Here is a 57671-nt window from a genome sequence, read left to right as displayed (position 1 = left end):
GTGCGCAACGTTTGGGCCGACGTGAACGCCCAGCTGGGCAACTACGTGCGTGGCAAGGCGCTGGAAATCGTGATCGTCTGGATTGCCGCCTATATCGTGTTCTCGCTGCTCGGGCTCAAGTACGCGATGCTGCTCTCCGCGCTGGTCGGCTTCTCGGTCCTGGTGCCCTATATCGGCGCGTTCGGCATGACCGTGCCGGTAATGCTGGTGGCGTATGCGCAGTGGGGCTTCGAGGCACAGACGGTATACGTGCTGATCGCCTACGCCATATTGCAGATGGTCGACGGCAATCTGCTGGTGCCCGTGCTCTTCTCGGAAGCGGTGGATCTGCATCCGGTGGCCATTATCACGGCGGTGCTCTTCTTCGGCGGTATATGGGGCTTCTGGGGCGTGTTCTTCGCGATCCCGCTGGCGACGGTGGTCCATGCCGTCATCAAGGCATGGCCGCGCAGAGAAGCCGTGCTGCCAGAGCTCGATAACGAGCGCGACGCTCAGGAGGCCTCGTAACTGTCGCCGCTCTCGCGCGGCGCCTCGCGCCCGGCGGGGCAGCGCCGGCCGGATGGGTGAGTTCAGCGTAAGCCAACAAGGGAACGCAGTCCCGATACCCCCATTCGGCGATCGCGGCTCGAACGGCCTCACAACCTCGTTCCGTGTTGGTTTACGGCCTGCGGCCTAAACCAACCTACGCGGCAACGCGCCGGTTCCGGTGCGTGTTAACGCCGGATCGATTAGAGTCTGCAACCGACCGCCGATAGCGCGAATGAAGACCCCGAAGGCCGGGCAGGGCGTAGGTTGGATTAGCGCAGCGTAATCCAACATAAGAACGCAGCCCCCGATCCCAATCCGGCGATCGCGGCTCGAATCGCTCGGAGGATCAGTTTCCCTGCGGGCTTACCGCCTGTCGACAAGGGCCTGGCCGGCGCAGAGGCCGGCCAGGGGGCAGGGTAGTACTCAGGCCGCGGCGGCCGGTTCCAGCAGTTCGATCCAGTGACGCACCGGCACGCCGGCGGCGGATTCCAGATGCAGCTGGCAGCCGATATTGGCGGTCACGATGACGTCCGGCTCGCCCGCCTGCAGCGACGCCAGCTTGTTCGAGCGCAGCTCGTTGGCCATGGTCGGCTGCAGGATGGAATAGGTCCCGGCCGAGCCGCAGCACAGGTGCGGATCGCGGACGTGGGTCAGTTGATAACCCGCCTGGGTAAGAATTTCGGCGACGTTGTCGTGCAGCTGCGGTGCATTCTGCAGCGTGCACGGCGGGTGGTAGGCCACCTGTCGGCCGTGGCCGAGGTCGCCAAGCTGGCTGAGGTCTTCTTCGGCAAGCACGTCGCTCAAATCGCGCGCCAGCGCCGATACGCGCGCGGCTTTCTCGGCGTATTCCGGGTCGTTGCGCAGCATATGCCCGTACTCGACCACCGAGGCACCACAGCCGCTGGCGGTGAGCACGATCGCCTCGGCGCCGTCCTCGATATAGGGCCACCAGGCGTCGATGTTACGGCGTGCGAAGTCGTTGGCCTCTTCGCGATGTGACAGATGCTGGGAAAGCGCGCCACAGCAGCCGCTGGCCTTGGGTGCAACCAGGCGCACACCCAGCTGGGAGAAGATGCGCGCCGCATGGGCATTGGTATTGGGCGCGGCGACCGGCTGCACGCAACCGTCGAGCACGAGCATGGTGCGTTGTGCATTCTCGGCCTTGGGCCATGCCAGGGCCTTACGCCGCGGCGGCATCTTCTGCTTGAGCGGCGCGAGCGGGCCCATCAGCAGCGGCTTGAACAGATGGCCGAGGGCGAAAAAGAAGGCGAAGCGGTTGCGATAGGCCACGATATGGCGCAACAGCCAGCGCAGCACGCGTTCGTGGCGCGGGCGCTCGACCTGCTGCTCGACCAGTTCGCGGCCGATATCGGCGAGCTTGGCGTATTCCACGCCCGACGGACAGGTGGTTTCGCAGGCGCGACAGGTCAGGCAACGGTCCAGATGCGTCTGCGTCTTCTGCGTCGGTTTCTCGCCTTCGAGTACCTGCTTGATCAGATAGATACGCCCGCGCGGGCTATCGCGTTCGTCGCCCAGCAACTGATAGGTGGGACAGGTCGCGGTACAGAAACCGCAGTGCGTACAGGCACGCAGAATACGATCGGCTTCTTGGCCGTCCGGGGTATCACGCAATTGCGGGATGATGGAAGTCTGCATGGTAAAGGCTCGTCTAAAGCTCGGGGTAGATACGGCCCGGATTCAGGATGCCGGCCGGATCCATGGATTTTTTCAGGCGCTGTTGCAGGGCCAGGATCGATTCGCCCATCGGATGAAAGCGCGGTTGCGCATCGCCGCGATAGACCGTGGCATGGCCGCCGGCGTCCTTGACGACACGACGCAGGGCCACGGCCTCCATATCGGTCTGCACCCAGCGCTGGGCGCCGCCCCAGTCGATCACACAATCGCCGTCGATATCGAGCATGGCGGCGGCCGGGGGCAGGGAAACACGCCACAGCGGGCGATCGTCGCTCGCAAAGAAGGGACGCTCGTGCTCACGTACCGCGCGCCAGAACGAGGTGTCGTCGTCGAGCGTTTCGCCGCCGAGCTTCTCGCAGGCGGAGTCCACCGACGATGTCGCCCCGGCCAGTCGCAGATACGTCTTGCCGTCTTCCCAGTAGGCCGCGGTGATGGGCCAGGGTTTGCGCTGCCAGTCGCTGATCTGCTGGAGCGCCTGGGCAGCGCTGTGTTCGAACACCCGCGTAATCTGGGTACGCGCGACGGGCAGCACCTTCAGGCTCACGTCGAGCAACACGCCCAGGGTGCCGTAGGCGCCGGCCATCAGCCGCGACAGGTCGTACCCGGCCACGTTCTTCATCACCTCGCCGCCGAAGCGCAGTATCTGGCCCTGGCCGTTGATGATCCGACAGCCCAGCACGAAGTCGCGTGCCGCGCCGGCGAAAGGCCGCGCCGGGCCGGACAGGCCGGTGGCGATGGTCCCGCCCAGGGTGGCGTTGGCGCCGAAATGCGGCGGCTCGAAGGCCAGCATCTGGTGCGCGTCGGCCAATACCTTTTCTAGCTCGGCCAGCGGCGTGCCCGCGCGCGCGGTCATCACCAGTTCGCCGGGCTCGTAGTTCACCACGCCGGCATGGCCGGTCACATCGAGGGTTTCGCCATCGACGGCTTCGCCGAGGAAATCCTTGCTGCCGCTGCCGCGCAGATGCAACGGCGTGGCGTGGGCGAACGCCTCGGTTACGCGCTCGCTCAGTTGTTGGCTCTGATCGGCAGAGGTCGTCACAGTCGCTCCAGTTCTGGGAAGGGCAGTTCACCGTTATGTACGTGCATGGCACCGAATTCGGCACAGCGGTGCAGCGTGGGCACGGCCTTGCCAGGATTGAGCAGACCCTTGCTATCGAACGCCTGCTTGACGGCATGGAACTGGGTCAGTTCGTCCGGCGGGAACTGCACGCACATCTGGTCGATCTTTTCCACGCCCACGCCGTGTTCGCCGGTGATCGTGCCGCCGTGTTCCAGGCACAGTTCGCATATCGCGCCGCCGAATTCCTCGGTGCGCTCCAGCTCGCCCTCGATGTTCGCATCGTAGAGAATCAGCGGGTGCAGGTTGCCGTCGCCGGCATGAAAGACGTTGGCGACACGCTGCCCGTATTTCTTGGACAGCTCGCCGATGCCGATCAGTACGTCGGCCAGCGCCTTGCGCGGGATGGTGCCATCCATGCAGTAGTAGTCCGGCGAAATCCGGCCCATGGCCGGAAACGCCGCCTTGCGGCCGGCCCAGAAGATGGCGCGCTCGGCGTCGTCGCGCGACACCCTAACTTCGGTCGCGCCTTCGCGTTCGACCACCTCGCGTACGTCGGCGATATGCTCGTCCACCTCGGCATGGGTGCCGTCGACTTCGCACAGCAGAATCGCCGCGGCGTCGGTCGGATAGTCGGCGTGCACGAACTCTTCGGTGGCCACGATCGCAGGGTTATCGAGCATTTCCAGCCCGGCCGGCACGATACCCGCCTGAATGATCGCCGCGACGGCGTCGCCGGCCTTGCGCACGTCGTCGAAGGCAGCGAGCACGACCTGGGCACGTTCGGGCTTGGGCAGCAGTTTGACCACCACCTGGACGATCACGCCCAGCAGGCCTTCCGAGCCGGTCATCAGCGCGAGCAGATCGTAGCCGGGCGTATCCAGCGCCTCGCTGCCGATGGTCATGCGCTCGCCTTCGACGGTCACGATCTCAAGCTCGATGATGTTGTGCGTGGTCAGACCGTATTTCAGGCAGTGCACGCCGCCCGAGTTTTCGGCCACGTTGCCGCCGATCGAACAGGCGATCTGCGAGGAGGGATCGGGGGCGTAGTACAGGCCGAGATCCGATACCGCTTCCGAAATCGCGAGATTGCGGACGCCGGGCTGAACCGTGGCGCGGCGGTTGGCGGTATCGATATCCAGAATCTGTTTGAACTTGGCCAGCGACAACAGCACGCCGTTTTCCATCGGCAGGGCGCCGCCGGACAGGCCGGTGCCGGCACCGCGGGCGACAACGGCCACGTCATTGGCGTAGCAGACCTGCATGGCGATCTGTACCTGCTCGATCGTCTCGGGCAGCACCACGATCATCGGCAGCTTGCGATAGGCGGACAGGCCATCGCATTCGAAGGGGCGCAGATCCTCTTCGGCATGCAGTACGACGTGTTCCGGGAGTTTGGCGACCAGCTTGTCGATCAGCTGGGCCTTGTCGGGGCGCGAAGCAAGCACCTGTTCCGCGGCGTCCGCGATAGCGGTATCGGCCATGGGCGATCTCCGAAAAAAAGGGGCGAGGGGGCGCGGCCGAACGGCCGCTGCGTCGCTAGATTATCGGGTTCAAAGTTTATCAGAGGCGTAGTGGGCCAGCCGCGAGCGCTCGCCTCTGGCAAGCGTTACGTGGCCGGCATGACGCCAGTTGCGGAAGCGATCTACGACATTGGTCAAACCCGAGGTCGTTTCCGTGAGATAGGGCGTATCGATCTGGGCCAGGTTGCCCAGGCACACGAACTTGGTGCCCGGCCCGGCGCGCGTGATCAGGGTCTTCATCTGCTTGGGGGTAAGGTTCTGCGCCTCGTCGAGGATGACGAAGCGTTCCAGGAACGTACGCCCGCGCATGAAGTTGACCGAGCGAATCTTGATGCGCTTGGCCAGCAGTTCGTTGGTGGCGGCCCGTTCCCAGTCGGAGCCGCCGCCGGTACCGGTCAGCACTTCGAGGTTGTCCATGAGCGCGCCCATCCAGGGCGTCATTTTCTCTTCCTCGGTACCGGGCAGAAAGCCGATATCGTCGCCTACCGGCACGGTCACGCGGGTCATGATGATTTCGCGATAGCGCGACTCGTCCAACGTCTGCGCCAGGCCGGCGGCCAGGGTGAGCAGGGTCTTGCCGGTGCCGGCCGCACCCAGCAGGGTGACGAAATCGATATCCGGGTCCATGAGCAGGTTCAAGGCGAAGTTCTGTTCGCGGTTGCGTGCATGCACGCCCCAGACCGACTGCTTGCCCACGCGATAATCCTGGGCGAGTTCGAGCACGGCGCTGTCGCCCTCGATTTCGCGGGTGATCAGCTCGATATCGTTTTCGTGGTCGAAATGCAGCAGCTCGTTGAGATGCCAGTCGGCGATCTGCGGGCCGCGCAGGCGGTAGAAGGCGTTGCCGGCCTCCTGCCAGGACTCCATGGTCTGCCCGTGCGTATCCCAGAAATCGTCGGGCAGGGTGGCATGACCGGTATAGAGCAGGTCGAGGTCTTCGAGGACCTTGTCGTTGATGTAGTCCTCGGCCTCGATACCGATGACCGACGCCTTGATGCGCAGGTTGATGTCCTTGGACACCAGTACCACTTCTGACTCGCCGAAGACGTTACGCAGCGCCAGCGCGCTTAGCAGGATTGAGTTGTCGGCCTTGTTGCCGGGCAGCATTGCCGGCAGGGCGCCTTCGGCGGGTCGGGTTTCGAAATACAGCCGGCCGCTGGCATGGGGCGCGTCGTCCTTGCGGTGGCCGTTGAACTCGATGCCGGCGTTCAGCGCCAGCCCGGCGTCGATTTCCGAATGCGTCTTGTGCGCCATCAGTTCGTCGAGGAAACGACTCACCTGGCGCACGTTGCGTGCGACTTCCGATACGCCTTTCTTGCCGGCATCCAGTTCTTCGAGCACCACCATCGGAATGAAGATGTCGTGTTCCTGAAAGCGAAACAGCGCAGTCGGATCGTGCATGAGCACGTTGGTGTCGAGAACGAACACGCGGCGGGACATAGCGATTCCCTTGGGTTTGGATGCGCGAATGGGCGATGGGTCAGTCGAGTGCGCGCACGCAGTCGAGCACTTCCTGGGCGTGCTCGGCTACCTTGACGCCGCGCCAGACCTGGCGCACTACGCCGTCGCCATCGATAACGAACGTGCTGCGCTCGATGCCGATATGCGTGCGCCCGTACATGTTCTTTTCCTTGAGCACGCCGAAGGCGTTGCAGAGCTTTTCGTCGGCATCGCTGATCAGATCGAAGGGAAAGTCGTACTTGGCACGAAAGTTCTCGTGCTTGCGCAGGGAATCGCGGGAGACGCCCACGATATCGGCGCCGGCGGCCTGGAACTGGTCATACAGATCGCGAAAGGCCTCGCCTTCCTGGGTGCAGCCCGGCGTGTTGTCGCGCGGATAGAAATAAAGCACGAGCGTACGACCGGCAAAGTCCGATAGCGCAAGCTTCTTGTCGCCGGTGGCGGGTGCCGAAAAGGCGGGGGCGCGTTCCTTGGGTTGCAGCGTCATGGTCGCGAAGAACTCCGGTAATACAGCGGTAATGCAACGTGATGGGCGGTTATGTCTTGATCGGGTCGAGCAGGCCGTCGGCGTGCAGGTCGTCACAGACGTCCATGAAGGCATCGCGCAAGGTCTGCGGGTGATGCGTGGTGGGCACGTTGACCGCGAGGTGCATGGTGCACATCAGCGCGCCGGTCAGGCCGGATTCATACGACTGGGCGCTGATTTCGACCACCTGCGTGCCCTGGTCGGTGAAAAAGTCGAGCAGTTCGCCGAGCAGGCCCGCCTGCTGCGGCGCCACCACTTCGGCGGCATAGGGACGAAAATCGGGCTGTGATGCCGGCGGTCGGGCATGCTCGAACTGCACGGATACACCCAGGTGCTCGGCAAGGCCGGGCAGGGCGCTTTCCATTTTGCCCATGGCGCTCCAGTTGCCCCGCAACAGCATCGAGGCCGAAAACTGGTCGCCCAGCGGCGTGATGCGGCATTCGCTGATCTCGCAGCCGCGGCGGGCGATCGCGCCGACCAGGTCGCGCGCGAGGTTGTCGCGATTGCTACCCAGCGCCACGATCGACAGATATTTCTTGATTTCCGGCATGAGCCTGACGTTGTCCTGCAACCGATGAGCGGTCGTAAAAGCCGGCTATGGTAGCACTACACGTTATGTGTTCACGTGGTTACAATGCGCGCCCAATCGCTGTAGGAGAGAACAGTGGCGCAGGCAAACGCACAACTGGGTGGCAGCATGGTGGCGATCGTTACGCCCATGCATGCCGACGGCAGTGTCGACTGGGATAGCTTCGAGCGACTCATCGACTGGCATATCGCCGAGGGCACCGACGGTATCGTCGCGGTGGGTACCACCGGCGAGTCGGCCACGCTCGGCTTTTCCGAGCATGACGAAGTGATCGAACGCACGGTCGAGCTGGTCGACAAGCGGGTTCCGGTGATCGCCGGCACCGGCGGCAACGCCACCGACGAAGCGATCCGCCTGACGCGTCATGCCAAGCGTGCCGGTGCCGATGCCTGTCTGCTGGTATGTCCCTACTACAACAAGCCGACACAGGAAGGGCTCTACCGTCATTTTCATGCCATTGCGATGGCGGTGGATATTCCGCAGGTGCTCTACAACGTGCCGAGCCGCACCGGCGTGGACATGCTGCCGGAGACGGTCGCGCGCTTGGCGCATATCGATAACATCGTCGCACTCAAGGAAGCGAAGGGCTCGATCGAGCGTATCCACGCCCTGATCGAGGAAGTTGGCGACGGGATCGATATCTTCACCGGCGATGACGGGACCGCCATGGAATCGATGCTTGTCGGTGGCAAGGGCGACATTTCGGTTACCGCCAACGTGGCGCCGCGCCTGATGCATGAAATGTGTGCGGCGGCCATTGCCGGTGATCGCCAGAAAGCCGAAATGCTCGATGCCAAGCTGCAGCCGCTGCACAGCGCACTGTTTCTGGAGCCGAACCCGATCGCCGTGAAGTGGGCGTTGTACCAGATGGGTTATATCGGCCCGGGTATCCGTCTGCCCATGACGCCGCTGGCGGACCATTTCCACCAGCCCGTGCTCGATGCCTTGAAGTCGATGGGGCTGCTCGACGAAAAAGCCTGAATCGACTAGGCGGCCGTTGTGATCCGCTCGGTTTTATCCTATGGTGAAGTCATCATATCGAACGAGCCTTAGGCTCTTATAACACGCTATGCGCAAGTTTCTGATCGTAGCCGCACTCATTGTGTTTTCCGCGCCCGGCGCCGTCTGGGCACAGTCGGCCACCGATGGTGCGTCCGACAGCACGGGCGCTGCCGGTAATGGCGCGGCGGGCAATGGCAGTGTTGCTGGCGGTGGTGCCGCGGGCTCGAGTGCCGCCGTGAGCAGCTCGGCCGTGCTCGCCGGTGTGGGTGCCGCAGCCGTGGTTGGCGGCGCGCTGGCGCTATCCAACAGCGGTGGCAGCAGCGACGACGATGTGGTGACGACGGGCACCACCGGTACCACTGGTACGAATTAAACCGCCGTTCGTCGACTTATTCTTGCGGTTTATCCGGCGAGCCGGTAAATTCGCGTACAAGGCTACAAATTCAGCCGTTCACGGGAGTGATGTGATGAAAAATATTCTTGCGGCAACCGCTATTGCCATGTTCGTAGCTTCGCCGATGGCCCTGGCTCAGGGCGCGTCCGGTTCGCAGGGCAGCACCGGTGGCGTGGCCTCGGGCGGCGCAGCAGGCGCTGGCGGCGCTGCGGTCACCAGCGGTGCCATCATCGCGGGTGTCACCACGGCCGCCCTGATCGGCGGCGTCGTCGCTTTGTCGAACAGCAACGACGACGACGAAGTGATCAACGTGCCGGCGACGGGCACCACGGGTACCACCCCGTAGTATCCGCGCATGAAACGCCTTAAAGGGCTTTTCATTGAAGGCCGCCTTCGGGCGGCCTTTCTGTGTGTGCTTGTTGTGCCGGGCGTCGTATTGCTTGCCGGCTGCGCGGATGCGCGGCGGGGCGGTAGCCCGTTCGTATCGACTTTTGCCTCGGTCCTGCCGGGCGGCGGTGGCGATGTCGGCAAGCAGGCGGCCGCCATACCCTATGCCTCGGTGGATCTGTCGGTGGACGGGCGCGGCGGTCTGCTCATCCTCGCCGAAACCACGGACGAGCTGACGTTCTGGCAATCGAGCACGCGCGAAACCATCGTGCTGCGCGACGGCTATCCGGAATCGACCCGGGGATTGAAGACCGATCTGCTTTATAGCCGTATGGGTAATGCATCCGCTTCGCAGCAGGCGCCCTGGGAAACGGCGCCCGCAGATGGAACGACTGCGGTCGACTACTCGGTGGAACGAGGTTGGCGGGATGCGCAGGGCCGCGAACGCGCCGCCGCCGGCCAGGCAAGTTTTACCTGCGCGGCACGAACCGAATCCAAACAGTTGCCGCTGACCCGTATCGATCTGACCCGGTGTGTGGAAACGGTGGCCTGGGCCAATGGCGCAAAGACACGGTCGGTGCTCTGGCGCAACCCGCAAACAAATCGCATTTGGGCAGGCGATGTGGCGGCGTGGCCCGGTGGGCTTAGAATATCCTGGAACGTCGCGCGGCCTTGGTGGTAACGCGAATATTTGGCGCGAACTGTCGCGTGATTTGGGGAGAAGCAGGGCATGCAAAGCCGCGTCAAAAGGGCCGGGCACGATCGGCGCGTGCGTTGGGTCCATACCTGTAGCGTTATTGCACTCTGTCTGAGCTTTGCTTGCCATGGCCAGCAAAGCGATGCGGCGACCACCGACGATACCCCGTTGCCCGCTTCCGCCGCTTCGGCGGGTTTCACGACCGTGCTCGACGCATGGCTGGCGTTTCCGTCGCTGGCCCAAAGCAGCGCCCCCTACAGTTATTTACGCGCCGGGCCCACCGCCGAGCGTGTCCGTATCAAGCGCGACGACTTGTTTCGCGAGCTCGAGGACCTGCGCTGGCGCCTGGAAGGCAACGGTTACACGAAACTTGTAGCAGCGCTTGACCAGTGGAAGTCGCGGCTGGCACAGCTTGCCGTGTTCAGAGAGCCCGGCGACTGGAGCCCGGCCTCGCTGATGGCGCAGCCCCTGCGTAATCCACCCATCGGTGAGGTTGCAGCTATCGGTGCCTGCGAGGTGCCGGACTGGGTCGAGATCTGGTCGGCGGACGGCGTGCGACGTACCCCGTGGCGCACGGGGTTGACGTTGTCCGGGTTGGCTAAGAGCGATGCCATGAATGTGCAAGGAATAAAGGTCGCGAGCGTGGTCTCACCCACCGGCGATGTGCGCCGCTACGGCCAGGCGGCCTTCAACAAAACCGACACGGCGTTGCTGCCGGGCGCGCGCGTGGTTTTGCCGCTTCCCCTGGGCGGCGAGGCCTTTCCCTGGATTCGCAACACCATTGCGGAAATACTGGCGCATGCGCCCTCGGGTGAAAACTGTTCCGAGATGCGGCTCGCACAAGCCGGGGGCGTGCAATGAGTCATCAATTGCAAAAGGTCGGCCGCCTGCGGCAACACGTTTGCGCGTTGTGCGGCTCGCTGCTGGTTTGTCTGCCGGCGGCACACGTCTGTGCCGAAGAGTCGGATGTGCCGGACAGCGACGTCGCGCCGGTGTTCCAGGCCGATTACGGCGGTGTTGGGTTGCTGGAAACGCCCACTGCCCGTATGGCCCCGGTGGGGACCTTTTCCTTCACCTATAGTGAAGTCGACCCCTATACCCATTACGGGTTCAGCTTCCAGCCCTTCGAATGGATGGAAGCGGGTTTTCGTTACACCCAGATCGGTAACCGGCTGTACGGGCGTTCCATCGCGGGCGATCGTGACTACCTGGATAAAGGCGTCGACGTAAAATTCTCGCTTCTCGACGAGCGTGCCTATACCCCGGAAGTCTCACTCGGCTTTCGAGACTTCGGCGGTACCGGCTTGTTCGGTAGCGAGTATCTCGTCGCCAACAAGCGTTGGTACGACTTCGACTTCAGCCTCGGCCTCGGCTGGGGCTACCTGGGCTCGCGCGGCGATTTCGGTAATCCGATCGGGGTGTTCTCCGAACAGTACAAGGAGCGCATCGACGAAGACACCGGCCAGGGCGGCGACTTCAACCTCAAGCAGCTGTTCTCCGGACGGACCAGCGTTTTTGGCGGTATCCAGTACCACACGCCGTTCGAACCGTTGACGTTGCAGGTCGAATACGAAGGCAACGATTACGAGAGCGAACCGCTCAACAACCCCCAGGAACAGGATTCGCCGATCAACGTGGGGGCGCGCCTGCAGGTCAACGACTACCTGACGCTTTCGGCGGCCTGGGAGCGCGGCAATACGGCCATGCTGGGTGCCACGCTCAGCGTCAATCTGGCCACCATCACCCAGCCCAAGAGCGATCCCGCACCGGTCGCTGTCGGCGAGCCGGGTGCGGCAAGCGCACAGGGCCAAGGCTGGGACGAAGCTGCGAAGCAGCTATCGGCAAATGCGGGTATCCGCACGCGCCGTATTTCACGCGACGGCGATTCGCTGGTGGTCGAAGGCTCGCCCAATCGGTATCGCAACACGGCTGAAGCAGAGCTGCGAGCCAACCGTATCCTGCACAATTTTGCCGATCCCGATATCGAGCGGTTCCGTTATCGCTGGGTGGACCGGGGTATCGTCACCCGTGAAGACTCGCTGCCGCGCGCCCCGCTGCCCGCCGATCCGTTCATCATCAATCCGGGCAGCGTGTTCAGCGACGAGGACTATCGTTTCGGCGTGGCCTCGGTCGCTTCCTCAAGCCAGCGCGCCCAGCGCGAAACCGAGCAGCCGCTATACGACGACTTCGGCGAGGTGTTCAGCTGGCGCTTTTCCCCCGGTTTTCGCCAGAACTACGGCGGCCCGGACGGCTATCTCTACCAGGTGCTCGCCAAGCTCGATACCCAGCTCAAGACCGACGATCACGGCTGGTTCTCCGGCACGCTCGGCTACACGCTGCTGGATAACTTCGACCAGTTCGACTATACCGCCGACTCGGATCTGCCCCGTGTACGCACCTTCGTTGCCCAGTATCTCGACGAAACCGAGCTGGGCATCTACAACCTCCAGTACACCCGGACCGCTCGCCTTGCCGACAACTGGTTCGGCATGGCCTATGCCGGCTACCTGGAACAGATGTACGCGGGCGCGGGCGGCGAGATCATGTATCGCCCGTTCAATAGCCGCGTAGCGCTGGGTCTTGATGCCAACTGGGTGCGCCAGCGCGATTTCGATACCCAGTTCGGTTTGCGCGACTACGAAACCTGGGTCGGCAACGCCACCGCCTATATCGATACCGGGATCAAGGACGTACTCGCGAAAGTCAGCGTCGGCCGCTATCTGGCCGAGGATATCGGTACCACCATCGATTTTTCGCGCGAGTTCGAATCCGGCGTCAGACTGGGCGCCTATGCAACCTTTACCGATGCCGGCGACGACTACGGCGAGGGCGGCTTCGACAAGGGCATTTACCTGAGCATGCCGCTCGACCTGTTCTTCAACAAGTCTTCGCGCGGCTATGCCGCGGTGGGCTGGCAGCCGCTCACGCGTGATGGTGGTGCCCAGCTGGCACGCCGTTACTCGCTGTACGGCCTGACCAGCATGCGCGCAATCGACGACTACTGGGAAAGCTACGAGGACGTCAAACGCTGATGGGCGCAGCCGATACGTGTGCATGCTCAAAGGCGAGGGCAGTGATAGGATGCGCCCAGCGGGCGGCGCGACATCGCGTATGCCCAGGCGCCGATTTAGTGGAGTATTCGTGAAAAAATTGCTTCTTCCCGTGTTCGCGACGGGCCTGCTGGGGCTTGCTGCCTGCAGTACGACGCCTGCTTGCCTGAAGACGCAGCCCTATATGAGCGCGCAATCCTTTCCGCCGCTGACCAGCCCAGCCGGTCTGGATGCGCCGCGGCCCGATCCGAGCATGCGTGTGCCCGACGTCGCGGATGGGCCGGTCGGTTACTTCGATGAGGTGCCCGCCGACCGCGACGCCGAAGACCCGGCAGCGCGCTGTCTGGTTACGCCGCCGGCGATGACCAGCTAGAAAGCGGCCTGCCGCCGACTGCCTGTTCGGCATGCGCTTCGTGCGTAGGTTGGATTAGCGCAGCGTAATCCAACGACGAACGTAGCCCGTGTGCCGCCAGGGCTCTGAACAGCCACGGGTGCCGTGCCCGAGTTGGCTTACGGCCTTCGGCCTAACCCAACCTACAAGCCGTCGGGTAATCCGCGTAGCGACCGTAGGTTGGATTAGCGCAGCGTAATCCAACGACGAACGTAGCCCGTGTGCCGCCAGGCTCTGAACAGCGACGGGTGCTGCGCCCGTGTTGGCTTACGGCCTTCGGCCTAACCCAGCCTACAAGCCTTCGGCCAATCTGCGTAGCGGCCGTAGGTTGGATTAGCGAAGCGTAATCCAACAGCGAACGCAGCCCCCAGAGCCCAATCGGCCCGTAATCCGAACACGCACTCAGGGCTGGCGGATGCGGCCGCAGCGCTCATCCGACCCAGGCAACCTGCGAGGCGCGTGTTTTTATATGCCGAACGCATGCCGTGCGCCCGATAACCGCTGCGGCTGCTCAAGGGGCGGTGGCCGAGGGTGGGGATCGGTTGGCACCAATGCCCGGCCTGCCTTTCGGCTCCTGTGTTGTTTACGATCCAACGCGCAGACGTAACTGAAGAGCTGTGCGAGCAGTCGAAGGGGCACGGCTGAAAAGCGTGCGTGCGTTTCGACTGATCTCGCCCGTACCGAGAATTCGACCGGCTGCATCGCAGCCGACAAGAACATGGGCAGCACGTCAGCCCGCAATGATTGAAGATCGCGAACGGCGAGCTTCAATAATCCTTCCCTTTTCGACAGCCCATAAAGGCTTTTTTTACGATACAATGCGCAGCCGGTAACGGAGAGGTGTCCGAGCGGTCGAAGGAGCACGCCTGGAAAGCGTGTGTGCGGTAACCCCGTACCGAGGGTTCGAATCCCTCCCTCTCCGCCACCCCGGCAAACCCTGCCCATAGGCGTAGGTTGGATTAGCGAAGCGTAATCCAACAAAGAACCCCGCCTTGATATCGACTCGCCCACCAGCGCTTGAGCTGGCTACGAAGCGAACCCGCTATTGACTGACGGCCCGGCGGCCAGAGCCTGCCTATGCCAATACGGCACGCCACTGCGGCAAAGCGCAGCGGGTGACGTCCGCTGCGCCTGGCGCCTCTTTAATAGGTAATCCCCGGATCGCCGCTCTGAATGGACTCGTCGCCGAGCTCGCCGCCCTGGGGCTTTTCTTCCGTGTCTTTCGAATCGTCGGCCTGGGGCTGCGCGTCATCCATCGTCGGGTGATCGACGTCCTGATCGGTGGTTTCCGAATCCAGGGCGCTGTCTTCATGCACTCGCTGGCAGCTGACGTCGCCCTCGGCCGATTTACGGCATTGCGTATCCGCCGACGCCTGGGTTGCCGCCAGGGCAAGAACCAGGCCGATACCGAGATATACGGTTTTCATAGTGTGGTTGTGTCGATGAACATAGGCCTGCAATAGAACATTGTCTGTGCCGCGGCGCAAATAATCGAAGCCGTCTCTGCAGGAAATGTTCCCGCTGCGAAGCACTTGTGTAGCCTTCTAAAACAAGTTTGTGATAAATACGGCCTAACACGGTGTAAGCTTCAGCCTTAAAAGCACCCGTACCGCGGCGCGCAACACCCGCGACGAGTGGCCGGCTATATAGTCCGGTGACTGCCATGAGGGCAGTGCGGATCAGCTCAGACGCCGACAAGGGGACGTATTTTGGGGGGCAGCGCGTTGCAAAGCGTTTATATGTCGGGAGGTTACGACGCGCGACTTGTCGTGTTGTCGGTCCTCGTGGCAACGCTTGCCTCGTATACCGCCTTTGATGTCGTAAGCCGCATGGGTGCGCGCCGGAGCTGGCGCGCCTACGGCTGGCTGCTGGCTGGTTCGCTTGCCTTGGGCACCGGTGTGTGGGCGAGCCACTTCGTGGCGATGATCGCCTTCGAGTTGCCGGTCGATCTCGGCTACGATCTGGCCACTATCGTCTCCGCCTGGGTGATCGCGGTGCTCGCCAGCGCCATCGCGCTGAACGCGTCGACGCGCGTTGGTCACCCCCTGCGCCGCGTGCTCGCCGGCGGTGCCACGCTTACGCTGGGTATCACCAGCATGCATTACGCAGGCATGCATGCAATGCATGTCGAGCCGGGTATCGAGTACGACTCTGTACTCATCATTGCATCGGTGGCGGTATCGTTCCTCGCGTCGGTTATCGCCGTTTACAGCGTTTCGTTCATGCGCGAGCCGCGTGTTCGTGGCGGCTTCGCGCGCAAGATCGTCGCCTCGCTGATGCTCGCGCTCAGTATCTCCACCGTTCACTATGTAGGTATGGCCGCTGCCCGTTTCGTGCAGGGCAGCGCCGTCGCGAACGCCGCCGCGCTGGATTCCATGCTGCTGGCAACGCTGGTGGGCGCTTCGACGCTGGTGTTTCTCGGCATTGCCCTGGTGGTGTCGATACAGGATCGCCGCGTCGAGTCGGAAACCGCCAAGCTGGTGGCCTCTCTGAGCCAGGCGAACGCCGAACTGCTGCACCGCAGCCGCCACGATCCATTGACGGGTCTGCCCAACCGCTCGTCGGTTAACGAACGCATCGACAAACGCCTGGAAAGCTGGAAAACGCAGGGCACCGGCTTCGCGGTCGCCTATGTCGATATCGATGGCTTCAAGGCGATCAACGATCATCTCGGCCACCGGGCGGGCGATGCGTTGCTCAACCGGATCGCGCAACTGCTCACGGAAGCGCTGGGCAAGCAGGATATGGTCGCGCGTATTGGCGGCGATGAATTCGTGGTGCTCATGGACGCGGTGGACGATAGCCAGACGGCGCGCAGCGTTTGCGAACGTATCCTCAGCGCGATCGCCGCGGTGGAATATCAGGGTATTGAACTGGCCGCGAGCGTCGGCTATGCGCTGTGCCCGAACGACGGGGCGGATGCCGAGATCCTGATCGCTGCGGCGGATATGGCGATGTACCGTGCCAAGCTCGCCGGCAAGAACCGAGTGGAGCGCTATCGCGAAGACATGGGCGCCCGCATGTCGGACGATTTCGCCTTGCAGGGCGAGCTACGCGAAGCCATTCGCGGGGACGGTCTGGCGGTATATTTTCAGCCGCGGTTCGACACCCGCGAACGTACGCTCATGGGGGCGGAGGCGCTGGTACGCTGGCCGCACGCGGTACGCGGCTTCATTTCACCGGAGCGTTTCATCGGCATCGCCGAGCGCTGCGGACTGATCACCGAGCTGGAAGTACGCGTGCTCAACCTGGTGGGCGGCCACATTCGCGGCTGGCTCGACGCAGGGCTGAGCGTGCCCCCCATCTCGGTCAATCTTTCGGCGGTTCGTCTTCGCGACGAAGCGCTTTCCGATCATGTCCAGGCCTGTCTCGACAAGTACGAACTCGATCCCGCGTGTATCAGCTTCGAGATCACCGAATCGCTGGCAGTGCGCGAAATCGTGCAGGCGCGCAGTGCCATGGGCATGTTCAAACATATGGGTATCGAGGTTGCCCTCGACGACTTCGGTACCGGCTATTCGAGCCTGTTCTATCTCAAACAGCTGCCGATCCAGCAGATCAAGATCGACCGCGGCTTTATCGCCGATCTGCCCAGCCTGCGCGAATCCCGGGCCGAAGTCGTCGACTGGATCATTCGGCTGTCGCACGAGCTAGGGCTCAGGGTGGTGGCCGAAGGCGTGGAGACCGAATCACAGCTGTGTTATCTGCAGCGCGTTGGCTGCGATGAGGTACAGGGGTTTTTGCTCAGCCGGCCGTTGCCCGCCGATGCCTTTGGCCAGCTCATGACGCCCGCCCGGGTCGGCTAGATACGCCGGCCCCGCGCACCGACCCGGCGCGGGCGCGGCAAGCCTGCGCGATCGGCCCGGTCAGCAGTTGCCGATGCCGGCGATGCCCGATTCCGGCTGGCCCAAGTGCGTGTTTTTGTGTATCGTCTGCGCCCACAGGACATGCAGCGAACACGCTGTACAACGTTCTTTCGCTTTCCATGGTGGCCCGCGTCGGTGCCCCCGCGACGACATGCCGTGAACCCCGTCAGGCCCGGAAGGGAGCAGCGGCAGCGGCAGGCTCGGGCGCCGGGGGGTCGCTGGCGCGGGCCGCCACCTCTTATGCTTGAAACCGGCCGCGTTCGCCGCGATAGTCGAGCCTATGAGCCACTATCGTGCGCTGCCCGGCGGCGCTGCGTATCCGAGCGAATCATGACCCACCATCTTTCGCATTTGCGTCAAACCGGTCCCTGCAGCGCATGAGTTTTCAGGCGCTTGCCCGAACCTGGCGGCCGCGACGGTTCGACGAGCTCGTCGGCCAGGCACATGTGGTGCGTGCGCTTACCCACGCGCTCGATCACGACAAGCTGCACCACGCACTGCTGTTTTCCGGTACCCGCGGGGTGGGCAAGACAACGCTTGCGCGCATCATCGCCAAATGCCTGAACTGCGAGCACGGCACCACCGCGCATCCCTGTCGTGGCAACGAGGCCTGTGCAACCTGCCGCGAGATCGACGAGGGGCGCTTTGTCGACCTCATCGAAGTCGACGCCGCATCGCGTACCGGCGTGGACGACACCCGCGAGCTCATGGACAACGTCCAGTACGCGCCCACGCGGGGGCGTACCAAGGTGTACCTCATTGACGAGGTACACATGCTTTCCAAGCATTCCTTCAACGCGCTGCTCAAAACGCTCGAAGAACCGCCGCCGCGCGTCCAGTTCCTGCTCGCGACCACCGAACCGGAAAAAATCCCGGTCACCATTCTCTCGCGCTGTCTGCAGTTTCCCCTCAAGCGATTGCCGGTCGCCGAGATCGCTGCGCAGCTTCGCCACATCGTCGACGCGGAGTCCATCGAGGCCCAAGAACAGGCGCTTGTGGAAGTGGCGCGCGCCGCCGACGGCAGCATGCGCGATGGCTTGTCGCTGCTCGACCAGGCGATTGCGTTCAGCGGCGGCCGGCTCGAGGCCGAGCCGGTACGCGACATGCTGGGTACGATCGGCCAGGGGCGGGTGGTGGAGCTCGTCGAGGCCATTGTGGACGCGCGCGCGCCGGCCGCGCTCGATGCGCTCGCCGGGCTTTATGCCCAGGGCATCGACATGCGGTATCTGCTCGAAGCGCTGGCCACGGCCTGGCAACAGATCGCCACGATTCATCTGGTGGGCGAGGCCACCGACGACGGCGGCGAGATCTGGGCACCGGTCGCCGAACGCGCCGATCGGGCCAGCGTGCATCTGTTCTACGACATCGCGCTGGCCGGCGTGCGCGATCTGGCCCATGCGCCGGATCCGCTGGTCGGCGTGAAAATGAGCGTGCTGCGCATGCTGGCCTTTGCCCCCGCCGAGGCGGAAGTCGGTGGCGCGGCGCCGCCCCAGGCGCACAACGAACCCGCAGATACGGCCCGGCCCGCGCCGGCAGCGTCCGCGCCAGACAAGGCATCGACGCCGGCCAGTGGCATTGCCCAGGTACGTGCCCAGCTCAATGGCGCCGCCCGGCCCGATACCGATCAAACCCCGCCGGCGCGCTCAAATACGGCATCCTCCGAGCCGCCGGCACCCCCCGAGCCGGCGCCGGAGAACGTGACCCCGACTCCTATCGATAGCCGCCCGGCATCCCAGCCGGCGCCTGAGCCCGTCGAACAGGCAACGTCCGAGCCGGTGGCGTCGTCGGTCGATGGCCAAGACAGTGCCGCGGCCGAGCCAACGCCGAACGTGGAACAGCCGCGGAAGGCGACCGCGCAGGCGGTGGCGCGCGAAGAAGACACCGCGGCGCCCGCCCAGGTCCAGGCAGAATCGGCGCCGCCCGAACCGGCCGCGAACATGGGCCCGGACGAATGGCATACGCTGGTCGAGCGGCTGGAGCTGGGCGGTTTCGCCGCTCAGCTCGCCCACAACGGCATCTGTCGCCGTCTGGACGAAAACCAGATCGTGCTGGCGCTGGCACGGGCCAACGAATTTCTCGCCACGCCCAATAACAAGGACGCGCTGCAGCACGCGCTGGCCGCCGAGTGGTCGCCCCGCGAAGCGCCGCATCTGTCGATCGAATTTGTCGACGAGGCACGCAACACGCCGGCCCAGCGTATCGAGCAGGACGCCCAGGCACGCCAGCAGGCCGCCGTGGCATCGATAGAAAACGACCCCTTCGTGCAGAAGTTGCGTCAGCGCCTCGGCGCGCAACTGCGTGCCGAAACCATCAAGCCACATCGCCATAGCAAGGCGATGCCCAACCGAGACGAACTATGAAAGGTCAACTAGGCAAGATCATGCAGCAGGCGCAGGCCATGCAGGGCAAGATGCAGGAAGCCCAGGCCGAGCTCGCCAAGATGGAAATCACCGGCGAATCCGGCGCCGGCCTGGTGAAGGTCGTGATGAACGGCAAGCACGAGGTCAAGAACGTGGTCATCGACCCGAGCGTGTTCGAGGAAGATCGCGAATTCGCCGAAGACCTCATCGCCGCCGCCATCAACGACGCCGTTCAGCGCGTGAGCGCGGCCAGCAAGGAAAAGATGTCGGAAATGACCGGCGGCCTGGATCTGCCGCCCGGCATGAACCTGCCGTTCTGATCGTGACCACGGTCCGGATTGCCGCCAGCGCGAGGCACGGGTAGGGCATGGCGTTTTCCCCGGCCTTGACCAGCCTGATCGACGCGCTGCGCATCCTGCCCGGCGTCGGCGCGAAAAGCGCCCAGCGCATGGCGTTTCACATGCTCCAGCGCGAACGCGAGGGTGCGGCGCATCTGGCACGTACAATCGAGCAGGCGGTAGAAAACGTCCAGCACTGCAAATCCTGTCGCATGTTCACCGAGCACGAAATCTGCGATATCTGCTCGAACGAACGTCGCGACCCGTCGCTGGTGTGCGTGGTGGAAAGCCCGGCCGACGTCATGGCCATCGAACAGAATACCGACTTCGGCGGCCGCTACTTCGTGCTGCTGGGGCGGCTGTCGCCGATCGACGGCATCGGCCCCAACGAGCTCGGCCTGGATATCCTGCGGCAACGCCTGTCGGACGGCAGCGTGGAGGAAGTCATCCTCGCCACGGGCGCCACGGTAGAAGGTGAGGCCACCGCACAATACGTGGCCGATCTGGCCCGGCAGAACAATGCCGGCGTTTCCCGTATCGCCCACGGCGTACCCATCGGCGGCGAGCTGGAGTATGTCGATGCCGGCACCCTCAGCCAGGCCTTCAGCGGTAGACGCGCCCTATAGCCCCATGTCGGCTTACGGCCTGTGGCCAAGCGGACCTACGCTGCCGCGACCGACGCTTTTGGGTAGTCGTAGGTTGGATTAGCGCAGCGTAATCCAACACGAACGAAGCCCGCAGCAGCGGTTCTGCCCAACCGGCCGCAACGAGCTTTGGTGCCGTGCCCCATGTCGGCTTACGGCCTGCGGCCGAAGGCGACCTACTCGGCCTCGACCGGCACTGGGTAATTGTAGGTTGGATTAGCGCAGCGTTATCCAACAACGAACGAAGCCCGCAGCAGCGGTTCTGCCCCACCGCACCCAACCAGCTTTCGCGCCGCCCCATGTCGGCCATTCCCTGTATTTCCTCCATCGTCACCCGACACGGATCGGCTTACGCAACGCGCCAAAACGTTACCCATGCCTCCGGTCCGTTCAGAGTGCGGTGCGCGGTAAATCGATGGCCGTCGGTCAAAACATCCGATGCACAACGCGTCGGTAGGTCGCGCACGCGCCGAATCAGTCATCAACCAGCCGGTCCACCTTCGCGGCGACTATGAAGTCGTTTTCGGACAAGCCGCCGATGGCATGCGTAGTGAGTTCGACGCGGCACTGGTTGTAGCCGAAGGTGATCTCGGGGTGGTGCATTTCCCGGTGCGCGATATAGGCCACCGCGTTAACAAACGCCTGCGTCTTGCCGTAGTTCTTGAATTTGAACTCGGCTGCGATGCGCGCGTCGTTCACCCGTGTCCATCGCGCAGCCAGCTGCGATAGCGCCGACTCGGTTTGTTCGGCCGATAGCGCGGGCGTGCTGCTGTCACAGGCCTGGCAATGTTGTTGGCTGAGATCGGACATGGTGTGCTCGTGCGTGAAGAATTGGTTGGTTGAGGTTAACAGTCAGCCGATAGCCAACGACTGGCCTATGAACGCCGAAACACGCTTTTGCGCTGGCCCGCAGTGCATCGCACAATGGCGCTTTGTTTCGTAAACACGCGCCATGAACCAAGCCGAAGACAACCTTATCTGGATCGATCTGGAGATGACCGGCCTCGATCCCGAGACCGACCGCATTATCGAGATCGCCACCCTTGTGACAGACAAGGATCTGAACGTGCTCGCGGAAGGGCCGGTGCGCGCGGTGCACCAGGACGATGCGCTCTTGAACGGCATGGACGCATGGAATACGCGCCAGCATAACCAGTCCGGTCTGGTCGCGCGCGTGCGGGCCAGCGACGTGGACGAAGCCCAGGCGCAGCGCGAAACACTCGCATTTCTGGCCGAGTATGTACCGCAGGGCGCATCGCCCATGTGCGGCAACAGCATCTGCCAGGACCGCCGGTTTCTGGCTCGCTACATGCCCGAACTCGAAGCGTTTTTTCACTATCGGCATATCGACGTGAGCACGCTCAAGGAACTGGCCAAACGCTGGGCGCCGGAACTGGCGAAAGGGTTCAAGAAGCAGGCATCCCATCTCGCCATGGACGATATTCGCGACTCGCTGGCGGAATTGGCCTACTACCGTGAAACCCTGCTCAAGATCTAGCGTCGCACTGGCGTGCCAACATGACGGTTTAGTCATTAGTTGACGCGCTAATCATATCGGTGTACAAAAGTCGTCAAGGAAACGAATTGCACGTCTGGACCCGCGAGTCCATACACCTATAACAGGCGGCAGGCGCTTTCGGAGGCAGAACCACGGTCACCCGACCCGACGACAACTACAAAAGCTTTCCCGTCGATATCCGGTTAACGGATAACCAAAAACCACAATGTGCGGGAATGACGACTAAAGGCTCCTTAGGGAGCCTTTTTTTTGTCCGGATTTGGGGTGACGCCCCCGTCATGTGACCTGATTCAATCGTCGTTCTTGATCTCGTCGAAGGCGGCCAGCGCTTCGCGCCGTGACTCCTTCAGGTCCACAATCGGTTCAGGATAATCCTCGCCCAGGGTGATGTTCGCGGCTTTCAGTGCTTTCGCGGGCGCCTTCCACGGTTCGTGAATATGGCGATTTTCCAGATCGGCCAGTTCCGGTACCCAGCGGCGGACGTACTCGCCTTGTTTATCGAAACGCTCGCCCTGACGCGCCGGGTTGAAGATGCGAAAGAACGGCGCGGCATCGGCGCCGCAGCCTGCGGCCCATTGCCAGCCCAGCGTGTTGTTGGCCAAATCGGCATCCACGAGCGTATCCCAGAACCAGCGTTCGCCGTGCTGCCAGGCGACGCGCAGGTTCTTGGTCAAAAATGACGCCACCGTCATGCGCAGGCGATTGTGCATATAGCCGGTTTCCCAAAGCTCGCGCATGCCGGCATCCACCATGGGAATACCGGTACAGCCCTGCTGCCAGCAGCGCAGGCCTTCGTCGTCACCCGACCACGGAAAGTCCTTGAAGCGCGCATCGAGCGGCTGCTCGGGCGTGTTCGGAAAGTGGTAAAGCACGTGGTGGGAAAATTCGCGCCAGCCGATCTCGCTCAGAAAACTGTCGGCGTGGGTGCGCAGGGTTTTGGTTTCGCGATGGTCGTCCAGCCATTCTTCGACCCGATGCACGATCTGACGGGGCCCGATTTCGCCCCAGTGCAAGTGCGGCGAAAGATAGGACGTGCCGTAGCGTGCCGGCTCGTCGCGGCTGTCGTCGTATTGTTCCAGCACGTCTTCGAGGAAGGTCTCAAGCCGTTCGTGGGCGCCGTCCTCGCCGGGCGACCAGGTGTCGCGGATGCCGCGATCCCATTCGATTTTCGGGCGCAGCTCAAGTGACGCCAGCGACTCCGAGCCGATACGCGACCATACATCGGGCAGCGACGTCGGCGCGGCCAGCGGTGTATCCACAGCACGATTCTTGACTGCCTTCCAGAATGGCGTGAATACCTTGTACGGGCCGCCTTGCTTGGTTTCCACGGTCCACGGTTCGTGCAGCAGGTGTGCCTTGAAGCTCGCGGTCTGGATGTCGTTGTCTTCGAGGTGCTGCTTGACCTTCTTGTCGCGTTCGATGGTGAGCGGGTCGTACAGCCGGTTCCAGTACACCGCCGTGGCGCCGCTTTCCTCGACCAGCGTATCGAGTACGTCGGCGCTGTCGCCTTGGCGGATAATCAGCCGCGAACCCAGCACCTCCAGCGCCTCGGAGAACGCGGCAAGCGACTCGTGCAGCCATACGCGCTGTGCCGCGCCGGGCGCCCATGCGCCCAGTTCATGCGGGGCATGGATGAACAGGGGCACGATGGCATCGAAATCGCCGTCCAGAGCGGCGCGCAGGGCCGGGTTGTCCGCGAGGCGTAGATCCCGCCGAAACCAAACGATGACGCGTTCTTTCATAGGTCTTGCTCTAGCTGAATAGTGCGGCCCCTGGCCGCGCGTACGAAAGGCCGATCATACGGAAGCGTGGCCGCACCCGATGCCTCTGCTGTCTGGAGTTGTCTGAATCATGGCCGCAAGAACCCGAGGTTGGCTTAGGCCGGAGGCCGTAAGCCGACCGGGCTTTGGTGCGACTAGATACGTTCACCCGCGTGGATGCGATCTTTCAAGCGCTTGGCCTGTTCGCGAATCGCGTCCATCAGGTCGGGGTCGTTGCGCTTTTTCTCCAGATTCTTCACCTGGAACACCATGCGCTGGTTGTTCTCGAAGTGTTCGACGTTGCGGTCGAGGAAGTCCCAATACAGCGTGGTCACCGGGCAGGCATCGTCGCCGGTGGCCTTGCGGTAGTCGAAGCGACAATTCTTGCAATAGTTGCTCATTTTGTTGATGTAGTTGCCGGAGGCGCAATACGGCTTGGTGCCGAGCACGCCGCCGTCACCGAACTGGCTCATGCCCAGGGCGTTGGGCAGGCTCACCCAGTCGATCGCGTCGAGATACATGGCCATATGCCAGTCATGGAAGGCGCGCGGGTGCACGCCGGCGTTGAGCGCGAACAGGCCGAGCACCATCAGCCGCTGGATATGGTGGGCATAGCCGTTGTCGAGCACGTTGGCCATGGCGTCGCCCACGCAGGCCATATCGGTATCGCCGTCCCAGTAGCTCTGCGGTACCGGCAGTTGCGCACGCAGCGCGTTGCGTTGGATGTAGCCCGGCATTTTCAGCCAGTACACGCCGCGCACGAATTCGCGCCAGCCGAGGATCTGGCGCACGAAGCCCTCCACGCTTTCGATGGGCGCGTTGCCGTTGCGATAGGCGTCGACTGCGGCATCCACGCATTCGCGGGGGCCAATGAGGTGCAGGTTGAGCGCGGCCGACAGCCGCGAGTGATAGCCAAAGCGCAGGTCGGTCCAGAGCGCGTCCTGATAGGGGCCGAACTGAGACACACGGTTGTCGATGAAATCGCGCAGGGCCGTACGCGCCTCGGCGTGGGTCACCGGCAGGTCGAAGCCTTCGGTATGACCCGGGTGATCGCCGTATCGCTGTTCGACCATGTCGATCACGGCCTGGGTTGTATCGTCCGGGCGAAAGCCGCGTACGTGCGGAAGCTCGCCGGGGCCGTTGCGGCCAAAGGACTCGCGATTGCTCTTGTCGAAGTTCCATGCCTGGCCGGCAGGTTTGTCGCCGTCCATGAGCACGTCTTCCGAGCGCCGCATCTCGCGATAGAAGTCTTCCAGCACCATGCTCGATCGCGAGCCGGCCCATTCTTCGAATGCGTCGAGCGAACAATAGAAGTGGCGGTCAGGGCGTACCTGCAGGTTCAGGTCCTGGTCGCTCGCGCACTGGGCAAGCATCTCTTGCACGCGATAATCGCCGCATTCGGTCATGACCAGTCGCTGTGGCGCCAATTTGCGTACGCTTGCAGCGAGGATAGCTGCGAAATCGGGGCCGCTGTCGCGACGGCGGTCGGTCTGCAGTTCGTGGTAGTACACGGTAAAGCCGCGTTCGCGCAGCGCATCGCGAAAGTGGCGCATGGCGGCAAAGAAGAGCACCAGCCGCTTCTTGTGGCACCACACATGGGTGGCTTCGGTCTCGTTTTCCGCCATCCAGATCGCATCGCGTTCCGGGTCGAAGCCGTCGAGCGCGGATAGATTCAAATCGAGCTGGTCGCCTAGCACGAGAACGAGGTTTCGGGTTTGGGGCATGTCAGCAGCGCGTTAGGGAATGGGCGGCAATATCCGCAGCAGCTGGATCGATCTACGAATCGAAAAGACGCGTGGATGACATACCCTGGCGCCCACAGTTGGGTATCGGCGGACTAGCACGGTTCCTTGTCGGATTACGCTGCGCTAATCCAACCGACGGGGGCGGGCGAGCCGCGCGGCGAGAGGTCGCACCGCGGGCCCGGGGCATTGAACCACGACATGAAAGATTGGTCTGATCCAGCGGTTTGGGCAAAATGCCCGGTTCGAGTCGTGGTTACGTCGCGACGAACCCACTGATCCAGGAGTCTACCCCACGTGCCCAGCGAATCCGACGCCACCGCCATGGAACGCGCCGCAGACGTTTTGGTTCAAGCCAGGCGAGTGCTCGTGATAACCGGCGCCGGTATGTCGGCGGATTCGGGCCTGCCGACCTATCGCGGGGTGGGCGGTTTGTACGATCGTGAACTGACCGCCGACGGCATCTCGATCGAAGAGGCGCTATCCGGCGGTATGTTCGAGCGCGATCCGTCGGTGTCGTGGAAATACATTGCCGAGATCGAACGCGCCTGCCGGGGCGCGTTGCCCAACGACGGGCACCGGGCCCTGGCCGCCATGGCGCCGAAGTTCGAGCGCTTTTGCGTGCTCACGCAGAACGTGGACGGCTTCCACAAAAGCGCCGGCAGCCGCGACGTCATCGAAATGCACGGCACCATCCACCAGCTCAAATGCACCCGGTGCCATTGGCAGGCGACGGTCGAGGACTATGCCGGGCTGGATACGCTGCCGCCGGCCTGTTCGGACTGCGGCGGGGTGGTCAGGCCCGATGTCGTGCTGTTTGGCGAAATGCTGCCCCAGCGCGCGGTGAGTCAGTACGAGCAGGCGCTGGGGGAGGGCTTCGACTTGGTCATGGTGGTGGGAACGAGCGCCGTGTTTCCTTACATTGCCGCGCCCGTGCAGCAGGCCGCCATGCAGCGCAACGCCACGCTCGAAATCAATCCGCAGCGCACGGGTATATCGGACTACTGCGATGTCTGTCTGCAGACCGGCGCGGCAGACACGCTCGTCGCCTTGCAAAAGGCGCTGCAGGCAGCGGCCTGACGCGTTTCGCGTCCAGTGGTCTACGTGCACGGCGCGGCCGGCGCCAGACGGGCAACGGGCCGCGTTGCCCGGTCGTCCGCCCACCGCCGTTTGATGCCTGTTAATCGTGGTTTCGTCGCGGCGCAGTCTGCACACCGGCCTTAAGCGCTAACACCCGCATGTGCCGAAGCGCGTGCTTTGCGGTATTTTACGACTGGCCGGGCACGCGGGGGCGCGATACGCACACATGAGCGATCGCGTATCACAGGCCGTATCGATTAATCAGGACACCCTATGACCCAAAATAAAAGCTCGAACATCGTCTGGCATGAAGGCACCGTCAGCCGTAAGCACCGCGAACAGCTCAACCAGCACCGCGGCTTTACCATCTGGTTTACGGGCCTGTCCGGCTCGGGCAAATCCACGCTGTCGGTGGCGCTCGAGGAGCGGCTTTATCATATGGGCTGTCGGACCTATCGCCTGGACGGCGACAACGTTCGCACGGGTTTGAATCGCGACCTGGCATTCAGCCCGGAAGACCGCATCGAGAATATTCGCCGCATCGGCGAAGTGGCCAAGCTCTTTCGCGACGCCGGCATCATCAACCTCACCGCTTTCATCTCGCCTTACCGGCAAGACCGCGACATGGCCCGCAACCTGTCGCAGCGCGACGAAAACGATTTCCTGGAAGTGTTCGTGGACGCGCCGCTGGAGGTGTGCGAGCAGCGCGACCCTAAGGGCCTGTACAAGAAGGCCCGCGCCGGCAGTATTCCCAACTTCACCGGCATCAGCGCACCGTACGAGGCCCCTGAACACCCGGAAATTCATGTGCGCACGGGCGAAACCAGCATCGAGCAGGGCGTTGAACAAATCGTCGCCTACCTGATCGAGCACGACTATATCGAAGCCGGCCTAGCCGATACCTCGCGTCGCGCCTGACGCGCCCGCCGCGTCGCTCGTAGGCTGGATCAGCGAAGCGTAATCCAACAACGAACGAAGCCCCGGCGTCGATTCCGATACGCAAAACCTTAAACCGCCAAGAGGCCGCCCCGCGTCGGCTTACGACCTGCCGGCCCAAGCCAATCGAAGCGGCTGTATTCCGGACCGGCACACGCGATGGTAACCTAGCTAAATGGCGGGCTTTGATTGGAATGTCGAAAAGAACGAATGGCTGGTGAAGTGTCGCGGCATTTCTTTCGAAAGAGTGGTTTTCTTGATTGAGCAGGGCGGCCTGCTCGATGTCGTAGCGCATCACAATCCGGCTAAATATCCGGACCAAAAAATTTTCATCGTAGAAATAGATAACTACGCTTGGCTGGTGCCATTTGTCGAGTCGAGCGAAGGTTGTTTTCTGAAAACGATCATCCCGAGTCGGAAAGCGACCAAGCATTATCTAGAGGTGTCTGATGAATAACGAATCGGCCCTGACGGACGAAGAAAAGCAAATACTCGAATCTTACGAGCGAGGCGAGTTCGAGTCAGTATTGACCGCTGAAATGCGGCAAGGCTATGTACGTGCCGCACGGCGCACGTTTAAAAAAGACAAGCATGTAAATGTACGCATGTCTGGAAAAGATCTGGAATTATTACAAGCGCGCGCGCTTCGCGAGGGCGTCCCCTACCAGACACTCATATCGAGCATCATTCATAAGTTCGTTACCGGCCGCCTCACCGACCACGACGCGCTCTAACAGGGCGGCATGTGACGTTGCCGGTAGGTTGAGTTAGCGAAGCGTAACCCAACAAAGAACGCAGCCACGGGAGCCGATTTCAAGCCGCAAAGTATCAACCGGCCACAACGCGGCCCCATGTTGGCTTACGGCCTTCGGCCTAGCCCAACCTACGCGGCCAACGCAAACGAAGACGGTCGCCGTCGTGAGGTATCATCTGATACACCGGCGCGCCAATGATCTGTCGTCGTAAATAACGCGAACCAGGAGAGCGTATGCGTCTGACTGATGACCAGCGAAACGCGATCCGCGAAGAAGTCTCACGCGTATTCGGGCCGAACGCCCGCGTTCGGCTGTTCGGCTCACGCGTGGATGACGAGGCCCGCGGTGGTGATATCGACCTGCACATAGAAAGCATCGGCGACGCCGCTGAGCTGCTTGATCACGAATTGCAACTTCACGCGCGTTTGCTACGCCGTTTGGGCGAGCGGCGAATCGATATCGTGGTCTATGATGGCCGCCATCCCTTACGTGCTATCGATGCCGAAGCGCGTCGAACCGGGGTGCCGCTTTGAACCCAGACAGTCGGCTCCGGCTGGCACAGATCATCGCGCTCGTGGACAAAGAAGATCATCACCTGGTTGGCGTGCGGCAACGTTTACTCGGCGATGGCTGCGCCGTGGGGACGGCGCGCTTGAAGGAACTGCTGACATCGGAATAGGGCGTCGGTGGATTAGCGCAGCTTAATCCAACATGGAACGCAGCCCGCAACGGCAATCGGGCCACCGCGCTTGGAATTGCCAACGCGGCGCGCCCACGTTGGCTCACGGCCTGCCGGTATTCTATTTGGTGCGGCGCACGGCATCCAGGGCTAAGTACGTGAGAAACCCGGCGCCCGCGACGAGGACTATCGCCATTAATACTTCCATAGCTATAACTCCGAAATTTCTCTGATTTTGACTCCAATCTGCCGGTGAAGCGCAGTGCATCCGGCGGCAATTGATGCCAGTGCTATGAAGCCACCGAGCGATAAGAACCAGCTTGCTGTATGTGCGCTCGTCAGAAGCCAGCCGATCACATGATCCCGAGCCATAGCTTGAGATAGGCGAGCTCTTCTTTAAGGCCGTCTAGCTTAGACATGTCGCACGAACCTATGTTTGCACTTGCATACTAGCAGTTGAGGGTGAACATCAAGCCGAACCCTAGGTGGGTTAGCCAAGAGTAACGCAACAAAGAACCCAGCTCGTAGGTTAGATTAGCGCAGCGTAATCCAACAAAGAACGAAGCCCGCAATACCTATTCGAATCCGTAAGGCTGCAAAATCGCTACAGCGCAGGTTCGACGTATCCCAGCCCAACCATCCCCACCAGCGGCAACCCAGCCCACCCGAAACTTTCCCGTCCAACGGCCGATACCCGCGCTGCGTTCATATCCGACCGCCGCCGCCTCATGCTAGGCTTCGCGGCATTCCGAAATCCGCTTTAATCGATCAACCGAATGTTTTTACCCATGACGCGATCGCTGTTTTCCGGTTTGCTGGTACTCGTTCTGGCCGGCTGTGCCCTTGGCCCCGGCCGTGGTGGCCCGAGCGCGAAGGTTATCGGCGAAAGCCAGTACTGCGGCACCACCTCGCAGGATTCCAACGCCCTGTATTTCGATAACGCCACCGAGTTCGGCAACTGGATCGACTATCGCAGCATCAGCGAATTCAGCCCGAGCATGGCGTCGCCCAACGGCGTAGTCGTCGTGGAAATGGGGCAACGCCCGACCGGCGGTTATTCGGTCGCGCTGGACAAGAACAAAACGGCCATCGAAAACGACACGCTCACCATTGGTATGGAGTGGAAGGCACCGCGCTTGGACGCGGCCGTCAGCCAGGCGTTGATTGCCTCCTGCGTGGCCATTCGCCCGCCGGCAGGCGAATACGACAAGGTGCGCGTGGTCGACCAGCTGGGCAACCTGCGCGGCGAGGCGAACATCACGCCGTAAACCGGTAGCCATCGCCACGCCGGCATATCAGCGTATCTTGCGAGTGCGCTGGGTCCGGCGCGGGCTATGTACGGCCAGCACCTGTGACTGAATTCCCCTGAATCCCTTCGACTATGCAAATCCAAAGCGTTCTTTGTGTATGCACCGGCAATATCTGCCGAAGCCCGTTGGCAGAAGGGCTGGTGCGCCGCGACGCCCCGCAAATGCAGGTGGCCTCGGCCGGTATCGGTGCCGTGGTGGGCGGCAAGATGCCCGACCCGGCCGCGGCAATCGCCGTTCGAGAAGGGCTATCGCTGGAAGCGCATCGTGGCCAACAGGTCACCCGCCCCATGCTGCAATCCTTCGAGCTGGTGCTGGTGATGGAAGCTGGGCAGAAAGACTGGCTGTGTGCACAGTATCCCGAATGCCGCGGTCGTGTATTTCTTACATCGCACTGGACCGGCGGCGCGGACATCGTGGACCCCTATCGTCTAAGCGACGACGTATTCGAAAGCGCCTATGCCGAGATCGACAAGGGTGTGGCGCAGTGGCTGGCACGTTTGCAGCCGGCAGGAACCGGCAAACACGGCACCGGCTAGAGCGGAACACAAGTAGTCTTCATCGCCAGTCATAATTAAAGATGCCGAATTTTTGGGGTTTGAATACCAGAGATCGCGTAAACTGGCTCCGCTGGGGTATGAGCCAACGCGTGCGCGCTGTCGGCCCGATAACGAAATTTAGGGGAATGAGCATGGCGAACTTGGGTCAAGGGGGCGCGCAACGGCGCGCACGTCATGGTGTGCCGCGCTGCGCGATCGCGGGGCTGCTGATTAGCGGCTTGTTTGGCATTAGTGGTTGCGCACTGCCGGGGTATAGCTCGGATGCCATGGATAGCGGCAGTTGGTACAGCTTCGGCGGCAACGATAACGCCGCGACGTACGACGAAGAGCTCTCGAACCAGGAAATCGATTACGAGCCGCGCGTACTGCAAATTACGCCCTGGCTTATCCGTCATCAGAAGGAGCTGGCCGCGTCCCAACCACTGGGCGAAGCCCAGCAGCGAGTGTCCACAGCGCCCTCGGAAGTTGTGAACTATACGATCGGCGCGGGCGATGTGCTGCAGGTCATTGTGTTCGGCCACCCAGAACTGACCAACCCGGCTGGTACCACAAGCGGCGACGGCATGCAAGGCCAACTGGTAAACGCCGACGGAAGTATTTACTACCCTTATGTGGGTGAAGTGAATGTCCAGGGCATGACGTTGCGCGAGTTGCGCCAGCGTATTTCCAAGGGGCTGTCGCAATATATTCGAGAGCCGCAGGTGGACGTGCGTGTACGCGAGTATCGCAGCCAGCGGATCTATATTTCGGGTGATATCGCCAAGCCTTGTACGGTGCCGTTTACCGACGTGACCCTTACTGTGCTGGAAGCACTCGACCAGTGCGACTCGCTCGGCACGAAAGAGGGCGGTGGCGTCGGCGTACAGAATGTCATTCTCATACGCGACGGCGAATCCACGCCGCTGGACCTGAACCAGATCTACGCGACGGGGCGGCCCGTTCCGTTGCAGCCCGGGGATCGACTGCTCATCGATGACAGCGCCAACCGCATCTTCATGGTGGGTGAGTTCAGCAAGCAGACAGCTCTGCCGTACTCTACTGGCGGCATGTCGCTTAGCGATGCCATGGCCGACGCCGGAGGCGTGAACCTTGGTAGCGCCAATACGAGCGCGATATACGTGGTTCGCGGGTTCGTGGACAGCCAGCCGGCACGCGACGGCGGTGTCAAAACGGTGCTAAGGCCGAATATTTACAAGCTCGATGCAAGCGATGTGAGTGGCCTGCTGCTTGCAAACCAATTTGAACTCAAGCCGCGCGACGTAGTCTTCGCGGCACCGGCGAGCCTGGTGAACTTCAACCGTGCGCTTGCGCTTATTCTTCCCTCGCTCAACGCCTTTACGCAGAGTTATTACCTCTACGACCGTATCGGCGACGACAACAACTAGACGAGACGATTTTGGCAGCAACAGACGAGCGGCGTGATGCCAACGCGGCCGACGATGAAAAAGAAATCGATATTCGCGAGTACATCGGGATTGTGCTTGACGGCTGGCCGTGGATATTGGCCTTCGCGATTCTGGGGCTGATCGTCGCGACTTATTTCGCCTGGAAGACCCCGCCTGTCTACCAGGCCACCTCGCTCATGCGTGTCGAGCAAAGCCAGAACATGGCGCCCCAGGCGTTCATGGAGCAGCAGGCGGCTGCGCGCGGTTCAGCGATCAAGGCGGTCACCGCCGAGGCGGCGGTTATTCGTTCGCGCTCGGTCGTTGGCGACGCGGTGGACGACCTGCACCTGCGCGTACGAGCCGCGCCTGAGTATTTCCCGGTTATCGGCGAGCCAGTGGCTCGTTTCGTCACGGCCAATTTCAAGAACGGCCTGAACGTACCGTTCTTGGGTGGCTATGCCTGGGGCAACGAGTCCGTCAACGTCACCCGTATGGAACTGCCGGATGCCGTCAACTCGGCATCGTTTCAGCTCGTCGCGAACGAGGACAATCGCTTCACGTTGCTCACCCGTAGTGGTGAACAGGTTCTGCAAGGCGAGGTAGGCACCACGGCATCCGGCCGGGCGCCTGGCATTGGCCCGATGAAAATCTTCGTCGAAGGGCTGCGTGCAAACCCGGGCACCCACTTCAACGTGCGCTACGTGCCGCGGCCAGCGGCCATCGGCGGGCTGCAGTCCAAGCTTACGATCGTAGAGCAACCGCCGGCGTCGGGTCTTTTGAACCTGACCCTCAAGGGCAGTTCACCGGCGGAGGCCGAACGGCAGTTGGATTCGGTCATGACGGCGTATATCCAGCAGAACGTAGAAAAACAGTCGGAGCAGGCCCAGCGCCGGCTCGACTTCCTCAAGCAGCAGTTGCCTGAACTAAAGGAGGAACGAGATCTTGCCGAAACCAAGCTGCGTGACTATCAGACTGAAAGCGGTACGCTGGATTTAAGCGCAGAGGCGAACTCGGTATTCCAGCGGCTGACCAATATCGATCAGCAGATCGCGCAAACCGAGCTACAGCGCCAAGAGCTGCTACAGGAGTTCACGCAGCAAGCGCCACAGGTGCAGGCGGCCAACGAAAAGCGTGCCAGCCTCGTGCGCCAGCGCAACGAGCTGCAGGAGCAGCTCAAGACCCTGCCCAAGGCGGAGTCTCAACTTCTGCAGCTGCGCCGCGAGGTGGAGGTTAACAACCAGCTGTATACGCAGCTGTTGAACACCTCCCAGGGCCTGGAAATCACCAAGGCAGGTATTACCGGCGTGTCGCATATCGTCGATAGCGCGTACGCCAGCGGCGGTAAAATCGCGCCCAAGCGTGGTCTCTGGCTGATGATCGGGATTATCGGCGGCATCGTCGCCGCGATCTTGTTGATCCTCACCAGGGCACTGCTGCGTGTCACAGTGGACGATCCCAACGAAATCGAATCGCAGTACGGCCTGCCGGTCTATGCGACCGTGCCGTTTTCCAGCTGGGAAGCGGGCAGTGCGAATCGTAAGGGGCAGTTGAATCTGTTGGCCATCAACCGGCCGGACGATCCCACGATTGAAAGTATTCGTAGCCTGCGTACGAGTTTGCAGTTCGCCATGATCGAGGGCGACACCAAGTTCATCGCAATTACCGGCCCGACGCCGGGCTGCGGCAAGAGCTTTATCGCCGCCAACACAGCCGCGCTCATTGCCCAGGCCGGAGCGCGTGTACTCCTGGTGGATGGCGATCTACGCCGCGGCCAGCTGTTCCGCGCGTTTGGCCTGGAGCGGGGGCCGGGCTTTTCGGAAGTGCTTTCGGGCGACATGACCGTCGACGGTGCAATCCAGAAGTCCGAGGTCGAGAATCTTGATGTTCTCACGACAGGTAAACGCCCGCCGAACCCGGCGGAACTGCTCATCTCGCGCCATTTCGACGAGATGAAAACAAAGCTGGAAAGCAAGTACGACTACGTGCTGTTCGACTTGCCGCCGGTGCTCAACGTCACGGACGCTAACATCGTAGCCAATCACGTTGCAGCGACCTTCCTCGTCGTCCGTAGCGAACACAGCACGGGCCACGAAGTCGACCAGGCGGTTCGTCGTATGCATCGCGACGATTTGAAACTTACGGGCGCTATCTTCAACGGTCTGCGGATTGATCGACGTCGATATGGTTACAGTAAGTATGGTTACTACGCCTATCAATACTAGCGCTAAGGGTTTGCACTCCGCTTAAGTAGGTCGGTTTAGGCTAAAGCCGTAAACTGACATGCTGATAACTGCCGCGAACTGACCGTTCATCCAATCCAAAAAGCTCCATCCAAAACCGCATGTTTCGACCCCTCCGCCAAATGCTAGCCTTGTTCTCGCCCGCCGAACGCGTGCGCTTCGCCGGCGTGCTGGCGGCCATGTTCACCATGGGCATCATGCAAATGGCCGGCGTCGGCGTGATCCTGCCTTTCGTCTCGTTGCTGTCGAACCCGGAACACGTTCACACCAACGCCGCGCTCGACTGGCTCTATACCGTGCTGGGTTTCGCGTCGGTCAATGGCTTTCTAATCCTCATCGGCAGCGTACTACTCGCGATCCTTGTTCTTAGTAATGTTGTCACTGCGCTTACCATCTGGTTGATGACGCGTTTTTCCTGGGGCGTACAGCGACGTATCTCGGCGCGCCTGCTGGAAGGCTACCTGAACCAGCCCTACGAGACTTTCCTCAACCGCAATTCCGCGGAGACCGGCAAGAACATCCTCATCGAATCCCAGCAGTTCGCTAACGGCGTCCTCATGCCAGCGCTTAAGGCGCTGGCCTTTGGTATCACCGCGGCGATGATCGTCGGTTTTCTCTTCTGGCTGGAACCGCTACTGGCGTTAGCCGTAACACTCATCTTCGGCTGCGCTTATCTGCTGGTTTATCTTACTATTCGACGCGTGTTGCTGCGTACCGGACGAACACGAATGGCAGCGAACACCGAGCGGTTCAAGGCCGTGGGTGAGGCGTTTGGCAGCGTCAAGGAAGTGAAGGTGCTTAATCGGGAAGCCCACTTCATCCATCGCTACGACCCTGCCGCAAGGACATTTGCCAACGCCATGGCCAAAAGTCAAGTGTTGGCTCAAGTCCCGCGCTATGCCATCGAAGGCTTGGCGTTCGGCATTGTCATGGCTGCCATGCTTTACCTGCTGGCCAGTGGCCAGGGGCTGCAATCAGCACTACCGCTGGCCAGCGCGTTTGTTGTGGCCGGCTATCGCCTGTTGCCGGCGCTGCAGAATATCTATCAAGGCTTTGCGCAGTGGCGGTTCAATCAATCCGTGCTGGACACTCTGCAGAAGGACTTGACCGCGCATCAGCCGCCTGCGCAAGCGGCTAGCGGACCTTCGCAGACGCTGCCCGAATCCAATGTCGCTACCAGCCCTCACGAACCGGTAAAACTGGTCTTCGACCAAACAATCCAGTTGCGTAATCTTACTTATCACTATCCCAATACCAGCGCGCCGTCGCTCGACGCCATCACCCTGACTATCCCGTGCAACAGTTTTGTCGCGCTCACTGGCCAAACCGGCGCCGGCAAGACAACCTTGGCTGATATCATCCTGGGCCTGCTTGAACCCAGCGCCGGCGAAATACTTATCGACGGCACCGTGCTGACTGAAGAAAATCGCAGCCAGTGGCAGGCCAATCTCGGCTATGTCCCGCAAGATATTTACCTGACCGATAGCACCATCTCCAGCAACATTGCCTATGGTCTTGCGGAAGCCGAAATCGACCACAGCGCCGTCGAACGCGCCGCGCGCATCGCAAATATCCACGAGTTTATTACTAACAAGTTGCCGGACGGCTACGACACCATTGTCGGAGAACGCGGGGTTCGCGTTTCCGGCGGTCAACGCCAGCGCATCGGTATTGCCCGCGCGTTGTATCACGATCCGGCCGTTATCGTGCTGGATGAGGCCACGTCCGCGCTGGACAACGAAACCGAGCGTCGTATCGTCAACGAACTCGATGCCATGCGCGGCGGTCGTACGCTCATTGTCATCGCCCATCGCCTGACCACGGTTCAGAAATGTCACGAAGTATTCATGCTCCACGACGGACGAATCGCTGCTCGCGGCAGTTACGACGAGCTTATTCAGCAGAGCGCGGAATTCGGGGATCTTGCGCAGGCTGATAATTCTGCAGCAGTGATTAGATAAAAATCTTCGGCGTGATTAATTCATGCACAATGCAAGACCTGACCCCGTCGGTTTCTGTTCTTGCCAGCTTAGTCGGATGCAGGTCTGTCCAAGTTGGTTTTGTTTGAAGCGAAAAGAGAAAAAACGAGTTGCTATGAAACTTTTTTTGCATATTGGCGCGAATAAATGCGGGTCAACGACGCTTCAGCATGCATTGAAAGCGAACCAGAGCGAGCTAAAGCGACTGGACGTACAACAGCTAGCGGCCTGGGGTGGCGAGACTGCGTGGAAGCTTGCAGCAGCAAGCGGAACTCTAGAGAGTCGCCACTACTGGACGCGCACAAGGAACCGTTTGAGCCCTGCTGCTTTTGAAGGCCTTCGCGGTCAGCTATGGGCAGATCTCGACATGGAACTAGCCAACAGTTCTGCAAAATTTGTCGTAGCGTCCAGTGAGCATATATTCGCGCAGTATCGAGCCGATCGAGCAGCGATTAGCATGCTCAACGAGAAGTTAAAGGAACGGTTTCACGACGTGAAAATTATATTTTACTATCGGGAGCCGGTGGCGTGGGCGAAAAGCCTCTGGTCACAGCGCGTTAAAGGCCCCACTAAAGCAACAGAAACTTACGATGAGTTCGTAGACGCACTGGCTCAGGAAGATCATATTATTGCTGCCGACGCGTCGCTAGAATGTTGGTCGGCTGTTTTTGGCCGTGAGAACATTTACGCTTCAGCGATAGATCAAGGCACTCGTCAGCGCGGCTCTATTACTAGAGACTTTTTTGCCCGTTTGGGGCTATCCAGCGCTACTATTGAGAAGTGCGCCGTTGAAACGGGTCGGTCAAATATGTCTCCGAGCTATTCCGCGTTGAAGCTAGTCCGAATTGCGAACGTTCTCGAGAAGAACGCACATTTACCGGCGGGCATTTCAAAAAAAGTTAAACAGGTGGCGCTAAGCAGAAGACTGGCGAGTTATGGTGCAGATTTCCCAGCGCATCGCGATGAGGAAATTAGTAACCGATATAGGATTAACCATAGAAACCTCGCTACCAAGTTCATGAACTGACAACCCCATCAAGGATCGGCCTGTTTTTTGTGCCCTACTTGTGGCTCGAAGCCCTATTTAAAATCGAGAATTATGGACAAATCTTTAACGAAGTTGCCCGTACGTGGTCTGGGTTGGGTTCATCGGAACATAACACGACCATGTCTTCCGGATGTGAAGCCTGTTGTTTTCAATGGGATAGACTCACCCTACGACTGGAAACTGTTCGACCGTATGCTGCCAAAGCGATTTCGCCCATCATATCTGGATGACGTTCACGATTACGAAAGCGCACTGATGGAAGGGTTGGTTTCCTCCGTAAAGCATGGCGATCATGTCGTTGTTATAGGAGGTGGTGTCGGCATAACAGCAGTCTCTGCGGCAAATCTGGCCGGTAAGGAAGGGCAAGTAACTTGTTATGAAGCGTCTCAAAGACAACTACCGTTGATTGAGCGATGTATCGCCCGCAATGGCGTTGAGGATCGCGTGACCCTGGTCCCAGCTGCGATCGCTCGTAACTCACAGGCTTACGGTGGCAAATCGTTTGCGCTTCCGGTGATGCCCGCGTCCGAGCTTCCGGAATGTGATGTTTTGGAAATGGATTGCGAAGGAGCCGAAGCAGAAATACTGGACGCTCTGCGCTTCCGGCCGCGAGTCATAATCGTAGAAACACACGGGGTTTATGGAGCGCCTACTCAGGCGATACATGAGATTCTTGACGCTAAGGGATACGATGTTGCGGACTTTGGGTGGGCGGAGCCGCGGGTGGCAAATCTATGTGAGAAGAATGATATACGTGTCTTGTTGGGTAGCTAGCGGCGTCAAAGTTCGACGCATGTCTTTGTGGAACGGTAGTGCCGAATTAGATCGCGTTCGATTTTCGATTTCTACTTGGCGATTCTGGTAGTGGGCGAGTCGGGGATGGCAGTTATTATCTTTTCTAGGGCCGCCGTGGAGTCAGTAGCATTCTAATCGGGCTGTAAATAGCGTGGGTTTAAAGAGGGGGTGCAAACGACGCCGCTGACTTCACCGTTCGCTCGAAATCGTTTTCAATGAGCCCTGGGTCGCGGTCTCGGATTAGTGTTTGCCCAAAACGCATAGCCGACGGTCGTAAATCTTTGGGGGCCTCATAAGTAGCCCCTTTTCCAAAATCAGATCGAGTTAAATTCAAAAATTCGTCGACATTTGGAATTGCTTTCATTTGTTCCCAACCCCCCCCCCCATCCGTCGTTACTGGAGTGGGATTCGTACAAGAGGAGTAATTGTTGATGTTGAAGCGCCCACATCGACAGCCTTTAGGCAGGATTAAAATTTGTCCATGTGGTTACGCCTTTGCGCTACGACCTCAGCGTTAGCTTAGGCGGCGCGTCTTTGGTGAAAAAGCGCGTCGCGCTCGCCTGTCAGCCTTAAAGTCTAGAGTGATAAGCCGTGCGCAAACGAGCTAGCGGCTTTAGCCGCTAAAGCGGCAAAGTGTAATGGTCTGCGGTACCGCGCGTTTGACGATTTAGGAATTAGGTGAATTAGCTATCGTGCTCTGTGAAAAATATCAATATGGCTTTGAATTAAGATTGCCCATCAATCCAGAACGGTGCCGATTGGGGGCTACAATCTGTACAAAGGCATATCTCTCAAGCGACGCTATGTGCAACTCTATGTATGGCCGCGGCGCCTCTCTTGGGACTAGGGGTTTAGGCGAATGAGTGCGAAAATCTCGATCGCGATGGCAACTTTTAACGGACAAAGCTATCTCTATGACCAGTTGGATAGTCTCGCTCGACAGACTTTGAAGCCGAAGGAGGTAGTAATCTGCGATGATGGCTCAACAGACCGCACATTAGAAATCGTAGAACAATTTAAGAGGAAATCGGAATTTGAGGTTCGTGTATATCAAAATGAAAAACGTCTTGGCTACGCGGATAATTTCCTTAAGGCGGCAAGTCTGTGTACAGGGGACTGGATCGGGTTTTGCGATCAAGATGACGTTTGGGCGCTAGATAAACTGGAAATCGTTTCCGAGTACATTCGGAAAAACCCGTCGGCAGTGCTGATCGCACATCCGGCCGAGTTGGTCAACTACGATTTGACGCGCACAGGAGATTTCGCTTGGGCATCGGCGTATATTGTTTACCCACGATTGACAATGCCGTTTTTTCAGAGCGGTATGGGGTGTGGTCAGGTTTTCAGGGCATTTCTAGTCAAGGACGTGCCGTACAGCTATCGTTTTCCAGCTAGCCCCAAAACTAACGATGTTGTACCTCACGACGATTGGATATTGAGGCTATCCCAGTGTATTGGCTCGGCTTGCTATATTCCTGAGGCGCTGGTCAAAAGGCGCCGTCATTCAGAATCGGCCACAGCAGAGAATAAGCCGCCGGCGTCGGCTCAACCCGGAAAAGGTTATTTAAAAAGGAGGCTTCGGAAGAGAATCCCCGCTGATGTCTTGCTCTACCACGCGAAGTTTTTGCAGAACCGAGCTATCGCTCTTGGTCTGCTTTCAGATACGTCGTCTCCGATACTTCTCGACGAGCTACGTTCGGCGAAGTGCTATTACGAGAGATCAGCGATTATTATGACGGAGCGCGCTAACCTACGGCGCTCGAAACTTCATCTGCGAGTCGCCATACTCCTACGACTCGTATTAAGTTGTGAGTACTGGCGAGCTGGGACGGCTATCGGGGGGTGGCGATCCGCCGCACGCGATGTGCTTGAGGTGTTCACGTGGCGAAAGTAACGCGGGATCACTTATGTAAATTACTTTTGGCCGCGAAGGGGGGTAGGACAACCGGTACTTTTTGGCTTTAAGTTCGTCGGGGTAATTACGATTGAGGAAATAGCGTGTTGTCGAGGGCGTGATAGTCAAGCCTAGGTAATTAGTTGAGCTCACTGCCGAGTGAGGTTTACAGAGGTTAGCGATGCTATTTCGCAGCTGACCAAAAAAACGATACGGCTCAAGCGCGAACGTCACGTCGGCATGTCGTTGTCTGAGCGCTGCGGCGTCGAGCCCAAGGCCGCGTACTCGTGTTTCGGCCTGCTAGAGATGACCGAAGCGCTAAGTCCACGAGGCCGCGATCTTCCAGGCCTGCTGGACTTGGGTTGCTCTCACAATTGGGCCTGCTGGAGTCTCGATCGCGGATGAGCTAAATGTATATTAGCAACATGGGGACGTGCACAGCCGTATAGATAATCGCGCGGTCGGGCGGGTTCGAAGTCTCGTCAACTGAGTTGTCGCGTTGTCTTGACGCGGTCCACGATGAGCTAGAGGCTCGGCGCGTGGGCCGGCGCCAGTACTAGAGCGCGCTAAAAGCGTATTTTCGAGAAGACGTAAGAATAAGCTTTCCCTGCTGGTGTCTCGGTCGCGGTGATTCAAGATTATGTGCGTTAGCGTGCTTTTCTTAATATTTGTCAAGAGTGGAATATAGTTACCACAATGATTCATAACAAGTTAGTTAGCGTGATTATACCGACGTATAACAGAGCAGCTTTGCTCCGGCGGGCGTTAAACTCCGTTTTCAATCAAACTTATCGGCCAATCGAGGTCGTAATTGTAGATGACGGTTCTACTGACGATACGAATCGCATCGTCGAAGATTGGCGGCTTGGTAAAGAAAATAGTGATTTCACCGTAATATTCATTTCCCAGCGCAATAAAGGCGCTCCAGCAGCGCGAAACTTAGGTTATACGAGTTCGCGCGGCGATTATATCCAATTTTTCGATTCCGATGACGTGCTGGTAGAGGAGAAAATTGAAGCCCAAGTGCTCGCTTTGCAATTACACAAAAGTGCTTCTTTTGCGTGGTCGGGATGTGTCACTCAGCGCGGGGCGCCGCGTACGCATTTGTTTCGCGTAGGCCCCGAGAGATGGAAATTTTCGCGAACGAAGCCTACGGAGGGTTTCCGTGTTCCCATTGCTACTGGGATTTTTAGACGAGGTGCGTGTGATCAAATTGGCTTATGGACAGAGTCGTTACGGCGTCACCAGGATTGGGAGTATGGTGTACGCTACTTAGCCTCGGGCGCTAAATCGGTATCTAGCGATCAGGTTGGTTATATCACTATGGCGCATAACGGCGGCCGAATTGATGATCTGGATTCTAATACATTTGACAGAATTGGATATTTAGAGGCTGCGTGCTCTTCGGCCGAGGAGAAGTCAAATGGCCCGGGGTGTTTGGCGGCAAAAATTAGAATTGCTCAATATTATTCTGCTGCGATGATTCAATCGCTTCTATCAGGCCACCGGTTATCTGCCCGCCGGTTTCTCATTAAGATACGACGACTGCTGCCCGTAAAAACAGCGGTTCGAGCGAAAAACGAGCTGCTATATTTTGGGGTCGTATTGCTCGGGGCGAGATTTTGCCGCTTTGTCGTACGACATTTTGTGTCTAACGGTAGCCGCATTTTCCTTAAAAAGTTCGACAGTTAGGTTGTCGTTAGTTTTAACGCACCGAATGAGCGGTTCACACTCGTATGCCAACTCTGCTTTAGCGACACCCGACGGGCTTGAGATGCGTGATTGCCGTCAGATCTTTGTTTTTGTGCGCGAGTAAGCTCGTTATAGATACGTGGTTAGGCTTAAGATTAAAAATCACTTCGACAAGAGTTCCAGTATTTTGATGCGATCCTTTTCCTCTGAAGAAATTATCAGGTTATGTTTAACCCTGTAGGTTGCACGTATCCAGGGAATTACGCTGATGTCGAGACGTGATGGTGCGCCTGATGGCGTGGTAATTCATGTGCTTACGTCACTCCATTTTGGGGGTGTTGAGAAGCATATGGAAATACTGGCGCGAAGTGCGTTCCTGAGTGTGTATGATCATCGGTTCTGCGCAATTGGTGAGGGGGGCCACGTAGCAGCTAACTTAGCAAGCATTCCGGTTCGAGTTACTTGCCTCGGGCTTTCATGCAAGATCCCCAACCCGCGCGCGTTATATCAGTTATGGCGAATGTTCAAACGGGAGGGTCCCTTAATAGTGCATACGCACGGCGCCGAAGCGAATTTCCACGCCCTTATTGCGGCTTGGTTCGCCAAAGTTCCGGTTCGGGTTGGAGAAGAGATTGGTATCCCGAGGCATGGAAGGCGTGCGAGATGGGTATTTAAACAGGTATTTCGCTGTGCACACCGAGTCGTAGGTATCTCAAACGCGGTGGTCAACTGGTTGGTAGTTCATGATGAGGTTCCCAGTGAGAAGGCTGTGCGTATTTATAACCCAGTTGAATTCCCTCCTCATATGCCTGGCCAATCTAACCATAGAGACGGACGCTTTCGTTTAGGTTACGTAGGGCGTCTTGAATCAGTTAAAAATCCAGAAGCCCTTATTCGGGCGACGGGGATTCTTCGAGATCGCGGGATACCAGCGGAAGCATGGCTGGTTGGGGATGGAAGTTTGGCGTCAAGTCTCACTGAATTAGCGAATGACTTAGAGATTGCTGAGCACATTCATTTTTTAGGTTACCAAGAAAGCCCATTCGCAAAAATTTCGATGTGCCATCTGTATGTGCAGCCGTCAATTTCAGAGGGTTTCGGACTCGCCCTCGTAGAGGCAATGGGCTGTGCAGTACCTGTGCTCGCTACATCGGTGGGCGGGGCCCCAGAGATTATCACGCATGATCGTACAGGTTGGTTGATCGAAAAGACCGACGCAAGTGCGGTAGCAGCGGAGCTCCAGCGGATTTGGGCCAACCGCGCTGTATTGCCTGACATAGGACAGGCCGGTCGCGACGCAGTGCTTAGTCGTTTTTTGCCTGAGAACTATGTGCGTGATTTAGACCACTTTTACTCGGCACTCTCGCATGAGTCGCTTGATCAATGATTGAGCTTTCTAATCGTGATATCGCATTCGTTGCCCCGCTTTGGTCGGATAAAATTGTGCGATCTGTCATTCCAGCGAAGAATTTACTTACTAGGCAAAATCGTGCTAAGCGCGTTATCTTTATCGATATCCCTAAAAACGCGGGTCGATCAATATGCAAGGCGGTTTTGGGTAAGCGTGGCCGCCCTATTCCACTGCGTAGGTATTTTACATACGAACCACAATTGACTGAAAAGTGTTTTAAGTTTGCGGTCGTTAGAGATCCAGTCGACCGATTTGTGTCTGCGTTTAATGGGCTCAAAGGGTCTGCTCGCTATTCCGACGACTATAGCGAGTTCGTACGGCGGCAGATCGACCTGTTTTTGTCGGCAGAAGACTTCGGCCAATGGATGGCAAGCTCGCCCTTGAACACGCGTAAAGTGGTTAGTTGGTTGCATTTTTGGCCCCACTATAAACGGGTGAGTGTCCAAAAGGTCGAACTTGACGAAATCCTATACTTCGAAACCCTGCCGTATGATTGGCCAAGGTTTGCTGAACGTCACAGCTTGCCTCGCGATTTGCCGCTTATTGGTAAAAGAGTGTCCGGCTCCGCTCAGATTTCGGATTTCTTGAAGTCATCCTTATACTACATCTATCGTAAGGACTTCGATCTTTTCAAATACGGGGGCACGACATGAGGGCGAAGCATGCCGACTTTAAAAGTTTTAGCGAATTCTGATGGGCAAGATTCGCGTTCTGCATTGCCTCGAGACCGTGGGGTCCGGGGGGGTCGAACAAACTAGGTTATCTTTGGCGCAGAATCTCGATCCAACAATCTATGAGCAACAACTTGTATGTACCAAGGCCGTCGGGTCGCTGCCCGAGCTATTTTCGTACGTTGGATGCGAGATTCATCAAGTTGGCGAATTTAGGGGGATTTTTGATCGTAGACCATATAAAGCGACGCTAGGGATTGTCCGCAAATTTCGGCCCCACATTATTCATGGCGCAGTGTTTGAAGGTTTAGCTCAAGCGGCCGTGACGGGCGTTCTTGGCCGAGTACCGGTGATTATCGGCGAAGAAACTAGCGATCCACAGAATCGGAGGTGGACCGGGCGGTTATTGAATCGCGCGTTCGCTGGGCTTTGCCACCATATGGTAGGTGTTTCTCCTGCTGTTGTTGACTATTTAGAGAAAAAGATTTTTGTCCCGAAGAATAAAGTCACACTAATTAATAATGGGGTTGCCCAGAGGCCGGGCGTTAGTCTCACAGATCTAGGCGTGATTCGAGAACAATTAATGTTGCCGGCCGATGCCTTCGTGATAGGGACGGTGGGTCGATTGTTCGATAGCCACAAACGTACCAGTGATCTGATCAAAGCAATGCCTTTAATTGTTCACGAGGCTCCTGGCGCGAAGCTTCTTATTGTCGGCTCTGGCCCGGACGAAGAGACTTTGCATAATCTGGCTAGCAAGCTAGGTGTGGAGCAGAGCGTGATCTTCGCCGGTTATCAAGGGGATCCACAGGCTTTCTATCAGTTAATGGACGTGTTCGCGTTGGCGTCCGTCCGTGAGGCCTTCGGGCTGGTTCTGGTCGAGGCGATGTTTGCCGAGCTTCCTGTTGTGGCGACGCATGTCGGCGGTATTCCAGACGTGGTTAAAGACGGTGATACAGGGTACCTGGTTGAGCCTAGCCGGCCGGACGACCTAGCAAGCGCAATACTTAATCTAGCCCACGATACGAAGAAGAGGCGTTCGATGGGCCAGAATGGGCGCAAACGTGCGATGGCGCGGTTTGGCGCTAAGCGCTACGTCGATGAGGTTGATCGGCTTTACCGACGTTTGCTTTTCGAGCGCAAAGTCATATGAATATTTTATTTGTTAGTTGGGACGGCCCGCAAGTCTCATATTTAGAGGGGTTATTTTTGCCGATATTCGGCTGTCTAGCAGCTGAAGGTTGGAAATTCCACGTCGTGCAGTTTACTTGGAGCTGCGCTGAACGGGTCCAGAAAACTCGTGACGCATGCGAAGTAATGGATATACCGTATCGCTCAATTGGAGTGTGGCGTAGGCCAGTGTCGCTTGGGTCGTTGCTTACAGCGCTATACGGAATCAAGTTTATTCGTGAAGCGATTCAAGACTGGCAGATTGATGTAGTCATGCCGCGCAGTACGCTACCAGCGCTTTCCTGTATGTGGGCGTTAAAGAGTACGGCGTTGCCGATGCTGTTCGACGCTGACGGTTTACCATTGGATGAGAGGGTTGATTTTGCCGGGCTGTCTTCGAATGGTGTGGTTTATCGTTTTTTGCGGGATGTCGAGGCTCAAGCTGTGCGCCAGTCCGAATTAGTGCTGACTCGTACCCGCGCAGCAGCCGATATCCTTTTAGCAAGGGCGGGGGCAAGTACACCTGTTGAGCGGTTCCATATAGTGGGGAATGGGCGGGATACACAGCGGTTTACTCTCATTGAATCGGATGTTAGATCCGAAGTTCGTGCCGAGTTGGGAGTAAGAGAGGATTCTCCGCTGGTCGTATATGTTGGTTCTCTTGGAGATCAATACTGCTTAGAGGAAATGTTATCGGTATTTCACGATATTTTTCAAAGGCGATCGGATGCTTATTTTTTGATTTTAACTGAGTCGGTAGAGATAGCTTGCTCCGCGGTGGCAAAGCACTCGGAGGTGGCGCATCGGATAGTTGTTCGGTCGGCGTCTCCGGCCGATGTTCCTATGTATATCTCGAGTGCTGATTTAGGGCTTGCTTTTCGTCGTCCCACATTTTCAATGCAGGGCGTTGCGCCTATTAAATTAGGGGAATATCTGCTGTGCGGCGTGCCGGTGCTAGCTACGGCGGGAGTAGGAGATACGTCCGGGATTTCCCCTGACGTAGGGTTGCTGCTTCACGAATTCGGTTTTGAAACGCGTGAGGCGGCGGCAGTCTGGTTCACGGACCAAGTACTGCCATCTCGAGAGCGGTTTCGCTCACGGTGTCGAGAGATTGGCATTATGCACCACTCGTTGGAATCAACGGTGAATTTGTATTCCCATGCACTGCAGGGTCTGCGCCGTTGAAGGTGACGTTACTTTCTAAATACAGCCGCTTGGGCGCCAGTAGTAGATTGCGCTCGCTCCAGTTCTGCGGATTTCTTCACGACGTGGGGCTCGAGATAACAGTGCGTCCTCTCTTTAATAATTTTTATCTAGAAAATTTGTATGCGGGGAAGGGTCGCTCGATCTCTGCGATCGCGTGCCTTTATGCCGCGCGTGTTAGGTGTTTACGCGAAGCGTCCGGTTCCGATCTGCTGTGGGTAGAGAAGGAAGCTCTTCCGTTTATACCCTATAGGCTCGAGCGGGCACTGATGCCGAAAAACGTGCCCTACGTCGTCGATTATGATGACGCGGTGTTCCACAACTACGATAGTTCGCGACATGCGCTAGTCCGGAAGTTGCTGGGCCACAAGATAGATCGCGTCATGGCCGGTGCTGCGACTGTGATTTGCGGCAACCGGTATCTAGCGGCGCGCGCCACCCGGGCAGGCGCCAGGCATATCCGGCATATACCGACAGTGGTGGATGCCGCCCGATACATGCCGGTACCCAATGCGGGAAATGTCCGCCCCGTGATCGGTTGGATCGGTTCCCCCTCGACTCAGAAATACGTCTTAGCGCTGCGGGCAGTATTCGAAAGACTGTACCAGACTCATCCTATCCGCTTGGTTTTAGTGGGCGCTCGCCCGGAGCTGGCGCAACAGTTCGGACCAGTGCCTGTTGAGGTGTTGCCATGGGCCGAGGATACGGAAGCTCACCACGTTGCTAGCTTCGATATCGGAATCATGCCGCTGCCGGACAAGCCGTGGGAGCGCGGCAAGTGCGGCTATAAACTAATTCAGTATATGGCCTGCGCCAAACCGGTGGTGGCCTCGCCGGTCGGTGTGAATACCGAGATCGTGGAAGGTTGGGATTGCGGGCTGTTGGCGGAAGGCGATAATCAGTGGTTCGTTGCGCTTGATCGCCTGCTGAGTCAGACGGGGGGGCGTGTCGAGTTTGGCAGGCGTGGGCGGCTAGCGGTGGAAAGCCACTACTCTCTGCAGGCGCAGGCGCCAAATTTGGCTTGTATCCTCCGTAATGCTGCCGGGATGGTGGAGTAGCCTCCATCCGTCTTGCAAAGAAATTGAAGGTAGACTTTCCTTCAATTCCCGCTGTGAATATGGGCGAAAACCGTTTTTATGATCGCTTACTGGATTGTATATTTTAGTGCAGTATTGCTTGCGCTCACGAGGTTGCGTGTTTCGCAGCTTGGATGGGCGCTGATCGGTGCCGCCCTGGCGTGTTTTGTTGGACTGCGCTATCAGGTGGGTGCCGACTGGTATAGATATCTCTTCTATCTGGAAAATGTGAACGGGCTTCCGTTCTATCGGGCGCTTGAGTTGAAGGACCCGGGTTACCAAGCTCTCAACTGGGTGTCTGCGTTGCTCGGGCTGGACGTCTGGTTCGTTAACCTCGTCGCAGCCGGCGTTTTCGTATACGGCCTTATCCGCTTTGTTCAGTTGTTGCCGGACCCGCGAATAGCTCTGGCTGTTTCCATCCCTTACATGATAACCGTGATGGCGATGGGGTATACGCGACAGGCCATGGCCTTTGGTTTTGTGCTTTGGGGGCTAACATATCTGATACGGCGGCGGCTTGTTCGGTTTGTTGTGTTGCTCGCGATCGGGGCGACAATTCATAAGTCGGCCGTTATCCTGGTTCCACTAGCCGTCTTGGCGAACACCAAGGACCGGACATGGTCGATCGTATGGGTCGGTGCGACTGGCCTGATATTGTTCGCGCTGCTGTTGCAGGAACACGTCGATGCGCTCTACCAGCAGTATGTGATCTCCGATTACGCTGAAGCCGCCCAGGGCGGTCCGATTCGCGCGATGATGAACGCGTTGCCGGCGGCAACGTTCATTCTGTTCCGTAAGCGCTTTGTTATGAGACCGGAGGAACGCGCGCTCTGGTTTTGGGTCTCGGTACTGTGCCTCGCTTGTGTACCACTCTTGGCAGTATCGGCGACCGCCGTCGATCGGGTTGCACTCTATCTAATGCCGATTCAGCTCGTTGTAGCGAGTTACTTGCCCGAATTCTTTAGCCGAAAGGATCGAATACTTCCTCGTATCGGTTTGCTCGGACTATATGGCGCCGTTATGTTCGTGTGGCTCAACTACGCGGGACACAGTGATGCGTGGCTACCTTATCAGTTCTGGCCGACAGCTTGATTGTGGTGGGCAAAGATCACACGTTTTGCTTGGTCGATTTTTAGTCGTTGTAGCACGCGAGCGTACGGTTGTTGATTTCGGTGTCGCTGAACCGCTCGATCGCAATCTGCCTGGAGCGCTCCTGCAACTCATAGAGTGTCTCCCATGAGCTATCTAGGATCTTTCGCAAGGCGCCGGCTAATTGGTCAGGATTGCTTGGCTTGATGTAGTAGCCGTTGCTGCCGTTCTCGACAATGTCTTCACAGGCCGGAATTGTCGTCGTGATCAAAGCGCAACCAGCCGCTGCCGCTTCGATTAAAACCTTCGGCGTGCCCTCTCGATAATAGGTCGGCAACACGACTATGTCTGTCGCCGCTAACAGTTCAGGCATGTCATCCTGATGACCTAGATACCGGTGTAGAGTACTGACTGATAAGTCTGCGACTTCTTGTTCGCTAAGTGAAGACGGGTTGCCGGGGTAAGGTTTGCCGGCAATACGACTATCGAATTTGTATCCTTGTTCTCGAAGCGTGGCCGTAGCTTGCAGATAATCGCGAATGCCCTTTTCCGCGATCAGACGACCGCAGAATAGAAGGCGGCGCTTATCATTCGTGGATGGCTTGCGGTTCATTGGATGGAAAGCTTCGCAATCCACACCGGAGCCGCGAATCACGCGGGTGCGCTCGCGGGGTATTAAGCCATTATCTATGAACTCGGTGCGGTCAAACTCGTTCTGGAATATCAGTTGGGCTTTGGACACCTTCAAGCCCAGCTTAAGAGCAATCAGCACAAGATTTTTGAGTAGGCGTACGGTGGCGCGCTGTGAGGTGAACAGATAGCCCATGCCGGTAAGCGCGCCCACTATACGAGCACGCGGAACGAACGGCGCCGCCAAACAGCCGTAGAGCACACATTTGAGCGTGAACAAGTGGATGACGTCGGGCCGGACTTTGCGACATTCTCGGATCAGTCGGTAAAGCGCCCAGGCTTCCCGGAACGGATTCGCGCCTTTCGTGCTCAAGGGCAGCGTTTTAACGGGCCACTTATGGGATCGCAGGCGTTCGGTGTAGCCGCTGTCGCTACATGCCAGATACGGTATCCAGCCACGTCTTTCAGCTTCCTTGATCAAGTTGAGCCGAAAGTTGAACAGATACCAGTCGGTATTCGCGACATAGAGCACGCGTCGGTCGCGAGACGGCTCTTCCACTGTGCTCATAAATCCGGCTCAGCCCTGCCATCCAGCTCTCGCCTGAGCGCTGTCTTCCAATGTGGAGGTATGTCTACAATGGTGAAAATGCGTTGACAGTTCAGAACGCTATACGCCGGTCGCTTTGCCGGGGTCGGGAAGCCTGCTGTGTCGGTAGGCTCCAGAGCCGACAAGCGCGCTTCAGGTTGTTGTTCTACTAAGTGGCGGCGGATTTCTACAGCGAACTCGTACCAGCTCGCGTCGCCTTTGTTCGTGAAATGGTAGATGCCGCCATTCGCGTTTTTATCGACCACAGCCCAAAGTGCGCTGGCGAGATCGCTTGCGGTGGTCGGCGTGCCGCGTTGGTCATCGACGATATTTAAAGCGTCCCGTTCACGCATCAGACGTTGCATGTTGGTTAGGAAGTTTTTACCGGCTCGACTGTATACCCATGCTGTCCTTACAACGATGGCCTCGCCTTGGGTCGCTTCCATCGCTGCTCGTTCACCTGCGAGCTTGGTTCGGCCATACACGTTGAGTGGATTTGTGTCATCGTCCGGCCGATAGGGACGATTGGCGGTGCCATCGAAAACAAAGTCGGTCGACACATGTAGTAACCGCGCGCCGTTAATATCCGCGGCTTCGGCGAGATGCCGTACTGCGGTTTCATTGACGGCCTTGGCCTGTTCCGGCTCTTCTTCGGCCTTATCCACTGCGGTATAAGCAGCGGCGTTGACTATCCACGCTGGCTGCGACGCGGCCACCGTTTCTTGTACGCGCTTAGGATCGGTTATATCGAGGTCGCGGCTACTCAGTGCGGTGATATGCGCCCAGCTCGGCGGATTTGCCTGCAACGCCTGACCGAGCTGACCGTTGGCGCCGGTGATCAGTATGCGCATGTTTTACTCGAACAAATCGGCGGACGACAATGCCGGTGCATCTCGATCCTTCGGAGAAACGAGGGGCGGCTGTTGCAGGCTGGGCCATTCGATGCCGATCGTGGTGTCGTTCCAAGCGATGCTGCGCTCGCATTCCGGAGCATAGGGCGCATCGACTTTGTAGATCACTTCGGCGGTTTCCGACGTGACTAAAAAGCCGTGGGCAAAGCCTGCCGGCACCCAAAGTTGTCGCGCGTTTTCGGCCGATAAGCGTGTGCCGGTCCATAGGCCGAACGTGGGCGAATTTCGGCGTATATCCACGGCTACGTCGAAGACCTCGCCTTGCACCGCGCGCACAAGCTTGCTTTGTGCGTGGGGGGGCATTTGGTAATGCAGGCCACGCAGCACGCCCTCTGTGGATCGGGAGTGGTTGTCCTGGATGAATTCGATGTCCAGACCAGTAGCCTTTGCAAACGTCGATCGGTTGTAACTTTCCATGAAGAAGCCGCGATCATCGCCATAGCGCTTGGGCGTGAGTATGAGCACGCCTTCCAGGGCGGTGGTCTCTACTTCCATTTTCAGATTGCTCCGCCTTTAGAAGATGCGTTCTTCGAGTATGCGCAACAGGTATTGCCCATATCCATTCTTTTTAAGCGGTTCGGCGAGCTCGCGAACTTGTGCTTCGGAAATATAGCCCGCCCGATACGCCACTTCTTCGGGGCAGGCGATTTTGAGGCCTTGTCGTTTCTCGAGCGTTTCGATGAACGTTGCGGCTTCGAGCAGGCTCTCATGCGTTCCGGTATCGAGCCATGCCATGCCGCGACCCATACGCTGTACACGTAAATCGCCTGCTTCCAGATAAAGACGGTTGAGATCCGTTATTTCGAGTTCGCCTCGATGACTGGGCTCGATCTGCTTGGCCAGATCGACAACACGATTGTCGTAGAAATACAGGCCGGTAATCGCATAACGGGACTTGGGGCGTTCGGGCTTTTCCTCGATCGATCGCGCAGTGCCATTATCGTCAAATTCTACGACGCCGTAGCGGCTGGCATCGTTTACGGGATAAGCAAATACAGTGGCGCCACTGGTTTGATTCGCTGCGTTCCGTAGTAGTGGCTCGAGGTCGTGCCCATAGAAAATATTGTCGCCAAGAACGAGGGCACAGGAGTCGTTCGCAATAAAATCTTCAGCAATGATGAACGCCTGTGCGAGTCCTTCCGGTTCGGGTTGCACCGCGTATGTAAGCTGTAGACCCCATTGGCTGCCGTCGCCAAGCAGCTGTTCAAAGCGTGGCGTATCTTGGGGTGTGGAGATGATCAGGATTTCATCGATGCCGGCGAGCATGAGCGCCGTCAACGGATAGTAGATCATCGGCTTGTCGTAAACCGGCAGTAGCTGTTTCGACACCGCCATCGTGATCGGGTAGAGCCGCGTGCCGCTACCGCCAGCGAGAATAATACCTTTCATTAACTATCCCTTTGCGAGACCCAATCGCTGGCCGTCGTAACCTCGGTCGCGAGCAGTTTTCGCCCATTCGGGGTGGTCGAGGATCCAGCGAATCGTTCGCTTCAGCCCGGATTCCAGCGTTTCTATCGGTCGCCAGCCGAGCTCGTGTTCGATCTTGGATGCGTCGATCGCGTAGCGCTGATCGTGCCCTTTACGATCGTCGACGAATGAAATGAGTGCTTCGCGCGGGCCGATGTTGGCGTCCGGCGCGATAGCGTTCAGTTCGTGGCATATGGTGCGCACGAGTTCGAGATTGGTTCGCTCGTTAAGCCCGCCGATATTGTAGTGTTCTCCGGTTTTGCCTTGTTCGAACACGAGCGCGAGCGCGCGGGCGTGGTCTTCAACGTATAGCCAGTCGCGCACGTTCTGGCCGTCGCCGTACACGGGGAGGGCGCGACCATTCAGCGCATTGAGCACCATGAGCGGAATGAGCTTTTCCGGGAACTGCCAGGGGCCGTAATTGTTGGAGCAGTTCGTGAGTACGGTCGGCACACCGTAGGTGTGTTGCCAGGCGCGTACGAGATGGTCCGACCCTGCCTTGCTGGCGGAATAAGGTGAGTTGGGCGCGTATGGGGTTTTTTCCGTAAATAAGCCTTCGTCGCCTAGCGAGCCGTAAACTTCATCGGTCGAGACGTGATGGAAGCGAAAGCTCTTCTTGCGATTCGACTCAAGCTGTTCGTAGTAAGCCCTTGCTGCTTCGAGCAAATTGAATGTGCCGACGATGTTCGTTTGAATGAAATCTGCCGGCCCGTCGATTGAACGGTCCACATGCGATTCTGCGGCTAGATGAATAATCCCGTCGGGTTGATACTCATTCATCACTCGGTTTATTGCTTCGGCATCGCGGATGTCGACATGTTCAAACGCGTAGCGCGGGCTTTCGGATGCGGCTTCGAGAGCGTCGAGATTGGCGGCGTAGGTCAGGGCATCGACATTAACGACCTCATGTTCTGTTTCTGCGATGAGATGGCAAATGAGCGCCGAGCCGATGAAACCGGCGCCGCCGGTGACGAGTATTTTCATGCGCATTATCGACTGTGTTTTACGAGGCCCGCTTGATTAGCGGCTGACGAGCGTTGCTGTCGACCATTCGTGCTGGCAACGAGGCGCGAGTTTATCAGAGTGCGGATTGACTTGTGGGTTGGCCGAAGCTGGGCGGCCGCGGTATGTCTCCCCGGATTTACGATGATTATTGGGATATCAGGCCCGGCTAGCGGTGGCGTGTCCGTTCATTGCCGCTGGTTGAAACGACGTCCCGGCGCTGGGTCTTGCACACCGGTTTTGTTCGTAAGGCGCGTTTTCTACCCCAAGGGATATATGCGATGGGTAGCATTCGAATGTAATTGGGAATAGCGGCTAATTCCGCTAGCATCGCGTTCGCATCTGTTCACAAGGGGCTTTGTGGTCCGTTCGAACCGGCTCTTCGTTTTAGGGATAACGCATGGCTGCGGTTGATCATTTCGACGGTTCGGTATCGATTGCCGTCATCGGCTTGGGATATGTGGGCTTGCCCCTGGCCGTCGCCTTCGGCCGGCATTACGACACGCTGGGTTTCGATATCGATGGGCGTCGTATCGAGCAGCTTGCGGACGGCTACGATTTTACGCGCGAGGTCAGCGCGGAGGATCTGCGCAGTTCCGGCGTGCGGTTTTCGGCCGACGCCGAGGCGCTTGCCGACGCGAATATTTATATCGTGACGGTGCCAACCCCCGTAACGGACTCTAACGTGCCGGACTTTGGCCCATTGATTGCCGCGTCTCGCACGATCGGGCCGTATCTGAAGGCCGGGGATATCGTGGTGTATGAATCCACGGTCTACCCGGGCGCGACCGAAGAGCGCTGTGTGCCGATTCTGGCTTCGCTGTCCGGCCTTGTATTCAACGAGGGCTTTTTCGTGGGTTATAGCCCGGAGCGGGCGAACCCCGGGGATGCGGCGCACGGCTTGGCGAATATCACCAAGGTGGTATCGGGCTCGACCGATGAAGTCGCGGACCGTTTGGTCGCGCTTTACGGCACGATCGTGCCGGCCGGTATCCATCGCGCTTCCAGTATTGCAGTCGCCGAAGCGGCGAAGGTAATCGAGAACGTACAGCGCGATATCAATGTGGCGCTGGTCAACGAGCTGTCGAAGATCTTTACGCGTTTGGGTATCGATACCGAAGAGGTATTGAAAGCAGCCGGCACCAAATGGAATTTCCTGCCGTTCCGGCCGGGCCTTGTCGGCGGGCATTGCATTGGCGTGGACCCTTATTACCTCACCTACAAGGCGCAAGCCGCGGGCTATCACCCAGAGATGATCCTGGCCGGGCGGCGTATCAACGACGGTATGGGCCGCTATATCACGTACGAGGTGATTCGCCTGATGCTTCGGCGCAAGATCCAGGTGCACGGGGCGCGTGTGTTGATGATGGGGATTACGTTCAAGGAGAACTGCCCGGATATCCGCAATACACGGGTGGTGGATATCGTGCACGAGCTGATGGAGATGGATGTCGTGGTCGATATCTACGACCCGTGGGCGGACGCCGACAAGGTTGAGCACGAGTACGGTTTGCGTACGGTGGAGTCGCCTGAAGCGGGCACGTACGACGCCGCCGTGGTCGCGGTGGCGCATCGCGAATTTCAGGCGATGGGGGCGGCTGCGATTCGCGCGCTTTGTAAGCCCGAGCATATTGTTTACGACGTGAAGTATGCATTTGGCGCAGAGGAGACGGACGGGCGGCTTTAGGTTTTAGGCGGTTTGCTCAGGTGGCGTTAGGCGGCTTGTTTGGTGTGTAAAGTTGGGGCTTGAGCTCCTGTCGGCTTACGCCTTCGGCTAAGCCGACCTACGGGGCGATGAGGCTCCGGCCACGCTTTACGTAGGTTGGATTAGCGCAGCGTAATCCAACAGGGATGTGGCCTGGTGGCCCCGCGTGCCAATGCGCTCGGAATCGCCTTCGGGGCGCGTTCATGTTGGCTTACGGTCTTCGGCCTAAGCCAACCTACGGGCTACGAGGCTTGGGCCACGCGTTACGTAGGTTGGATTAGCGCAGCGTAATCCAACAGGGGCTTGGCCTGGTGGCCCGGCGGGCCAATGCGCCTGGAATCGCCTTCGAGGCGCGATCATGTTGGCTTACGGCCTTCGGCCTAAGCCAACCTACGGCCTGTCAATTCGGGTGGCTCGCGCTTTCGTCGCTTTGTCGGCTTACGCTTCGCCAAGCCGACCTACGTGGGCTTTGTATCGGCCGTGTAGCTGGGTTGCGGGCGTTATACTGCGCGGCTTGCGGCGTTGGGTTGCTGCGCTTTATCCATTCGGCAGCGCTTTATCCATTCGGCAGGGATTGTTATGAAGGTACTCGTCACCGGTGCGGCCGGCTTTATCGGTTCGCATGTTGCGCATCTTTTGCTGGATCGCGGCGAAACGGTTGTTGGCGTCGACAATCTGGACCCGTATTACGATCCGACGCTTAAGCAGGCGCGTTTTGATCGCTTGATTGCACGCGACGGGTTCGAATCTGTTCATATGAACATCGCCGATCGCGAGGCGATGCCGGCGTTGTTTGAGAAGCACCGCTTCGATGGCGTGGTGCATCTGGCGGCGCAGGCGGGGGTGCGGCATTCGTTGACGCACCCTCATGACTATATCGATAGCAATGTGACGGGGACTTTAAACGTGCTGGAAGGGTGCCGGCATACGAAGGTTGGGCACCTCGTGTATGCGTCGACGAGTTCGGCGTATGGCCTGTCGACCGACATGCCGTTTTCGCCGCAGGGCACGGCTGATCATCCGGCGGCGATCTATGCGGCGTCCAAGCGCGCAACTGAGTTGATGGCCCATTCTTATTCGCATCTTTACGGTTTGCCGACGACGGGGCTGCGTTTCTTCACGGTGTATGGGCCGTGGGGGCGCCCGGATATGGCGCTGTTTCTGTTCACGCGCAAGATGCTGGCGGGCGAGCCGATCCCGGTATTCAACCACGGGCAGCATCGGCGCGATTTCACCTATGTGGACGATATCGCCCAAGGCGTGGTTCGCATTCTTTACAAGCCCGCTGAGCCCGACCCGAACTGGTCGAGCGACGCGCCGACGTTGGGCACAAGCTGTGCGCCGTGGCGAATCTACAATATCGGCAATGGGGACCCGGTGCCGCTGATGGACTATATCCATCGGTTGGAGGAATGCCTGGGTATCGAAGCAGAAAAAGAGATGCTTCCCATGCAGGCCGGCGATATCGAGGCGACCAGCGCGGATGTGACCGGCTTGTTCGAAGCCGTGGGGTACCGTCCCCAGGTCCGCGTGCAGGAGGGGGTGAAGAACTTCGTGGAATGGTATCGCGGGTATTACGAGGTTTGATTGGCCGGTTTAAGAAGCGATCGTAATCGTCTGATTGGATTATATTTATCGCTTTATTGTTCGGCTTGTGCTGGGCTTGGTCGCTCGAAGGATGAGCGGGCTCGATATCGGGTTGGGGCGGTCGCTTTTATCGACGGCTTCATTAAGGGCCGTAATCGGGCTTTATAAGTTGCCGGGTCAGTTGGGGCAGTGTTCTTTGTCGGCTTACGCTTCGCTAAGTCGCCCGACGGGTAGGGTCCCCGGTAATTCGGGTGGGCGAGGGAGTTGCAGGCCGGGATGGCGATGCTTGCATTGCCTGTTTTGGACGACTTGGTGGGGACGAGTCTTTGCTGGCCGGCTTCGGTTTCGAGGGGACTGCCAGGTGGCGCGAATTTGCGCATTCTTGCGCCATTTGACGGGCAGGGTGTCTACGACCGGCAATAAGGTGGGTAACCCGGGGTGCACGCCGCGCCGCTTGATAATCGACATGAGGGGCAGTCGGCAAGCCGCTGAATTGTAGGCATGACTTCCGAGCCCAAAGGCTCCGATCGGCGCTTATTTTTGGGTGTTATTTCCCACGGCCGGGCGCGATACCAGCGCCCTATTAAGGTGGCATTCAAGCAATCGTCATAATGTCCGTTGTAATATTGCGCCGCGACAAGAGCCAAAACTGGTTTCTACGAGGGCTGAACGGTAGCTGTTTCACTATGATCAACACGTTTATCGGCCTCATTGCGTTTGCCTTGAGTGCGGTTGCGATACTTGTATTGCGCCCTTTGTGTCACAAGATCGGCCATGTCGATCACCCCGGCGGCCGTAAGGCCCACTCGCTGGCGACGCCACTTTGTGGCGGGGTTGCCATCGCGCTCACCGTGATGTTGCTTGGGATTGGCATGGTGCCGTCGCGTCAGTTTGCCGGTTTTGCCTTCGGTATTACCGTACTGCTGGTGCTCGGTGCGCTCGACGACAGGAAGCATGTGCCGGCGCCGGTACGGCTCGCGCTGCAAACGCTGGCGGTAGGCGCGGGCATGTGCTTTTTCGGCGAGGTGTACTTGCAGAATCTGGGCGCGATCTTCGGCGCCGAGGATTTCGAGCTCGGCGGTCACGCCATCTGGTTCAGCATCTTTGCCGCGGTGGGCATTATTAACGCCGTGAATATGGTCGATGGCATGGACGGCCTGGCCGGCGGTTTCTCGGTGATGATCGTGGCGACGATTCTTGCGCTGGCAGCCGGTACCAGCGCGGTCAACGTCGTGCTGCTTTGCGTGACGCTTGGCAGCGTACTGGGTTTTCTTGCCTTCAATC

Annotated in this window: 52 protein-coding genes, 1 tRNA gene and 1 other RNA gene (2 of these 54 running past the window's edge); 39 read left to right on the top strand and 15 right to left on the bottom strand. The window is 59.0% G+C overall.

What is annotated here, in order from left to right:
* On the top strand, positions 1–507 hold the 3' end of the coding sequence (locus C84B14_RS03905; protein ID WP_353221990.1) for an AI-2E family transporter. It extends 588 nt beyond the left edge of the window; only the last 507 of its 1095 coding nucleotides appear in the window; its start codon lies off the left edge, out of view; its stop codon occupies positions 505–507.
* A gap of 444 nt (positions 508–951) precedes the next feature.
* On the opposite strand, the gene glcF is transcribed toward C84B14_RS03905, so the two are convergent.
* The 6 genes from glcF to C84B14_RS03875 all read right to left on the bottom strand — a co-directional run bounded on the left by glcF (position 952) and on the right by C84B14_RS03875 (position 7340).
* Positions 952–2184, bottom strand: a complete 1233-nt coding sequence (glcF, locus tag C84B14_RS03900) for a glycolate oxidase subunit GlcF (protein WP_353221988.1) — start codon at positions 2182–2184, stop codon at positions 952–954.
* 13 nt (positions 2185–2197) lie between these two features.
* Positions 2198–3262 (bottom strand): glycolate oxidase subunit GlcE, encoded by a 1065-nt coding sequence (glcE, locus tag C84B14_RS03895; protein WP_353221986.1) that lies wholly within the window; start codon positions 3260–3262, stop codon positions 2198–2200.
* On the bottom strand, positions 3259–4764 hold the full coding sequence (locus tag C84B14_RS03890) for an FAD-linked oxidase C-terminal domain-containing protein (protein WP_348766120.1): 1506 nt from the start codon (positions 4762–4764) through the stop codon (positions 3259–3261). Before C84B14_RS03890 ends, glcE begins: the two co-directional genes overlap by 4 nt.
* Before the next feature lie 69 nt (positions 4765–4833).
* Complete coding sequence (locus C84B14_RS03885) at positions 4834–6243, bottom strand: PhoH family protein (protein ID WP_353221984.1); 1410 nt, start codon at positions 6241–6243, stop codon at positions 4834–4836.
* Positions 6244–6283: 40 nt separating this feature from the next.
* Positions 6284–6751 (bottom strand): peroxiredoxin, encoded by a 468-nt coding sequence (locus C84B14_RS03880; RefSeq protein ID WP_348766118.1) that lies wholly within the window; start codon positions 6749–6751, stop codon positions 6284–6286.
* A gap of 49 nt (positions 6752–6800) precedes the next feature.
* On the bottom strand, positions 6801–7340 hold the full coding sequence (locus C84B14_RS03875; RefSeq protein ID WP_348766117.1) for a glycine cleavage system transcriptional repressor: 540 nt from the start codon (positions 7338–7340) through the stop codon (positions 6801–6803).
* Positions 7341–7487: 147 nt separating this feature from the next.
* Between C84B14_RS03875 and dapA the strand changes: the two genes are divergently transcribed.
* From dapA to C84B14_RS03835, 8 genes are all read left to right on the top strand, one after another.
* Entirely contained in the window at positions 7488–8360 is an 873-nt protein-coding gene (gene dapA / locus C84B14_RS03870; protein WP_353222058.1) for a 4-hydroxy-tetrahydrodipicolinate synthase, read from the top strand.
* Between the two features lie 88 nt (positions 8361–8448).
* Positions 8449–8754 carry a hypothetical protein gene (locus C84B14_RS03865; protein ID WP_353221982.1) on the top strand — a complete coding sequence of 102 codons (306 nt, stop codon included), beginning with the start codon at positions 8449–8451 and terminating at the stop codon, positions 8752–8754.
* Positions 8755–8848: 94 nt separating this feature from the next.
* The gene (locus C84B14_RS03860; RefSeq protein ID WP_348766115.1) at positions 8849–9121 is read left to right on the top strand and encodes a hypothetical protein; all 273 of its coding nucleotides are present in this window, start codon (positions 8849–8851) and stop codon (positions 9119–9121) included.
* A gap of 9 nt (positions 9122–9130) precedes the next feature.
* Positions 9131–9844 carry a YjbF family lipoprotein gene (locus tag C84B14_RS03855; RefSeq protein WP_353221980.1) on the top strand — a complete coding sequence of 238 codons (714 nt, stop codon included), beginning with the start codon at positions 9131–9133 and terminating at the stop codon, positions 9842–9844.
* A 48-nt stretch (positions 9845–9892) separates the two neighbouring features.
* Positions 9893–10720 carry a hypothetical protein gene (locus C84B14_RS03850; protein ID WP_353221978.1) on the top strand — a complete coding sequence of 276 codons (828 nt, stop codon included), beginning with the start codon at positions 9893–9895 and terminating at the stop codon, positions 10718–10720.
* Positions 10717–12891, top strand: a complete 2175-nt coding sequence (locus tag C84B14_RS03845; protein ID WP_353221977.1) for a YjbH domain-containing protein — start codon at positions 10717–10719, stop codon at positions 12889–12891. The genes C84B14_RS03850 and C84B14_RS03845 overlap by 4 nt, the downstream gene beginning before the upstream one ends.
* 202 nt (positions 12892–13093) lie before the next feature.
* Positions 13094–13282 carry a hypothetical protein gene (locus tag C84B14_RS03840; RefSeq protein WP_353221975.1) on the top strand — a complete coding sequence of 63 codons (189 nt, stop codon included), beginning with the start codon at positions 13094–13096 and terminating at the stop codon, positions 13280–13282.
* 852 nt (positions 13283–14134) lie between these two features.
* Positions 14135–14225: transfer RNA gene (locus C84B14_RS03835), tRNA-Ser, on the top strand.
* Positions 14226–14442: 217 nt separating this feature from the next.
* On the opposite strand, the gene C84B14_RS03830 is transcribed toward C84B14_RS03835, so the two are convergent.
* Positions 14443–14727, bottom strand: coding sequence for a hypothetical protein (locus C84B14_RS03830; protein ID WP_353221974.1), 285 nt, complete (start codon positions 14725–14727; stop codon positions 14443–14445).
* Between the two features lie 312 nt (positions 14728–15039).
* Here C84B14_RS03830 and C84B14_RS03825 point away from each other — a divergent pair, with 312 nt between their 5' ends.
* From C84B14_RS03825 to recR, 5 genes are all read left to right on the top strand, one after another.
* A complete protein-coding gene (locus C84B14_RS03825) occupies positions 15040–17106 on the top strand; it encodes a putative bifunctional diguanylate cyclase/phosphodiesterase (protein ID WP_353221973.1) in 2067 nt (688 codons plus the stop codon).
* Positions 17107–17296: 190 nt separating this feature from the next.
* Positions 17297–17387, top strand: an RNA gene (gene ffs / locus C84B14_RS03820) — signal recognition particle sRNA small type.
* A gap of 156 nt (positions 17388–17543) precedes the next feature.
* A complete protein-coding gene (gene dnaX, locus C84B14_RS03815; RefSeq protein ID WP_353221971.1) occupies positions 17544–19526 on the top strand; it encodes a DNA polymerase III subunit gamma/tau in 1983 nt (660 codons plus the stop codon).
* Positions 19523–19846, top strand: a complete 324-nt coding sequence (locus tag C84B14_RS03810) for a YbaB/EbfC family nucleoid-associated protein (protein ID WP_348767345.1) — start codon at positions 19523–19525, stop codon at positions 19844–19846. Before dnaX ends, C84B14_RS03810 begins: the two co-directional genes overlap by 4 nt.
* A gap of 47 nt (positions 19847–19893) precedes the next feature.
* Entirely contained in the window at positions 19894–20490 is a 597-nt protein-coding gene (gene recR, locus C84B14_RS03805; RefSeq protein ID WP_348767346.1) for a recombination mediator RecR, read from the top strand.
* A gap of 492 nt (positions 20491–20982) precedes the next feature.
* Here recR and C84B14_RS03800 read toward each other — a convergent pair whose 3' ends face one another.
* A complete protein-coding gene (locus C84B14_RS03800; protein WP_353221968.1) occupies positions 20983–21318 on the bottom strand; it encodes a 4a-hydroxytetrahydrobiopterin dehydratase in 336 nt (111 codons plus the stop codon).
* 142 nt (positions 21319–21460) lie between these two features.
* Between C84B14_RS03800 and orn the strand changes: the two genes are divergently transcribed.
* Complete coding sequence (orn, locus tag C84B14_RS03795; RefSeq protein ID WP_348767348.1) at positions 21461–22006, top strand: oligoribonuclease; 546 nt, start codon at positions 21461–21463, stop codon at positions 22004–22006.
* 311 nt (positions 22007–22317) lie between these two features.
* Here the strand turns inward: orn and C84B14_RS03790 are convergent, their stop codons facing one another.
* Together C84B14_RS03790 and C84B14_RS03785 are read right to left on the bottom strand one after the other, a co-directional pair.
* The gene (locus C84B14_RS03790) at positions 22318–23769 is read right to left on the bottom strand and encodes a cryptochrome/photolyase family protein (RefSeq protein WP_353221966.1); all 1452 of its coding nucleotides are present in this window, start codon (positions 23767–23769) and stop codon (positions 22318–22320) included.
* A gap of 173 nt (positions 23770–23942) precedes the next feature.
* The gene (locus C84B14_RS03785; protein ID WP_353221964.1) at positions 23943–25511 is read right to left on the bottom strand and encodes a cryptochrome/photolyase family protein; all 1569 of its coding nucleotides are present in this window, start codon (positions 25509–25511) and stop codon (positions 23943–23945) included.
* A gap of 342 nt (positions 25512–25853) precedes the next feature.
* Here C84B14_RS03785 and C84B14_RS03780 point away from each other — a divergent pair, with 342 nt between their 5' ends.
* The 21 genes from C84B14_RS03780 to C84B14_RS03680 all read left to right on the top strand — a co-directional run bounded on the left by C84B14_RS03780 (position 25854) and on the right by C84B14_RS03680 (position 48502).
* Entirely contained in the window at positions 25854–26609 is a 756-nt protein-coding gene (locus C84B14_RS03780) for an SIR2 family NAD-dependent protein deacylase (RefSeq protein WP_353222056.1), read from the top strand.
* Between the two features lie 273 nt (positions 26610–26882).
* Complete coding sequence (gene cysC, locus C84B14_RS03775) at positions 26883–27527, top strand: adenylyl-sulfate kinase (protein ID WP_353221962.1); 645 nt, start codon at positions 26883–26885, stop codon at positions 27525–27527.
* Between the two features lie 193 nt (positions 27528–27720).
* Complete coding sequence (locus C84B14_RS03770) at positions 27721–28002, top strand: BrnT family toxin (protein ID WP_353221960.1); 282 nt, start codon at positions 27721–27723, stop codon at positions 28000–28002.
* Entirely contained in the window at positions 27995–28279 is a 285-nt protein-coding gene (locus C84B14_RS03765) for an antitoxin (protein ID WP_353221959.1), read from the top strand. Before C84B14_RS03770 ends, C84B14_RS03765 begins: the two co-directional genes overlap by 8 nt.
* 254 nt (positions 28280–28533) lie before the next feature.
* Positions 28534–28833: a nucleotidyltransferase domain-containing protein gene (locus C84B14_RS03760; RefSeq protein WP_353221957.1), complete on the top strand. Its 300-nt coding sequence runs from the start codon at positions 28534–28536 to the stop codon at positions 28831–28833.
* Complete coding sequence (locus tag C84B14_RS03755) at positions 28830–28979, top strand: hypothetical protein (RefSeq protein WP_353221955.1); 150 nt, start codon at positions 28830–28832, stop codon at positions 28977–28979. Before C84B14_RS03760 ends, C84B14_RS03755 begins: the two co-directional genes overlap by 4 nt.
* Before the next feature lie 788 nt (positions 28980–29767).
* A complete protein-coding gene (locus C84B14_RS03750; RefSeq protein WP_353221953.1) occupies positions 29768–30247 on the top strand; it encodes a protease complex subunit PrcB family protein in 480 nt (159 codons plus the stop codon).
* Positions 30248–30360: 113 nt separating this feature from the next.
* Complete coding sequence (locus C84B14_RS03745) at positions 30361–30825, top strand: low molecular weight protein-tyrosine-phosphatase (RefSeq protein ID WP_353221951.1); 465 nt, start codon at positions 30361–30363, stop codon at positions 30823–30825.
* A 152-nt stretch (positions 30826–30977) separates the two neighbouring features.
* Positions 30978–32231: a polysaccharide biosynthesis/export family protein gene (locus C84B14_RS03740; RefSeq protein WP_353221949.1), complete on the top strand. Its 1254-nt coding sequence runs from the start codon at positions 30978–30980 to the stop codon at positions 32229–32231.
* Positions 32232–32242: 11 nt separating this feature from the next.
* Positions 32243–34453: a polysaccharide biosynthesis tyrosine autokinase gene (locus tag C84B14_RS03735; RefSeq protein WP_353221947.1), complete on the top strand. Its 2211-nt coding sequence runs from the start codon at positions 32243–32245 to the stop codon at positions 34451–34453.
* A gap of 140 nt (positions 34454–34593) precedes the next feature.
* A complete protein-coding gene (locus C84B14_RS03730) occupies positions 34594–36432 on the top strand; it encodes an ABC transporter ATP-binding protein (RefSeq protein WP_353221945.1) in 1839 nt (612 codons plus the stop codon).
* Between the two features lie 133 nt (positions 36433–36565).
* A complete protein-coding gene (locus C84B14_RS03725) occupies positions 36566–37477 on the top strand; it encodes a hypothetical protein (protein WP_353221943.1) in 912 nt (303 codons plus the stop codon).
* Between the two features lie 153 nt (positions 37478–37630).
* A complete protein-coding gene (locus C84B14_RS03720) occupies positions 37631–38272 on the top strand; it encodes an FkbM family methyltransferase (RefSeq protein WP_353221941.1) in 642 nt (213 codons plus the stop codon).
* A gap of 880 nt (positions 38273–39152) precedes the next feature.
* Positions 39153–40187: a glycosyltransferase gene (locus C84B14_RS03715; RefSeq protein WP_353221939.1), complete on the top strand. Its 1035-nt coding sequence runs from the start codon at positions 39153–39155 to the stop codon at positions 40185–40187.
* A gap of 696 nt (positions 40188–40883) precedes the next feature.
* Positions 40884–41879 carry a glycosyltransferase family 2 protein gene (locus tag C84B14_RS03710; RefSeq protein ID WP_353221938.1) on the top strand — a complete coding sequence of 332 codons (996 nt, stop codon included), beginning with the start codon at positions 40884–40886 and terminating at the stop codon, positions 41877–41879.
* Positions 41880–42147: 268 nt separating this feature from the next.
* Positions 42148–43266, top strand: a complete 1119-nt coding sequence (locus C84B14_RS03705; protein WP_353221936.1) for a glycosyltransferase — start codon at positions 42148–42150, stop codon at positions 43264–43266.
* Entirely contained in the window at positions 43263–43943 is a 681-nt protein-coding gene (locus C84B14_RS03700; protein ID WP_353221934.1) for a sulfotransferase family 2 domain-containing protein, read from the top strand. Before C84B14_RS03705 ends, C84B14_RS03700 begins: the two co-directional genes overlap by 4 nt.
* A 40-nt stretch (positions 43944–43983) precedes the next feature.
* Complete coding sequence (locus C84B14_RS03695; protein WP_353221932.1) at positions 43984–45114, top strand: glycosyltransferase; 1131 nt, start codon at positions 43984–43986, stop codon at positions 45112–45114.
* Positions 45111–46316, top strand: a complete 1206-nt coding sequence (locus C84B14_RS03690) for a glycosyltransferase family 4 protein (protein ID WP_353221930.1) — start codon at positions 45111–45113, stop codon at positions 46314–46316. Before C84B14_RS03695 ends, C84B14_RS03690 begins: the two co-directional genes overlap by 4 nt.
* A gap of 2 nt (positions 46317–46318) precedes the next feature.
* Complete coding sequence (locus tag C84B14_RS03685) at positions 46319–47392, top strand: glycosyltransferase family 4 protein (RefSeq protein WP_353222054.1); 1074 nt, start codon at positions 46319–46321, stop codon at positions 47390–47392.
* A gap of 78 nt (positions 47393–47470) precedes the next feature.
* Positions 47471–48502, top strand: coding sequence for an EpsG family protein (locus tag C84B14_RS03680; RefSeq protein ID WP_353180657.1), 1032 nt, complete (start codon positions 47471–47473; stop codon positions 48500–48502).
* A gap of 40 nt (positions 48503–48542) precedes the next feature.
* On the opposite strand, the gene C84B14_RS03675 is transcribed toward C84B14_RS03680, so the two are convergent.
* From C84B14_RS03675 to rfbB, 5 genes are read right to left on the bottom strand one after another with little or no spacing between them, the layout of a single operon-like run.
* The gene (locus C84B14_RS03675) at positions 48543–49697 is read right to left on the bottom strand and encodes a glycosyltransferase family 4 protein (RefSeq protein ID WP_353180656.1); all 1155 of its coding nucleotides are present in this window, start codon (positions 49695–49697) and stop codon (positions 48543–48545) included.
* The gene (rfbD, locus tag C84B14_RS03670) at positions 49694–50566 is read right to left on the bottom strand and encodes a dTDP-4-dehydrorhamnose reductase (RefSeq protein ID WP_353180655.1); all 873 of its coding nucleotides are present in this window, start codon (positions 50564–50566) and stop codon (positions 49694–49696) included. Before rfbD ends, C84B14_RS03675 begins: the two co-directional genes overlap by 4 nt.
* A gap of 3 nt (positions 50567–50569) precedes the next feature.
* Complete coding sequence (gene rfbC / locus C84B14_RS03665) at positions 50570–51121, bottom strand: dTDP-4-dehydrorhamnose 3,5-epimerase (RefSeq protein ID WP_353180654.1); 552 nt, start codon at positions 51119–51121, stop codon at positions 50570–50572.
* Positions 51122–51139: 18 nt separating this feature from the next.
* Positions 51140–52015, bottom strand: coding sequence for a glucose-1-phosphate thymidylyltransferase RfbA (rfbA, locus tag C84B14_RS03660; RefSeq protein ID WP_353180653.1), 876 nt, complete (start codon positions 52013–52015; stop codon positions 51140–51142).
* A 3-nt stretch (positions 52016–52018) separates the two neighbouring features.
* Entirely contained in the window at positions 52019–53077 is a 1059-nt protein-coding gene (rfbB, locus tag C84B14_RS03655; RefSeq protein ID WP_353221929.1) for a dTDP-glucose 4,6-dehydratase, read from the bottom strand.
* A 418-nt stretch (positions 53078–53495) separates the two neighbouring features.
* Between rfbB and C84B14_RS03650 the strand changes: the two genes are divergently transcribed.
* From C84B14_RS03650 to C84B14_RS03640, 3 genes are all read left to right on the top strand, one after another.
* Positions 53496–54782 (top strand): nucleotide sugar dehydrogenase, encoded by a 1287-nt coding sequence (locus tag C84B14_RS03650; RefSeq protein WP_353221927.1) that lies wholly within the window; start codon positions 53496–53498, stop codon positions 54780–54782.
* 597 nt (positions 54783–55379) lie between these two features.
* Positions 55380–56387, top strand: a complete 1008-nt coding sequence (locus C84B14_RS03645; RefSeq protein WP_353221925.1) for an NAD-dependent epimerase — start codon at positions 55380–55382, stop codon at positions 56385–56387.
* A 686-nt stretch (positions 56388–57073) separates the two neighbouring features.
* Positions 57074–57671, top strand: the 5' portion of a protein-coding gene (locus C84B14_RS03640; RefSeq protein WP_353221923.1) for an MraY family glycosyltransferase. It continues 455 nt past the right edge of the window; 598 of the gene's 1053 nt are visible here — the first part of the coding sequence; it begins with the start codon at positions 57074–57076; its stop codon lies off the right edge, out of view.

The organism is Salinisphaera sp. C84B14 (assembly GCF_040361435.1).
GTDB lineage: Bacteria > Pseudomonadota > Gammaproteobacteria > Nevskiales > Salinisphaeraceae > Salinisphaera.
Note: the sequence above shows the minus strand (reverse complement) of the source record. Positions and strands in the feature narration are given on the sequence as shown.

Coding starts and splice junctions, on each gene's coding strand:
- C84B14_RS03675 (WP_353180656.1), bottom strand. CDS start 49,697: ATGAGCACAGTGGAAGAGCCGTCTCGCGACCGACGCGTGCTCTATGTC.
- dnaX (WP_353221971.1), top strand. CDS start 17,544: ATGAGTTTTCAGGCGCTTGCCCGAACCTGGCGGCCGCGACGGTTCGAC.
- C84B14_RS03890 (WP_348766120.1), bottom strand. CDS start 4,764: ATGGCCGATACCGCTATCGCGGACGCCGCGGAACAGGTGCTTGCTTCG.
- C84B14_RS03780 (WP_353222056.1), top strand. CDS start 25,854: ATGGAACGCGCCGCAGACGTTTTGGTTCAAGCCAGGCGAGTGCTCGTG.
- C84B14_RS03730 (WP_353221945.1), top strand. CDS start 34,594: ATGCTAGCCTTGTTCTCGCCCGCCGAACGCGTGCGCTTCGCCGGCGTG.
- C84B14_RS03765 (WP_353221959.1), top strand. CDS start 27,995: ATGAATAACGAATCGGCCCTGACGGACGAAGAAAAGCAAATACTCGAA.
- C84B14_RS03700 (WP_353221934.1), top strand. CDS start 43,263: ATGATTGAGCTTTCTAATCGTGATATCGCATTCGTTGCCCCGCTTTGG.
- C84B14_RS03710 (WP_353221938.1), top strand. CDS start 40,884: ATGATTCATAACAAGTTAGTTAGCGTGATTATACCGACGTATAACAGA.
- C84B14_RS03830 (WP_353221974.1), bottom strand. CDS start 14,727: ATGAAAACCGTATATCTCGGTATCGGCCTGGTTCTTGCCCTGGCGGCA.
- C84B14_RS03825 (WP_353221973.1), top strand. CDS start 15,040: ATGTCGGGAGGTTACGACGCGCGACTTGTCGTGTTGTCGGTCCTCGTG.
- C84B14_RS03745 (WP_353221951.1), top strand. CDS start 30,361: ATGCAAATCCAAAGCGTTCTTTGTGTATGCACCGGCAATATCTGCCGA.
- C84B14_RS03845 (WP_353221977.1), top strand. CDS start 10,717: ATGAGTCATCAATTGCAAAAGGTCGGCCGCCTGCGGCAACACGTTTGC.
- C84B14_RS03840 (WP_353221975.1), top strand. CDS start 13,094: ATGAGCGCGCAATCCTTTCCGCCGCTGACCAGCCCAGCCGGTCTGGAT.
- C84B14_RS03860 (WP_348766115.1), top strand. CDS start 8,849: ATGAAAAATATTCTTGCGGCAACCGCTATTGCCATGTTCGTAGCTTCG.
- C84B14_RS03705 (WP_353221936.1), top strand. CDS start 42,148: ATGTCGAGACGTGATGGTGCGCCTGATGGCGTGGTAATTCATGTGCTT.
- C84B14_RS03695 (WP_353221932.1), top strand. CDS start 43,984: ATGGGCAAGATTCGCGTTCTGCATTGCCTCGAGACCGTGGGGTCCGGG.
- C84B14_RS03855 (WP_353221980.1), top strand. CDS start 9,131: ATGAAACGCCTTAAAGGGCTTTTCATTGAAGGCCGCCTTCGGGCGGCC.
- rfbB (WP_353221929.1), bottom strand. CDS start 53,077: ATGAAAATACTCGTCACCGGCGGCGCCGGTTTCATCGGCTCGGCGCTC.
- rfbD (WP_353180655.1), bottom strand. CDS start 50,566: ATGCGCATACTGATCACCGGCGCCAACGGTCAGCTCGGTCAGGCGTTG.
- C84B14_RS03810 (WP_348767345.1), top strand. CDS start 19,523: ATGAAAGGTCAACTAGGCAAGATCATGCAGCAGGCGCAGGCCATGCAG.
- C84B14_RS03690 (WP_353221930.1), top strand. CDS start 45,111: ATGAATATTTTATTTGTTAGTTGGGACGGCCCGCAAGTCTCATATTTA.
- C84B14_RS03650 (WP_353221927.1), top strand. CDS start 53,496: ATGGCTGCGGTTGATCATTTCGACGGTTCGGTATCGATTGCCGTCATC.
- C84B14_RS03760 (WP_353221957.1), top strand. CDS start 28,534: ATGCGTCTGACTGATGACCAGCGAAACGCGATCCGCGAAGAAGTCTCA.
- rfbC (WP_353180654.1), bottom strand. CDS start 51,121: ATGGAAGTAGAGACCACCGCCCTGGAAGGCGTGCTCATACTCACGCCC.
- C84B14_RS03725 (WP_353221943.1), top strand. CDS start 36,566: ATGAAACTTTTTTTGCATATTGGCGCGAATAAATGCGGGTCAACGACG.
- C84B14_RS03680 (WP_353180657.1), top strand. CDS start 47,471: ATGATCGCTTACTGGATTGTATATTTTAGTGCAGTATTGCTTGCGCTC.
- rfbA (WP_353180653.1), bottom strand. CDS start 52,015: ATGAAAGGTATTATTCTCGCTGGCGGTAGCGGCACGCGGCTCTACCCG.
- C84B14_RS03645 (WP_353221925.1), top strand. CDS start 55,380: ATGAAGGTACTCGTCACCGGTGCGGCCGGCTTTATCGGTTCGCATGTT.
- C84B14_RS03770 (WP_353221960.1), top strand. CDS start 27,721: ATGGCGGGCTTTGATTGGAATGTCGAAAAGAACGAATGGCTGGTGAAG.
- glcF (WP_353221988.1), bottom strand. CDS start 2,184: ATGCAGACTTCCATCATCCCGCAATTGCGTGATACCCCGGACGGCCAA.
- C84B14_RS03715 (WP_353221939.1), top strand. CDS start 39,153: ATGAGTGCGAAAATCTCGATCGCGATGGCAACTTTTAACGGACAAAGC.
- C84B14_RS03740 (WP_353221949.1), top strand. CDS start 30,978: ATGGCGAACTTGGGTCAAGGGGGCGCGCAACGGCGCGCACGTCATGGT.
- C84B14_RS03790 (WP_353221966.1), bottom strand. CDS start 23,769: ATGAAAGAACGCGTCATCGTTTGGTTTCGGCGGGATCTACGCCTCGCG.
- C84B14_RS03750 (WP_353221953.1), top strand. CDS start 29,768: ATGACGCGATCGCTGTTTTCCGGTTTGCTGGTACTCGTTCTGGCCGGC.
- C84B14_RS03785 (WP_353221964.1), bottom strand. CDS start 25,511: ATGCCCCAAACCCGAAACCTCGTTCTCGTGCTAGGCGACCAGCTCGAT.
- C84B14_RS03850 (WP_353221978.1), top strand. CDS start 9,893: ATGCAAAGCCGCGTCAAAAGGGCCGGGCACGATCGGCGCGTGCGTTGG.
- C84B14_RS03865 (WP_353221982.1), top strand. CDS start 8,449: ATGCGCAAGTTTCTGATCGTAGCCGCACTCATTGTGTTTTCCGCGCCC.
- cysC (WP_353221962.1), top strand. CDS start 26,883: ATGACCCAAAATAAAAGCTCGAACATCGTCTGGCATGAAGGCACCGTC.
- C84B14_RS03885 (WP_353221984.1), bottom strand. CDS start 6,243: ATGTCCCGCCGCGTGTTCGTTCTCGACACCAACGTGCTCATGCACGAT.
- orn (WP_348767348.1), top strand. CDS start 21,461: ATGAACCAAGCCGAAGACAACCTTATCTGGATCGATCTGGAGATGACC.
- recR (WP_348767346.1), top strand. CDS start 19,894: ATGGCGTTTTCCCCGGCCTTGACCAGCCTGATCGACGCGCTGCGCATC.
- C84B14_RS03800 (WP_353221968.1), bottom strand. CDS start 21,318: ATGTCCGATCTCAGCCAACAACATTGCCAGGCCTGTGACAGCAGCACG.
- C84B14_RS03875 (WP_348766117.1), bottom strand. CDS start 7,340: ATGCCGGAAATCAAGAAATATCTGTCGATCGTGGCGCTGGGTAGCAAT.
- dapA (WP_353222058.1), top strand. CDS start 7,488: ATGGTGGCGATCGTTACGCCCATGCATGCCGACGGCAGTGTCGACTGG.
- C84B14_RS03880 (WP_348766118.1), bottom strand. CDS start 6,751: ATGACGCTGCAACCCAAGGAACGCGCCCCCGCCTTTTCGGCACCCGCC.